Origin of the sequence: Comamonas jiangduensis, assembly GCF_030162955.1 — a bacterium.
GTDB classification, from domain to species: domain Bacteria; phylum Pseudomonadota; class Gammaproteobacteria; order Burkholderiales; family Burkholderiaceae_C; genus Comamonas; species Comamonas jiangduensis.
Genome location: NZ_JARXOV010000019.1, coordinates 1 through 57671, shown reverse-complemented (window position 1 = coordinate 57671; position 57671 = coordinate 1). Strand labels below are relative to the sequence as shown.

Below are 57671 nucleotides of genomic sequence, written 5' to 3'. Positions count from 1 at the left end.
TTCTCACCCAGCCGGTGCGACAAGTCCACGCGCAGCGCCACCTCAATGCGCTCCAGCGCCAGCAAACGCAGCTTCTTGTCAAACACGTACCAATCCACCGCATCGTGAAACCGCGTGCCAGGCTTGAACGCATCCAGCACCGGGCGCTCCACCTGCACTTTTTGGGGTTTGTGGCCTGTTTCTGCATCCAGCGGGCAAAACGGCTCGCCGCGTACCCGAAAGTCGTACCAATAACCGCTCAGTCGGTGTAGCCAATGCGCTCCAGATAGTCCGTGGCCTTGGCCACATCGCCAATGTGCATGCCACGGGTTTGCAGTTGCGCCAGTTGATCGGCAACGCTGCGCAGGGTTTGGAATACGCCCTGTGCAGTGTGCAGCGGGTCAGGCCACTTGTTGCACCAGTGCCTCCGCCAGACGCGCCTGCACTACCTCGCGCTCGGCCAGGCGCTGGCGCAGGTCGGCGCACAGGCGGCGCAATTGCGTCACGCGGGTGACGATGCGGGATTGTTCGGCGAGGGGTGGAAGCGCAAGTACGTACCGATCAAGCGCCTGTCCAACAAAGTGCTTGATCGTGGCCCCTGTGAAGTGTTGGTTTAGATTCCCTGCTCTTGAATCTGACTCCAAAGCAATTGCGATTAATTCAACCGCAATGCCACCTCGTGGACGAACCCGATGCAGCGCTTTCTGAAAATACATCTCGCGATCTGGGTCACGCCATATTGCGCAGCGCCCTGGATACCCTCCTTCACAAATAAGCAAATCGCCTGGCATCAATCGAAACTCAGCAAGCTCGCTGGCTTCCAAGCTGATCTCTTTGATGTCATCAAGATCGATGTGATGCCACTGAACATTGGTGTTGCGTAGGTAGGGATACCGTTTTCCTGAGTTCTTTGCTTTGTCCAACATCTTGCCAAGTCGGCTGTCAGCGATGCTCGCAAGTCGCACCCACTCCCACCCCACCGGTAATTCAAACGGCTTTTCCTCGTCCGTCACCGGTGGCAGCGGTTTGTCCTTTTTGATCTGGCCTGCGGCAATCAGCCGGTCTTTTTCCGCCCGAATCTTTTGCAGCAGCACGCTGGCGGGTTCATCGGCCGGGTCTTGCGGCACCAGCAGGCCGCGCACGGCCTGTTGCAACACGGTTTGCTCCAGCGCGTCGATGGCCTGGGGGCGGTCCAGCAGCAGGTCAAAGTGCTGGGCCACGCGCTGCCAGTTATTGGCCAGTTCTTCGGGCGTGGTGCTGGCGGTGAGCGTGCCCAGCAGGGTGCTGAGCAGTTGGGCGTGCTGCGTGGCCTCCAGCTGGCCCTTGGCCTCCAGCGCATCGCACAGGCGCATGAGTTCTTCGACGCGGGTGACGATGCGGGATTGTTCGGCGAGTGGGGGGAGCGCGATGCCTAAGCCCAGCAGCGATGACCCCTTGAGGTTGTTGATGCCAATACCCGCAGAGGCTGCTGAAACAGCTTCTCGGTACATAGGACTAGCGAGGAAGACAGTGAAATAGTCTGCACTCGCAATGGGACGGATAGCCCCACAGAAAGCACCAAATGAGCAAATGAGTTCGGGACGAAATGGCGCAGCCTTTCCGACAAGATTTTTACTGCCACTGGCCAAACACACCACGTAGTCACCAGACCTCAGAATCTGGTCCTCTGAAACTAGCGAGGCTGGGACGTATACCAAGTCCTCAAAATTGACCGTACCCTGAATATTGCTCGCCCTTAAGAGGGGCAATAGACCCTCTGCGGGTGAATCCTTAGCGTCTGCTTTTTGATATGTAACGCCGCGCACCACAGTGAAAAGGTCACGGCCTTTTACCCACTCCCACCCCACCGGTAACTCAAATGGCTTTTCCTCTTCCGCAATTGCTGCCAGTGGCTTGTCCTTTTTGATCTTGCCTTCCCCAATCAACCGGTCTTTCTCCGCCCGAATTTTTTGCAGCAACACGCTGGCCGGTTCATCGGCCGGGTCTTGCGGCACCAGCTTGCCTTGCACGGCCAGTGTCAAGATCAGTTCACGCAGGCGGGCCACGCCGCCGGGGGCGGTGGCCAGTAAATTCAAATTAGATAGCAGCATGCGCTTACCCCTTAAGCGCTAGCGGTCGTTTTGACCATCATTTCTGCGCCCAGCGACTGGGCCAGAATGTGCTTGAGCTCATCGCGCAGCGCCTGGGCTTCGGTTTGCAGGCGGGCGTAGTTGGCCAGCAGCGCGTCCGGGTCGTGGCTGATCTGTTCGCCCACATGGGGGTTTTTCTGGTCCAGGTTCCAGTTGGCGGCGCGCAAGGTGTCCAGGCTGACTTTCCATGCCTGCTCGTTTTCTACGCGGCTGGCGTAGCCGTCGGCGGCGCTGCCCCACCAGGCTTTTTCCGCCTCAAATTCTTCAATGCGGATGGGCTTGGTTTTGTTGTAGTTCTTTACGCCTGCGGGGTAGCGGTGCTCGTAGTACCAGACGTGCTGCGTGGGCTGGCCTTTGGTGAAGAACAGCAGGTTGGTTTTGATGCCGGTGTAGGGGTTGAACACGCCATTGGGCAGGCGCACGATGGTGTGCAGGTTGCATTCGGTGAGCAGCTTTTCTTTGATGCGGCTTTTGCTGCCTTCGCCAAACAAAAAGCCATCGGGCAGCACCACGGCGGCGCGGCCCCCGTCTTTAAGCAGCTTCATGATGAGGATCATGAACAGGTCGGCCGTCTCGCGGCTGCGCAGGTCGGCGGGAAAGCCGTCTTCAATGCCGGGTTCCTCGGTGCCGCCAAAGGGCGGGTTGGTGAGGATGATGTCCACCTGATCGGCCCGGCCGTAGTCGCGCAGCGGGCGGCTTAAGGTGTTGTCGTTTTGGATTTGGCTGGGCACCTCAATGCCGTGCAGCATCAGGTTGGTCACGCACAGGCTGTGCGGCAGGGGCTTTTTCTCGACCCCGCGCACGGCGGTTTGCAGCAGGGCCTGCTGCTGGGGCGTTTGGGCTTGCTGGCGCAGGTGCTCAATGGCACAGACCAGAAAGCCGCCGGTGCCGGTGGCGGGGTCCATCACCGTCTCGCCCAACTGAGGGTTGAGCATGTCGGTCATGAACTGGGTGACGGCGCGGGGGGTGTAGAACTCGCCCGCGTTGCCGGCGGCCTGCAGGTCTTTGAGCAGTTTTTCGTACAGGTCGTTGAACTGGTGGCGCTCGGCCTGGCGGTTGAAGTTGATGACAGCCAGCTTGTTGATCACCTGGCGCAGCAGGTGGCCGCTTTTCATGTAGTTGTAGGTGTCGTCAAACACGCTGCGCAGCACATAGGCGCGGGGGTTTTGCGCAATGCTGCCGGGCAGGTTGCCTAGGGTGGGGATGAGCTGGTTGTCGACAAAGTCCAGTAGCGCATCGCCCGTCATGCCTTCGGCATCAGCCGCCCAATTGCGCCAGCGCAGGGGCTCGGGGATGGGGCTGTGGTAATCGTCTTTGGTGAATTCCAGCTCTTCTTCCAGGGCGTCAAACACTTTCAAAAACAGCAGCCAGGTGAGCTGGGACAGGCGCTGGGCATCGCCATCCACGCCACTGTCCTGGCGCATGATGTCTTGGATGGATTTGATGATGGAGGACAGGTTGGACATGCGGGAATACTCTGAAATTCTGAATAAAAAAGGACTCTAGCGCTTATCTATCAAGCGCTGGTAGCTATGGTTTTAGGATTTTTTAGCGGCCTTTTTAGCTGCCTTGATGGCCTTGGCCGGTTTGACTGTTGTCACTGCTTGGACTGCAGAAGCCTTTGCGGCGGCCGAGCGCGAGGGCTTGCGGGCCTGGCGGGGGCTTGGTGCGGGCGTTACCGCAGGAAGCCGTGTTTGATAGAACTGGCCTTGTGCCTTGGCTTGCGCCAGATATTCGCCATAGCTTTCTCGGTAGCCTGGGCCAAGATAGGCCACCGTGCCGAGAAGGCCATCCGTGACAATGCCGCCGGCGTATTCCATCAAGGCGGTTTGCAGCACCAAACCGCTGCACCCTGTCATATCGCGCAGCCGCGTGGTCAGTGATTTGACGGCATAGGCTTGGGCGTTTTCATGCACCGTGACGGGCAAAAAGATGCTGTAGTGCGCGGTGTCGCGCAGGTACACCCAGCGCCCGGCACGCATGCTGACTACAGCACTTTGCACATCGTCTGGCAGCGGATCGTTGGCTTGGTGCAGTGCTGCCAAGGCAGCTTGCAGCACGTGGGGGTGCTCCAGCATCCAGTCCCGCGCCTGCGTCAGCAGGGCCAGGTATGGCACTTCGCCAGATTTAGGCTTGGGAAAACTGGGATGTGCGACCACCACTACCAGCAAACGCTGGTAGTGGTGGATGAAGTGCAGCGCAGCTTCTTCGGCAATCAGGTGAGGCATGTGTTACTAATAAAAAGTGATTCCAGCGCTTATCAGGCAAGCGCTAGCAGCTATGTTTTTTAATCAAGCGCGTGCGGGCTGGTAAATGGCACGGCCCAGTTGGGCCATGGCATCCTGGTACTGGCGCTTGCTGCCGCCAAAGCTTTGCATCAGCTCGACCGGAGAGCCCATCTGGGTCAAGGGCTGGACCTTGAGCACATCGGTATTTTCAATGGCGGTGATGCCTTCGTCGGCGTATTTGTCGATCAAGGCGTCCAGCACTTTACGGGCAGTTTCACCATATTTGGCGTAAATGCCATCGTCGGCCAGCTTCTTTTTGGCACGCTTGGCGCGCTCGCTGCGGGTGAGGATGGGCTGGTCATACGCCACATGCAGCAGCACATCAAAGGGGTCTGCCCCTTGCAAGCTGCTGCCATCGCCTTTTTCCTGCGCCAGCTCTTCGGCCAGCACATCCAGCAGCACGCCGTGGTGCTGCAGCTCGTCGATCAAGGCTTGCTTGCGGCTGGCGCTGCTCCAGGCCTGCAAAAAGGCGTCCAGCGAGTCGTATTGCTTGGCCAGGTTGATGCGGGTGAAGTCTTTGAGACTTTCTGTGACCAGCTTGCCGTGGGCATCCAGGTACTGCACACGCTCGCGGGCGATGGAGACGGTGACGCGGTTGGCAATCGCGTATTTGCGGGGCTGGCCGGGATCGCCGATGGTGCCATGGCCACCGGGGCTGCCACCTGCACCACCTGATTGCCCGCCGTTCACGCCCGCCGGGTCTTTGGTTGCGCCACCTGGCACACCATCCACAGGCGTGCCGTCTGGCAACCATCCTTCTCGATCGATGACGGTTTCACCCTCGGCCAGTGGTTCTGGCGGTGTGGGTGGCACTACATCGTCAGACCCCGTGGGTTGGTAGATTTGCACCGGCTCGCCATCAAAATCTTTGTCGGCAAACAATTCAGTAGCGCGCTTGAAGTCCAGGATGGTGAAGAATTGCTTGCCCCGCTCTTCATTGAGGCGCGTGCCACGGCCAATGATCTGCTTGAACAGCGTCATAGACTTGATGTTCTGGTCCAGCACCACCAGCTTGCAGGTCTGGGCATCGACCCCCGTGCTCATCAGCTTGCTGGTCACAGCAATGACTGGGTCGAGGCTGTCGGGGTCGATGAAGTTGTCCAGCTCGCGCTTGCCCACCTCATTGTCGCCCGTGATCTGCATCACGTATTTGCTGCGGGTGGCGCAGATGTCCTTGTTTGCCTCTGCCAAGGCAGCTGTCATGCGCTGTGCATGGTCAATGTCTTCACAAAAGACAATGGTTTTGGCGTTGCGGTCCGTGCCCTTGAGGTATTGGGTGATCTTGTCGGCCACCACTTTGTCACGCAGGCCCAGCACCAGGTTGCGGTTCATGTCGGCGGCGGTGTAGATGCGGTCTTCTATCGGGTTGCCTGCATCGTCCAGCATGCCCTTGGGCGGGCGCCAGCCAAAGGTGTCACGGTCCAGATCCACGCGCACGACTTTGTAGGGGGCGAGAAAGCCGTCTTCAATGCCTTGCTTGAGCGTGTAGGTGTAGACAGGGTCCCCAAAATAATAGGAGTTGGAAGCGTCCTGCGTTTCCTTGGGTGTGGCGGTCAGGCCCACCTGGGTGGCGCTGCCAAAGTAATCCAGAATGTCGCGCCAAGCCGAGTCTTCGTTGGCACTGCCCCGGTGGCACTCGTCAATGATGATGAGGTCAAAGAAATCCGGACTGAACTGCCGAAACACGTCATCGGCGCCTTTTTTGCCGGTGACAGCCTGGTACAAGCCCAGGTACACCTCGTAGGCTTTGTTGACCTGTTTGCCGCCTGTGTGCTTGGTGCCACGGGTGATGGCCAGCTCTAGCGCATCTACCGAAGTGGAGCCATCGGCATCAATGCGCTCAATGCCCTTGGCGTTGGGGCTGAGCTTGGCCATGGCACCCTTGAAGGGCTTGAAGTCGCCTACCATGGTCTGGTCCACCAAGATATTGCGGTCGGCCAGAAAGAGGATGCGTTTTTTGGCACCGCTTTTGAGCAAGCGCCAGATGATCTGGAAAGCGGTATAAGTTTTGCCCGTGCCCGTGGCCATGACCAGCAGCACGCGGTTTTGGCCAGCGGCAATGGCTTCGAGCGTGCGGTTGATGGCATGCAGCTGGTAGTAGCGGGGCACGCGGTTGCTGTCGCCCTGGTGGTAGGCAAAGCCGTTGACACGGGTTTGCTCAGGCGTCCAGCCTTTCCACTGCTGATAGAGGGACCACAGCTGGGCGGGGGAAGGAAACTCGTCCATTGCCAGCTCAGTGAGCAACTGGCTGTTAAATAGCAAGCTGGCATCCCGGAACACAAAGCCATCGCCATTGCTGGCAAAGGCAAAGGGCACGCCCATGCGCTCTGCGTATTCCGTGGCTTGCTGCATGCCAGCGCCTACGGTGTGGCGGTTGTCTTTGGCTTCAATCACCGCCAGAGGCTGGCCAAACTGATAGCACAGCAGGAAGTCCGCACGCAAAGCCGTCTGCATATTGCGCTGCGCCTTTTGGCCGCGCACCACGATGCGACCGGGGGCGATGGTGTATTCGCGGTAGATCTGATCGACTTCGCTCCAGCCCGCCTGCACCACGGCTGGGCTGATGAATTTTGCACAAATGTCGGCTTCACTGAGCTGCTTCTTGTCCATGCCATCCCCGAGTCTCTGATCGGACCATTATGGCTGAAGCTGAAATCTTTCCTTACATCGCCAGGCAGGGCCGAGTACGTTAGTGAATCGCCCCTGCCTGGTTGGGCCACCCCGAGGCCGTTGAGCGGACTATTCCAGGCTACGCTGGACCAGTTGTCAGTCGCAGGTGAGCTCCAACGCCTTAAGCCTGCCACCTCACATGCAGCCGCCGGTGCATCTACTGCCCTTACTCAATCCGCTGAAATACCTGCGGTTTTGATCAATTGGGTCCAGCGCTCTGTCTCTTGCTTGAGGTGGGTGCGCAGCACCTGTGGGGTCGTGCCCATCGGCTCGGCACCGATCGCATCCAAACGCTTTTTTACCTCCGGATCGCGCATGGACTCATTGAGAGCCAGGCTCAGCTTGTCCACAATCGCCGCAGGCGTGCCTGCTGGCATGAACGTGGCAAACCATGGCGACACCTCATAGCCGGGCACTCCAGCCTCAGCCATGGTAGGTACATCAGGCAGCGATGCCGAGCGCTTCTTGGTTGTCACCGCCAGGGCACGTAGCTTGCCCGCTTGGATATGGGGGCGTGCCGATGTAATGCTGTCAAACATAAAGTCCACCTGGCCACCCAGCAGGTCCGTGACGGCAGGGCCGCTGCCACGGTAAGGGACATGCAACATCTGCACACCGGTCAGTGCCGTGAAGTTGGCACCGGCCAAATGAATGGAAGTACCGTTGCCCGCCGAAGCGTACGTGAGCTTATTCGGCGCTTTTTTGGCCTGCTCAATCACGTCTTTGACGCTCTGGATGTCCTTTTGGTTGGCGTTGGTTACCAACACATTGGGCACCACTGCCAGCAAGCTGACAGGTTCAAAGTCCTTGATTGGGTCATAGCTCAGTTTGTTGTACAGCGCGCCATTGGTTGCCATGCCGATGGAGGTGATCATCAACGTGTAGCCATCCGCAGGCTGTTTGGCCACGAAATCCGAACCGATGTTCCCGCCTGCACCAGCCTTGTTTTCAATCACAAAAGGCTGCCCCAGTTTACGACCAGTCACCTCTCCCAGGGTGCGGGCTATGGCGTCCATCGCGCCACCAGGTGGAAAAGGTACCACCCATTTGATCTGCTTTGTTGGCCATTGACCAGGATCGGTTTGGGCGAGCACGGGGGCAGCAAATGCTGCGAGCAAGGCTGTGGACACGGTGTATTTGAGCAATTGATGCTTCATGCTTGTCTCCTGGATAGGTGTTTGTTGTTGTGTGTGCGTGCAAGCCAGGGCTCAGCGGATCGACGAAGGGTGTTTGGCCAACGGGGTGACCGTGATCTTCATGTAGGGGAACAAGGGCAGCTGGCTCAGGGCCTCGTGCAGGGCATCGTTGCTCTCTACGTCGAACACGCTGTAGTTCGCGTATTCACCTACTACACGCCACAAATGTGGCCATTGGCCCTCTTGCTGCAGCCGCTGTGAATAGGCCTTTTCCTCAGCTTTGATGCGTGCAGCCTCTTCGGCAGGCATGGTGGAAGGGATCTCAACAATCATGTGAACCAGATACAGCATGTGATGTCCTTTGGGGAAAAATTTCGTGGAGGGTTTCGTGGGTGCTCAGATATGGGTCACTTCGTGGTGTCATCGCACAGCACTGAGTGCGGCCGATACCTGCAAGTGGCCTCAAACGTGGGCGATGAAGTTATGCACCGTTTGTGCAAAGCCACCTAGTGCTTCCAGATTCGACAGGTGAGAGGTTGGCAGCACCGCCAGTTGCGCGTGTGCGATGTCGACCTGCATGGCCTGGGCATCGGCCACCGTAGTGACCGGATCGAACGCCCCTGCCAACAGCAGTGTGGGCGTACTGATAAGGCCCAGGTCGGCGCGCAAGTCCGAAGTCGCCAAGGCCTCGCAGCAGGCTGCATAGCCTTCAGGGTTGATCTGTGCCAACCCCTCCTGCACGCGTTGCACCACGTCCGGCTGGTCATGAATGAAGCCTTCGGTGAACCAGCGACCGGGGGCAGAGTCGGCCAGGTTGCGCATGCTGGTGGCGCCGCCTGCGCGCACCATGGAGGCCCGCTCCAGCCAGGCCGGCTGCGTACCAATCCGTGCCGCGCTGTTGCACACCACCAGCGCACTCAGCCGTGTAGCAGCATGTATGCCCAGCCACAGCCCGGTGTGACCACCCATGGAAATGCCGCAAAACGCGGCCTGTTCCACGCTCAGTGCATCCAACAGGGCCAGCACATCCTGCCCCAGATCATCAAAGCGGTAGGGCCCTGGTGTGACCGGACTGCCGCCGTGCCCGCGCGTGTCGTAACGAATCACACGCCAGTGCTTGGCAAACTCCGCCACCTGCGGTGTCCACATCTCCAGCGTGGTGCCCAAAGAGTTGCTCAAAATGAGCGCTGGTGCGGTGACGTCACCGTCCACCGCTACCCGAAAATTGCCACGCGATGTCAGCAGTTGAAAAGGGTCATGGCCCATGGATGTTTCCTTTCGTGCGGCGGGCGTTCCATCACATCACGCTGCCAAGCCACGTGATGCACGATGGAACGCTGTGCCGGGTCAAACCATCAGGCAGCTAGGCGTGGACGATCCACAAGCTGGTTATCCACGCCATTCACCAGTGCGCTGAGCTGGATGTCGAACACAATCTCGGCAAACGGTGCGCTCAGACCTTCTGCCTGGATGCTGGCTGCATCGGTACGCTCCACCACGGCAGGCACCAGGCCTTCACGGGTGGCGTAGGCGAAGTCATCGAACACCAGCGGATCACCGTCGATGTTGATCTGTGTGGTCAGCTTGCGGTGACCTGGCGCCGACACAAAGAAATGGATGTGTGCAGGTCGGTTGCCATGGCGACCCAATTGGTTGAGCAATGCTTGCGTGGGTCCATCGGGTGGGCAGCCATAGCCCATGGGCACGATGCTCTGGAATTTGTAACGTCCTTGGGCATCCGCAATGATGGTGCGGCGCATGTTGAAAGGCTGTTGCTCGCCAGTCGGGTCGAAGTGGGAATAAAAGCCCTTGGTGTTGGCATGCCAAACTTCAACCTGCGCGCCCGGCAGGGGCTGGCCATTGGCGCCACGCACGGTGCCATGCATGATCAGCGTGTGACCATCCTTGTCGCTGCCGTCATCCAACCGTGCAAAGCCTTGCTCCACGGGGGCACCAGCCACATACAGCGGGCCCTCGATCGTGCGGGGTGTACCGTTCTGGATGCCCAGCGCAGCATCTTCAGCGTCCATGCGCATGTCGAAGTAGCGGTCAAAACCCAGACCCGGGGACAGCAGCCCAGCTTCGCCACGCGCACCCAGCTGGTTCAGATAGGCCACGCCAGCCCAGTATTCGTCGGACGTGATGTTCAGGTCTTCAATCGCCTTGTATAGGTCGGACAGGATGCGGTGAATGATCTGCTTGGTGCGCGGGTTTCCACCTGGCTGATTCAGGCCACTGGCCAGACGCAGAAAGTCCTGTACTTCGGTGGTGTCGAAGAGTTGAATAGACATACGGGTCTCCTTGGTCATCGTAGGAACGGATAGAACAGACGCGGCTTCAGTGCGCCGCCACTGCGGCACTGCGCTTTTTGTCACGGCGGAAGAACTGCACGCGGTCTTCATCCAGCGCAATCCCCAAACCCGGAGCCGTTGGCACAGCCAGCTGGAAGTCCTGGTATTGCAGCGGCTGTGCCAAGATTTCTTCGGTTAACAGCAAAGGACCAAACAACTCGGTGCCCCACTGCAGATCTCGGAAGGTGGCAAACACATGGGCCGAAGCCACCGTGCCCACCGCCCCCTCAAGCATGGTGCCGCCGTACAGCGCAATGCCTGCAGCATCGGCAATCGCGGCCACCTGTTGTGCAGCGCGCAGCCCACCCGACTGCTCAATCTTCACAGCGAACACATCGGCACCCGCTACGCGGGCCAGGGCGAAGGCTGAAGCCGGGCCGGTCAGCGACTCATCGGCCATGATGGCAATCGGGTAACGCCCCTTCAGACGTGCCAGTGCTTCGGCGGTGGCCACGGGTTGCTCAGCCAGCTCACAGCCGGCATCGGCCAATGCCGCCAGGCCATGCTGGGCCTGCAGTTCACTCCATGCCATATTCACATCGACCCGCACGGCTGCGCGATCACCCAGGGCCTTCTTGATGGCTGCCACATGGGCCACGTCGTCGGCCACAGCACGGCGGCCAATTTTGAGTTTGAAGATGTTGTGGCGACGCTGCGCCAGCATGCGCTCGGCCTCGTCAATATCCTTGGCGGTATCGCCTGAAGCCAGCGTCCAGGCGACTGGCAGGCTGTCACGCACGCGCCCACCGAGCAACTGGGACACAGGCAGCCCAGTGCGCTGCCCCAGCGCATCAAACAATGCGGTTTCCACCGCGCACTTGGCAAACCGGTTGTCGCGAATGGCGTTGTCGAGCTTTGCCATGATGGCGGGCACATGGCTGGCATCTGCCCCCACCAGCAAAGGTGCAAAATAAGTGTCGATGGCCAGTTTCATACCCTCAGGCGACTCAGCCCCATAGGCCAACCCCCCAATGGTCGTGCCCTCGCCCACGCCCACGGTGCCGTCCGAGCAATACAGCCGCACCAGCATCAGCGTCTGGCCATTCATCGTGGCCATGGACAACTGGTGGGGACGAATGGTGGGCAAATCCACCAAAAAGGTTTCTACCCGCTCAATGGCCACAGGGGCCACAGACAATTGAAGGCGTTGTGTGTGTTCCATAGCACCGATTGAACAACGCAACCCCCTGAAACATCCAACACCAAATTCGTCTTGTTAAATACCTTTTAGGTATAGTCTGCTCTTAAGTCACTAAAGATCAACCAATTCGATACTGGAAATTTCATCGAATAGTGGTTTACCCTATGGATATCCGGCAGCTCAAATACTTCATCGCCGTTGCCAGTACCCGCAACTTCACGCGTGCCTCCGAGCAACTGCACATTGCACAGCCACCACTGAGTCGCCAGATCCAGTTGCTGGAGCAGGAGTTGGGGGTGCAGCTGCTGCTGCGCAACAGCCGCCCCCTGCGATTGACCGAAGCCGGGCGCGTGTTTTATGAGCAAGCACTGCAAATCACGAACCGGCTGGACCAGCTCAAAAGCACCACCCAGCAAATCGGGCTGAACCAGCGACAAACCCTGTCCATCGGCTTTGTGGCGTCCACCCTATACGGCGGCCTTCCCGCTCTGGTGCGCAAGCTGCGCCAGCATTACCCGGACTTGGACATCCAGCTGGTGGAGCTGACCTCCATGCAGCAAATTGCGGCACTCAAATCTGGTCGTATCGACATCGGCTTTGGCCGTATACGCAGCAACGACGCCTCGGTCACACGCATCGTCCTGCGCGAGGAGCGGCTGGTTCTAGCCCTGCCACCGAGTTCCACGTTGGCAGCTGAAAACTGCCACCTCAGCCTGAAGGCTGTTCACGGCCAAAAACTCATCGTCTATCCCAAGGAGCCACGCCCCAGCTTCGCCGACCACATCCTCAGCCTGCTGCGCGACCAATCGATCCGCCCTTCGGAGATCCACGAAGTGCGCGAGATTCAAACAGCTCTGGGTTTGGTGGCTGCAGAGTCAGGGCTGTGCCTCATCCCAGCATCGGCACGGCTGCGCAACGACCTGCATTACCGTCTGATCGAAGATCAGCGCGCGACGTCCCCCATCATCTTGACCCATCGCATCAACGATAACGCTTGGTTCATCGATGCGATCAAGCGCCTAGCCACCTATGTGTACGCAGAACACCCGACCTGGCTGGGCACGGAGCACAACGCACCCTTCAGGGCAAACTCTGCCTAATACCTAGTTGTGCAAAAAACCGGAGCCACTTCAGAACGCAAATTTGCGTTCTGCATCTACTGGTTGTGTTTTCGCTTCCCTGGTTAAACCTTTATTCTTTTTGCATCAATGGGCTGGGTTTGATTTTGTGGGTCTTGCGGCTGCACCTTGGAATCTCTTTGGGGTGTGCTATGAACGTTGAGGGATGAATCGGCTGATTGGAGTTTTCTGCGAATCGTGGTTGCCTCGACGCCGTAGCGGTTAGCCAAAATTCCTGCGATATCTCGCTTGGAGTGATGGCTGCCCAGCAGTTTTTCAGCTTCATGTTTGAGCACTTCTGGTGCTGGAGCTTTGGATTGTTTACGCCGTGTTTGCGCTGATTTTTCCCCTCCCTTGCGTGCGCCGTCTTTAATGCGAGCTTCTTTGTGGCGCAAGGTTTGCACGTAGGGGCTTAAGAGACGCGCGGCTTTTTGGATGCCTTCTCTGTGCGATAGGTGCTGAATCAAGACCACGACGTGCTCGTAAGGGCTGATCTGGATGGCGTAGCTCAGCAACTCCGTTTCAGTGCACTGGGCCAGTGCTGCACTTTCTTCGGCGCAATTTTCAAGAGTCAGCAGGGCAGGCCAGGGCAGTTGGTTGCAAAGGAGCGGCTCACTAGTCGCTTGATGAGGCTTGAAGCCGCGCGGGGCTAAATACACAGGGGAACCCCACAAAGGATCTTCCCTGAGCTTTTTTCGCAGTTGCTCGGTCTTGGTTTTGATGGCCAGCAGTATGCGGGCTTGCTGGTCTGTCAAGTCCAGATCGACATGTGGAGCGCATTCAATCGGTAAGCAGTGCTGGCCTGTGCCCGTGTTGGGCTGATCAAAAATTTCCACGATTCAAGTCTCCATTTGCTCTAAGAGGTGAAAGTCAGCGCCACGAAGCTAAAAAAATGTCTTACATCCGCCCTTACATCGTCGGAAAAAACAAAACCTCGCTACGTAAAACATAGCGAGGTTTCCTTATTTCATTGGTGCCGGAGACATGAATCGAACACGCGACCTTCTCATTACGAATGAGCTGCTCTACCGACTGAGCTACACCGGCGGCCTGAAAATTATAGTGACTTTTGGTCGGCTTCGAGGTGATAACGGGTCACGCGTTCCACTTCATTCTTGGAGCCCAGTACCACTGCCACACGCTGGTGCAACTCCGTGGGCTGGATTTCCATGATGCGCTGGCGGCAGTTGGTAGAAGCTCCGCCTGCTTGCTCAATCAACCAGCTCATGGGGTTGGCTTCGTACATCAGGCGCAGCTTGCCGGCCTTGTGTGGCTCGCGCTTGTCCCAGGGGTACATAAAGACACCGCCACGGCACAGAATGCGGTGCACATCGGCCACCATGGCCGCGACCCAGCGCATATTGAAGTTCTTGCCACGTGGGCCGTCTTCGCCAGCTAGGCACTCGTCGATGTAGCGCTTCATGGGTTCGTCCCAGTGGCGCATGTTGGACATGTTGATGGCGAACTCTTTGGTGTCTTCAGGAATCTTGACGTTTTCTTCAATCAAGATGAAGGAGCCTTGCTCCCGATCCAGGGTGAACATGGAGACGCCGTCACCCACGGTCAGCACCAGTGTAGTCTGGGGGCCATAGATGCAATAGCCTGCAGCAACTTGTTCGGTGCCGGGCTGCATGAAGTCGCTGTCGTGCACGCCAGGGTGGTTGTCGTGCTTTTTGAGCACGCTGAAGATGGTGCCGATCGACATGTTGATGTCGATGTTGGAGGAGCCGTCCAAGGGGTCAAACATCAACAAGTATTCGCCCTGGGGGTAACGGTTGGGCACCACGTAAATGCCTTCCATTTCCTCAGAGGCCATGGCAGCCAGGTGGCCGCCCCATTCGTTGGCTTCAATCAGGGTTTCGTTGGCGATGATGTCCAGCTTTTTCTGCACTTCGCCTTGCACGTTTTCGCTGCCAGCGGAGCCCATGACCTCTCCCAGCTGTCCTTTGTTTACCGCGAAGCTGATGCGTTTGCAGGCGCGAGCTACCACTTCCAGCAGCAAGCGCAGTTGGGGGGGGATGCGGCCATCCACACGTTGTTGTTCAACCAAATAGCGAGTCAGACTGACGCGGCGTGTCATAAGTTTTCTCCTGAAACAAGGTTGCGATCAAGCAACCTGTTTTTAAAAATATAGCTGCTAGCGCTTGATAGATAAGCGCAAACAGTGGTTTTGATGCTTAATCGTTGCCCAATGCTCGGGAGACGATTTCGCGCACATCGTTGCTCAAGTCGGGCTTGGCGGCGACGCGTGCAATCGCTTCGCGGGCGGCAGTGCGATAGGGCTGCGCCAGTTTGCCCCAGCGATCCATGCCGCGTGCGAGGCGGGAGGCGACTTGCGGATTGATGGCGTCAAGCTCCAGCACGCGCTCACTCCAGAAAACATAGCCTGCAGCGTCCGCACGGTGGAAAGCCCCGGGGTTGGCGCTGCAGTAGCTAAAAATCAGGCTGCGCGCACGGTTGGGGTTCTTCAGGCTGAAATCGGGGTGCTTCATCAATTGTTTGACGGCAGGCAACACGTTGCCACCCCGGTCACAAGTGCCTGCCTGCAGGGCAAACCACTTGTCGATAACCAGTGGCTCGTTCTTGAACAGGGTGTGGAAGCGCTCCAGGGCAGGCTTGGCCAGCTCAGCGCCGCTGTGCACCAGCGCAGACAGGGCGTTGAAGCGATCCGTCATATTGCCTGCGTCTTTGAAGCGTTGATAGGCTTTGCCGGGCCAGATGGTATCGCCCGAGACTTGGGCTGCCAAGCACAGCATGAGCAGCGCAGAGCCTGCCAGCGCGCGTTTGCCAGAGGACACGGGGTCTGGGCGGTAAGCGCCGGTGTCGCCATAGGTTTCCAACGCCCAAGCCCAATCAGCTTGCAAGCTTTGCGCCAGCTGCAGGCGCATGCATTCACGTACCGCGTGAATGCGCTGTGGGTCAACCACGTCCAGCTGTTCGGCCATGTAGGCTTCCGATGGCAGGGCCAGCACCAGGTCTTTGTAGGCCGCATCCAGCGTGGAGTGGCGCAGCACATCACGCAGTGCATGGACAAACGCCTCGGGCAGCACATCGGCAGCGACAGGGGCATCTGACTGGATGGCCTGCAGGGCATAGCGTACTGCCAGACGCTGGCCGGCTTCCCAGCGGTTGAAGCTGTCGCTGTCGTGGGCCAGCTGCGTCAGCAATTCGGCATCGCTGAAGTCGTACTGCAGCACCACGGGTGCACTGAAACCACGCAGCAGCGAAGGCACGGGGGACTGGGCAACGTTGGAGAACACCCAAGTCTGCTCGGCTTGCGTCAGCACCAAGGTTTTGCTCAAGGTGCTTGCGCTGTCGCCTTGCAGTTGCAAAGGCAATGCGCTGCCATCTTGACCCAGCAGACCCATTTCGACGGGAATGACAAAAGGCTGCTTCTCGGCTTGACCAGGGGTGGCTGCACAGCTTTGCGACAGTGTCAGCGTGTAGGTTTGCGCCGCAGCATCGTACTGTGCTACTGCTTTGACAGTGGGGGTGCCGGCCTGGCTGTACCAGCGCTTGAATTGCTCCAAGTGCTGGGCTAGAGGGCTGGCAGGGTTGGCATCCGCCATCGCCTGTACAAAGTCGTCACAGGTAACGGCCTGGCCATCGTGGCGGGCAAAATACAGTTCCATGCCTTTGGCAAAGCCTTCGCGGCCCACCAGGTTGTGCTGCATGCGCACCACTTCAGCACCTTTTTCGTAAATGGTGACGGTGTAGAAGTTGTTGATCTCGATGTAGCTGTCCGGGCGCACGGGATGGGCCATGGGGCCCGCATCTTCGGGGAACTGCACGGTGCGTAGCACCCGTACATCTTCAATGCGTTTGACCGCGCGGGCCGAGGGCGTGCCTGCCATGTCCATGCTGAATTCCTGATCGCGGAAGACGGTCAGGCCTTCTTTCAGGCTCAGCTGGAACCAGTCGCGGCAGGTGATGCGGTTGCCGGTCCAGTTGTGGAAGTATTCGTGGCCCACCACGCTTTCCACGTTGGCAAAGTCCACATCGGTGGCCGTGGACTGGCTGGCCAGCACGTACTTGGTGTTGAAGATGTTCAGGCCCTTGTTTTCCATCGCGCCCATGTTGAAGTCGCTGGTGGCGACGATCATGAAGCGATCCAAATCCAGGCTCAGGCCAAAGCGTGCCTCGTCCCATGCCACGGAGTGCATCAGGGCGTTCATGGCGTGCTCGGTTTTTTCCAGATCACCGGGGCGCACAAAAACCTGCAGCAAGTGGTCCTTGCCCGCACGGCTCTTGATCTTTTGCTCGCGCGCCACCAGCTTGCCCGCCACCAGCGCGAACAGGTAGCTGGGTTTTTTGTGCGGGTCAACCCACTTGGCAAAGTGGCGCCCGTCTTCCAGATCGCCGGAATCGACCAAGTTGCCGTTGGACAGCAGCACCGGGAAGGCATCTTTGTTGGCACGCAAGGTCACGGTGTACATGGCCATGACATCGGGGCGATCCAGGAAATATGTGATGCGGCGGAAGCCCTCGGATTCGCACTGGGTGAAGAACGTGCCTTCGCTCACATACAAGCCCATGAGCTTGGTGTTCTTGTCTGGCGTGCAGGTGGTGAAAATTTCCAGCTCGACGGGCTCATTGCCCTCGGGCAGGTTTTCCAGCACCAGTTGGCTGCCGTCCATTTTGAACGAAGTGCCAGCGCCGTTGACCATGACGCGCGCCAAGTTCAGCTCATCGCCATCCAGACGCAACGCCTGTGCAGGCACGTCAGCGTTGCGGCGGATGCGCATCTTGTTGAGTACGCGGGTTTTGGCTGGGTCGAGGTCGAATGTCAGGTCGACGGTATCGATCCACCAAGCCGGTGCTTGGTAGTCAGCCCTTTGAATGGCTGTGGCTTGTCCTTCACGCAGCATGTGATCTTCCTTTAAACGCCTTGCTTGAGCGAGGCTTCGATGAACACGTCCAAATCGCCGTCCAGCACTTTTTGGGTCGCTGAGACTTCTACGTTGGTGCGCAAATCCTTGATGCGGCTGTTATCCAGCACATAGGAGCGAATCTGGTGACCCCAGCCCACATCGGTCTTGGTGTCTTCCAGTTTTTGCTGTTCTTCCTGGCGCTTGCGCATCTCGTAGTCGTACAAGCGCGAGCGCAGGCGTTGCCAAGCTACATCCCGGTTGCTGTGCTGCGAGCGGCCATCCTGGCACTGCACCACGATGCCTGTGGGGATGTGCGTCAGGCGCACGGCTGAGTCAGTTTTGTTGATGTGCTGACCACCCGCGCCAGAAGCGCGGTAGGTGTCGGTGCGCACATCGGCGGGATTGATGTTGATCTCGATGGAGTCATCAATCTCGGGGTAGACGAACAGCGAAGAGAAGCTGGTGTGACGGCCACCCGAAGAGTCAAAAGGCGACTTGCGCACCAAGCGGTGCACGCCGGTTTCGGTGCGCAGCAGGCCGTAGGCGTATTCACCTTCCACCTTGATGGTGGCGCTCTTGATGCCAGCCACATCACCCGGCGTTTCTTCTTCCACCGTGGCCTTGAAGCCCTTGCGTTCTGCGTACCTCAGGTATTGACGCAGTAGCATGCTGGCCCAGTCGCAGGCTTCGGTGCCACCTGCGCCGGCTTGAATGTCAATAAAGCAGTTCAGGGAGTCCGCCTCTTGATTGAACATGCGGCGGAATTCCAGCTCTTCAATCAGCGGTTGCAGCTTGGCAGCTTCTGCCTCTATGGTTTCCAGCCCGGCCTCGTCGCCTTCTTCCTTGCTCATCTCAAACAACTCAGCGTTGTCAGCCAGTTCGGCTGTGAGCTTTTGCAGTGTCAAAACGACGGAGTCGAGCGATTTTTTTTCTTTGCCCAGTTCTTGGGCTTTTTTGGGGTCGTTCCAGACCGAAGGGTCTTCTAGCGAGGCGTTGACGGTGCGCAGTCGTTCAAACTTTGCATCGTAGTCAAAGATACCTCCGGAGTTCTTGTGTCCGAGTGGACAGATCGGCGAGTGTGGCTTCGATTTGGTTGACGCGTTCTGCTTCCATGACTGATTCCTATTGTGTTGTTCGTGCGAGCAGCTGGGATATCAATGCCCATCAAGACACGCCAAAGCTGCAAAAAGCGTGATTTTCGCATGTACGCAGAGGTAGTGCCCTTAATAAGGCAGATGAGTTTGGGGTGAAGTTGGGCGCTGCGAATAAAAAATAGCGTGTTGCAGGGTTTTTGGTGCGCTTGCCACATAAAAAGCAACGCCACACATCTTCATGATGTGTGGCGTGCTGGTAATGGTTGCGCGCTCAGCGCTATTTTTTGGTGGGTGGTAAATCGCGTTCATCCATGATGAACGGGTTCAACTCAGCTTCCAGGCTTTGGAGGTTGACCTCTGCAGATGCTGTGTCTGTTTTCTCCGTGGAAGGCGGTGTGGATGCCGTGGCTTCCCAGTTCAGGGTCAGCCCCTCCATCAGTATTTCATCTGGTGCAAAGTGTGCGGTGCTCTGGAACGGGGAGTCATTGTGGGGATTGGGTGGTGCCAACGGTGCTTGCGCAGGCGCCGCGCTGAGCATGTCCAAGTTGGCCGCACTCAATGGCAAAGGTGTATGGTCAGCTGCCGCCGTAGCAGCAGTGCGCGCAGGATAGCTGGTTGGCGCAGGGACATTGTCAAAAACGACCTCTGGCAATGGAACTTCAGTGGGGGCGGTGCGCACCCGTCCCGGCAACTGGCCACGGCTTGACGCTGGTGTGGTTTGCGCCACGTTATAGAGCATGAGCAAGTCATCAAATGCAGACAAGTCAAAGCGCATATCGCTTTCTCTGTGGTCAGCAGCAGGCTTGCGAACAATCAAATCGCGCAGCAAGGTTTGCACTTCATCGGTAGGCCAGAGTGCTTCAATTTTGCTGAGAACCTCGGGGTGGCCGCTCCACAGGTCATACCCCTTGCGCGAGAAACCAAGGAAATCTGGCACTTTAACGTTGAAATGCGCTTGGAACTGTTCGCGCACTTGCTCAAATGTTTCAGTGCGACTGAGCCGGTACAACAGCTGTAACAGTTCGATATAGGCTAGGGGTGAAGAAGCTTGGTGCTCTGCAATATGCGTTTGCAAGATCTCGATGGCTTGGTCGTTCTCCCCAATCGAGGCATAAAACTCTGCCTGCTCTTGCACATCGAAAAGCGCTTGGGCAGTTAATACCTCGGCAATTGAGGGTGATGCCTCTGGCGAGGGCTTATGCCCAGCGAGTTGTTCGAATTCTGCGTACAGCTCTTCCGGCATCACCGTGGGTGATGACGCTTCAGCGCTGCTCCAGCTTTGTGACGCAGGTTTGCTTGCTGCCGAAGCGATTGCGGCTTCGAAAGGAGTAGGTTGCTCGGCAGCCGAGGGTGTGACCGCTGCCGCAGCAGCTTGGGGAGTAACTGCTGTGCTGCTTCGTGTGTCAATGCTGGTTGCTTGTGCGGAATCATCCACTGCAAGCACGGTATCAGCCCACGACCGCTGTGCGTTCATGCGCTCTTGTTTGATGCGTTGCAGCAGCCAAGCAATGGTCGCAAGGGCCAAAGCCAGCATGCCCAGCATGATGTGAACCCACAAAGGTAAATCTTGGTTCTGTGCCTGCACCAGCTGTGTTTGCAAGCTGATGATCTCGCTGCGATTGTTGGTCAGCTGGGACTGCAGTGTTTGCAGCTGCTTTTCCATGGCTTCCAATCGCGCAGCGTTGGCATCCAGCACCAGTTGGGTTTGGGCATCGATGCTGCTACTTGGCAGGTTCTCCGTTGTTGCGGATGTGGCAGGGACAGCGCTGCTGGGGGCGTCGAGCCCCTCAATCGGTTCAACCCGCAAACGTGGCTTGTCTTCGCTGGTGTTGACAGCGGCGGCGACGGGGAGGGGCGCAGCCGCGGACGTGTCGGCAGGTGCTGCAGCGCGCTCAGCGGAGGGCGCTGACTTTGGGGCTGTGGCAGCTGAAGCTGCGGCAACCACTTTGGGCTTGTTTGCCGCAGGTTTGACGACGCGCTTGGGAGCGCGTGGTTTTTTCTCAGGCGCTGCAAGGGCCACGGCTGCCGCGGTGGCGGCTGGCACAGGGCTGACTTGAATCTTGCTCAGATCTATCGGCGTGGTAGATGCGGCGAGCGTGTGCGGAGGATCTGCGAAAAAAGTGTAGCTGCGTGCTATGGCCCCAGCGCACCCTGCATGCAGTTTGACGGTGATCAGCGGCTCGTATACAGGGGTGCTGGTACGCAGGCGTACGGCATTGCCCTGTGGGGTGAGCGAGATCTGAGCGCGTGAAATGGCGGCATCGCCCATCCATACGTCCGCAGCGATGCAACTGCTGTCTGCTGTCTGGCCAGCATCTGGCATAACCTGAAATACCAGGTCAATCGGAGAGCCCAGTTGCACATTGCCTTGGGTATTACCCAGAGACAAGGCACTAACTTGCGATGCAGCAGCAACGCCACTGGCCAGAATGAGAAGGTCGCGAAGTTTCACAATAAATTCTTTATTGCCCAAGTATTTTGACAAGCGCTCGGTGCAGCACGAAGAGGTTGTGGCAGAAAGCTATGGACGGCACTTTAGTGTTAGTCAGAATGTGTCGGATTGTCGTACCTGTGTCATTGCTTTGGGGCAAGCACTTCAGAAAAAACGACGTTGTTGCCTATGAGGGACTGAATGTCAACGATTTATAACTTTGCACATTACCCTCTTAATTGGAAGAGGGGTTAGCCAGTGATTGCAATTGCGCTGCCAGCAGTTGGATGGAAAGCGGGGCACAGCCTTCCGCATCATTGCTGATGGTGACAAAAGCCGGTTGCCCTGCGCCCGTGATGCCGTGGATGGTTCGTGCCAGCACGTTGCGCGTGTGGCGGTCTGGGCTGCGTATTTCACTAAAAGGTTGGTGCTTTTCTTGCGCAGCGGTGTAGCCGAAAGGTCCAAAAGTGGTGTTGAGGTTCCAGCGGCACACCAGCGGGGTAGGCCAGAGTTTGCGCAGAAGGGGCAATTGCTGCTCGATAGGGGGCATTTTGCCGTGCAGGCCCAGGCACATGGTGGCCGCATTCGATTGGAGCACTTGGATGAATGCCTCTTGCAGCAACAGCGGATCGCGTACTTCGACCGCCACGATCACATTGGGTGCTGCACCCAGCGCAGCGCGGGTGGTGGCCAAGAGGGCGTTCAGCGGCTGCCACAGGTGATCCGGTCGGCGCAACAGCTCCCAAGGCAGGGGGCTGAGCTGGTAGACCAGCACGCCCAGCTTATTGCCAAGGCCTTCTAAGGCGGGTACCACGAATTGTTCGATTGTCAAGCTGGGGTTCAAAAACGCAGAGTTGCGCTGCTGACCTTGCCCTTCTTCGCTGCGCACCAGGGCATCGGTGATGACATTCGGGCACTTGACCACAAAGCGGAAGTCTTCGGGCACCTGTGCGGCCATTTGGGCGTACTGCTCGGTGCTCAGGGGGCGCCAAAAACTGCGGTCCACGCAGACAGTGCGCATCAGCGGGTGCTGGCTCAAGGCCGTGAGGCCTTTGCGCGAGAGTGTGGACGCATCGTAGACGCCATCCCACACCAACCCATCCCAGCCGGGGTAGGACCAGGTGGAGACCCCCATGCGCAGGGTGTGGGGCAAGTCCTGTGCCAGCGCCAGCAGAGGCGCTGTGGCCGCCACCGCCTGAACCCCCGCAGACTTCTTCGAAGGTCTAGCGGAAGGTGGTACAGGAGCTGGTGCGGCGCCGTCGCCAAACAAATCGTCTTGCATGAGCGGTAGAGCTTAGAGTGTTTTTGCCCGCTGAGGTATATGTGGCGTGCGCTAACAGCTATCAATTGTGTGGATATGCAATTGCTGGCAGCCGAAATGCAGCAGATGCAAATGTCTATGGCACACTTGCCCGCTTTCAGTGAACCAGCGCCGTGGGGTGCGTAACGCATGCAAAAAATCATTGGGCAAATTGCCGCAGAAATCAAAGTCAGTGCGCAGCAAGTCAATGCTGCCGTGGAGTTGCTGGATGGTGGCGCGACCGTGCCGTTCATCGCCCGCTACCGCAAGGAAGTGACCGGGGGCCTGGACGATGTGCAGCTGCGTGAGCTGGAGGCCCGCCTGTCTTACCTGCGTGAGCTGGAAGACCGCCGCGTGGCCGTGCTCAAGGCGATTGACGAACAGGGCAAGCTGACCGATGCGCTGCGACTGGCGATTGCCAATGCGCCGACCAAGCAGGAACTGGAAGACATCTACCTGCCGTTCAAGCAAAAGCGCCGCACCAAGGGCCAGATCGCCAAGGAGTTTGGCATCGAACCGCTGGCCGACAAGCTGTTTGCCGACCCCACGCTGGACCCGCACGAGGAAGCCAAGGCCTTCTGTCAGCCGGCCACGACACTGGACGATGGCAAGCCCGGCCCTGATTTCAGCACCACCTTCGCCGTGCTGGATGGCGTGCGCGACATCCTGTCCGAGCGCTGGGCCGAAGACCCAGCCCTGGTGCAAAAGCTGCGTGAGTGGCTGTGGGACGAGGGCTTGCTGCGCTCCAAGAAGGTGGAGGGCAAGAACGAGGACGACCCCGAGGTCGCCAAGTTCCGCGACTACTTCGACTACGACGAGCCGATTGGCTGCGTGCCTTCACACCGCGCGTTGGCGGTGTTCCGCGGCCGCGCGCTGGAAATCCTCGAAGCCAAGCTGGTCCAGCCCGTGGAGCCCGAACCCGGCCAGCCCAGCCTGGCCGAAGGCCGCATTGCCCTGCACCTGGGCTGGAGCCACGCCAAGCGTGCCAGCGATGACCTGATCCGCAAGTGCGTGGCCTGGACCTGGCGCGTCAAGCTCAGCCTGTCGACCGAGCGCGACCTGTTCGGCCGCCTGCGCGAAGACGCCGAGAAGGTGGCCATCAAGGTGTTTGGCGACAACCTGCGCGACCTGTTGCTGGCCGCCCCGGCCGGTGCCAAGACCGTGATGGGTCTGGACCCCGGCATCCGCACCGGGGTGAAGGTGGCCGTGGTGGACAGCAACGGCAAGCTGGTGGACACCGCCACCGTCTACCCGCACGAGCCACGCAAAGACTGGGAAGGTTCGCTGCACACCCTGGCCAAGCTGGTGGAAAAGCATGGCGTGAACCTGATTGCCATTGGCAACGGCACGGCCAGTCGCGAAACCGACAAGCTGGCGGCCGACCTGATCAAGCTGGCCGCCAAGGCGGACAAGAAGATCGAGAAGGTGGTGGTCAGCGAGGCGGGCGCGTCCGTGTATTCGGCCAGCGAATTCGCCTCGCAGGAGCTGCCCGATGTGGACGTCAGCCTGCGCGGCGCGGTGAGCATTGCGCGCCGCCTGCAGGACCCGCTGGCCGAGCTGGTGAAGATCGACCCCAAGAGCATCGGTGTGGGCCAGTACCAGCACGACGTGAACCAGAGCGAGATGGCGCGCCAGCTGGACGCCGTGGTCGAAGACTGCGTGAACTCGGTGGGCGTGGACCTGAACACGGCCTCGGCCCCGCTGCTGACCCGCGTGTCGGGCCTGAGCGCCTCGGTCGCCAAGTCCGTGGTGCGCTGGCGCGATGCCAACGGCTCGTTCAAAAACCGCAAGCAGCTGATGGACGTGGCCGGCCTGGGCGCCAAGACTTTTGAGCAGGCCGCCGGCTTCTTGCGCATCCGCGGTGGCGACAACCCGCTGGACATGACGGGCGTGCACCCGGAAACCTATCCGGTGGTGGAGCAGATCATTGCCGCCACCGGCAAGCCCGTGGACCAACTGATGGGCCGCAGCGACGTGCTCAAGGGCCTGAAGGCCGAGCAGTTTGTGACCGAGAAGTTCGGGGCCATCACCGTCAAGGACATCCTGGGCGAGCTGGATAAGCCCGGCCGCGACCCGCGCCCGGACTTTGTGGTGGCGCGTTTCAACGACGGCGTGGAAGACATCAAGGACCTCAAGGAGGGCATGATCCTCGAAGGCACAGTCAGCAACGTGGCCCAGTTCGGCGCGTTTGTGGACCTGGGCGTGCACCAGGACGGACTGGTGCACGTCAGCCAGATGAGCCACAAGTTCGTCGAGGACGCACGCGAGGTGGTCAAGACCGGCCAGATCGTCAAGGTCAAGGTGCTGGAAGTGGACGTGGCGCGCAAGCGCATCAGCCTGACCATGAAGCTGGACACTGCCCCCGCCCGCCGGGATGGCCCGCGCGACAACCGCTTTGAAGGCGCAGGCCGCAGCAACAGCCATGGCACTGCCAGCCGGGGTGGCCGCGACAGCCATGCCCAGCCTGCGCAGCAAAATGCCATGACCTCGGCTTTTGCCAAGCTGCAAGGCTTGAAAAAATAAGCGAAGGCTTGGCAAAAAAGGGCTGCACGTGCAGCCCTTTTTTGGGGGACTTGCTGCCATGCAAAGCTGCGGGTGCAGCAAAGCAGGAAATTGGGCGACAAAGCCCGTGCATTTCGCTCCAAGGAATTCGTGCTGGATGCGACATTGGTCAAATTTGGGAGCGTGCTTTCCAGGGGGCAAGGGCTATGCTCAGACAACCTTGTGCCGTTTGTCCCCCCTTGCTGCTTGACGTTTGATCTATGCATGTTGCCAAAGAACTTTCTCTGCCGTGTCAGCCGCGCGTGTTGGCGCTGCTGATGCGGGAGTTGCTTGGCGATGTGCCCAATATGCGGCGCGTGAATCAGCTGTTTGGGGGTGACCCTGTGCTGGCCGCCCAGTTGATGCAGTGTGCGAACAGCAGCGCTTTTCAAATGGCGGGGCAGGTGCGGGGGATTGCGCCGGCGATTGTGCTGCTCGGTGCGCGCCAGCTCAGAGGTCTGCTGAAGAAGGCAGAGCTGGGGTTGACGGTGCGTTCAACCGCCGGAATCGATATGACCCAATTTGCACGCATCAGCCATGCGACGGCCAAATTGGCCCGTAATTTGGCGGGATTGACGGGCCTGGATGGCAGTGCAGCCTATATGGCCGCGTTGTTGCACGCGCTGGGGCAAATCATCTTGCACCAGACGCAGCCCGAGCGAGTGGCCGTGTTAAATCAGGATGCCGGCATCTGGGATCCCCGCCGCCCACGTCTGGAGGCCAAGCACTGGGGCTATAGCGCCAACAGCACCACTGCGGCATTGCTGCGCAGCTGGAATTTGCCCAGCGATGTGGTGGCGTCGATCCAGTCGCTGGAAGCGCCGATGGCCACCGAGAGCTTTGACCCCATGGCGGGCTTGCTGCACCTGGCGGTGTGGTGCAGCCGCGCCAAGCATGTGGGCTGGAGCGAGCGCACCATGGCCGACACGTTCCCGGTGGACGTGGCGCTGGCCTTGGGCGTGGATGTGGACGTGGTCTTGCAGCAAGAGGCCATTGACTGGCACCAGTCTATGTATTGATAGCAGCCAGCGCTTGCTGCATCAGCGCTAGAGCACAAAAAGACTACATTGGCAGGCGCCGCTTGGCGTAAAAGGATGACAGGCAGGGCGGCTGCGCCGGTGCGATTCTTGGGCACCTTGATTTTGTGCACCGCCATGTCTGATCGCTCCCCTTTGTCGCCTGTCCTTCCTGGTGCCACTGCCGATGCTGTCACCCCGCCTGAAAGCCCTGCAGCGCCAGCGCAGCCGGTGCTGGAAAGTCGCGCGTCGCTGCGCCAGCCCCGTGAGAGTGTGGCCAGCTTGCAGGCAGTGGCTGCGGTATTGCCAGGCCTGCGCTGGCTCATCGGTTTGTTGATTGCCAGCATCATCATTGCAGCGCTGTATTTTGGCCGGGACATTCTGATTCCTCTGGCTTTGGCGGTGCTGGTGGGTTTTTTGCTAGACCCGGCGGTCACCCGTTTGAAGCGTTGGGGGCTGTCGCGCATGCTGGCAACCTTGTTGGTGGTGGTTTTGACTTTGGGGGCGCTGACGGGAATCGGCTTTTACCTAGGCAAGCAGGTGCAGAGCTTGAGTGCAGATTTGCCCACCTACCAAAACACCATCAAGCAAAAGCTGCGCAATTTGCGTGCGCTCAGCAGCGGCCCGAGTGTGTGGGATGGAGCTATCAAAACCTATAGCACGGTGGAGTCTGAAATTGCCAAGGCCGCAACTGCGGCAGAAAAGCGCCCGCCGCGCGTGCAGCAAGTGGAAGTGGTGCGCGATGAGCCCAAGCCGCTGGAGAAAGTCGTGCAGTGGCTAGACAAGGTCAGTGAGCCCGTGGCCATGATTGGCATCGTGCTGCTGTTTGTGATTTTGATCTTGCTCGATCGCGATGGCCTGCGTGATCGCCTGCTGCGCCTGATGGGCGGGGGCAACCTGCACGTGGCTACCGACGCGCTGGATGAGGCCTCGGTTCGGATTGGTAAATACCTGCGTATGCAATTTATTGTGAATGTGACCTACGGCATTCCGATGGCGGCGGGGCTGTGGCTCATTGGTGTGCCTGGGGCGCTCTTGTGGGGTGTTTTGGCCACGATCATGCGCTTTGTGCCGTATGTGGGGCCGATGATTGCGGCCGTTTTTCCGCTGACATTGGCATTTGCGGTGGCGCCGGGCTGGGAGATGCTGCTGTGGACACTGGGCTTGATCTTGGTGCTGGAGTTGATCAGCAACAACGTCATAGAGCCCTGGCTGTATGGCTCCAGCACGGGCCTGTCGACCTTGGCCATCATCATGGCAGCCACTTTCTGGACGGCTTTGTGGGGGCCGATTGGCCTGATTTTGTCCACTCCGCTGACGGTGTGCTGCCTCGTGCTGGGGCGCTATTTGCCGGGGTTGCAGTTTATGGAGGTGCTGCTGGGCAGTGAGCCCGTCCTCCATCCGCCGCAGCGTTTGTACCAGCGCTTGCTGGCTGACGATGTGAACGGTGCGATTGAGCTGGCCCATGCCGATATTGCCCAGCGTTTGCCTGCCAAGCCCAGTGCCCAAGACAAGGCAGGCGCTGTGGCCGATTTTTATGCCGAGGTGGGTGTGCCCAGCCTGCAACTGGCCTATAAGCACCATACCGAAAATGCCACGGCAGAGCACCGCCTGCGGCTGTTCAATGGTTGGGCAGCGGTGTTGGAAGAACTGGCCGAAGAATTCCCTGCGGCGCAGCCACCTCTGGCCGTGAACCCTGCGCCCCATGTGCTGTGCGTGGGGGCCCGCTGGGAAATTGATGCGCTGGCTGCGGACATGATGGCGCACAGCTTGCAGCTGCAGGGTGTGCCGGCCCGTAGTGCCAGCCATGCGTTAACGCCAGCACTGGCGGCGGAGGAAATGGCGGACTGGGGGCAGGCGCAGTGGCTGGTGCTCTCAACCTTTCATGCGCAGCCGCGGGCCTTGGTGCGGCAAATTCTGCGTCGCGTGCGCCGCCGTTATCCGCAGCTCAAGGTGGTGCTGACGTTGTGGAATGGCGGCCCCGCCGTGCTGCAAGAGCAGGCGCTGGCACGGCTGGGGGCTGATGCCGTGGCCACCAGTGTGCTCGAGCTGTTGCTGCGCATGGCGCAGTTGATGGCACCCGATCCGGCTCCTTTGGGTTATGTGGCAGCCGCTTTGCCCAAGGATGACGAGGCCCGTGTGCAGTTTTTGGAGCACAGCGGCGCGCTGCTGCCTGTGCATGCCCCGATGTACAAAGAGGCCGTGCTCAAAGCAGCCAACGTTTTCAATGTGAAGTACGCCCAGGTCTCTTTGGTCGGGCATGACTGGGTGTACACCCCCGGCAGCTTGCTGTCGAATACCACTCCCCCTGGCGCGCAGCCGGGACTGCCCCGGGATCTCTCGATTTGCTCGTACGTGGTGCGTGATAGCGCGGACTTGGTGGTTGAAGACGTGGCACGTGACCCCCGTTTTTCTGACAACCCCGCGTTGGTAGGTGCTGGCGTCAAGTTCTATGCCGGTGTGCCGCTGAAAACCACCAAGGGCTACATCTTGGGCACGCTGTGCATCATGCACGACGCACCGCGCACGTTGGCGGACGATGAGATGCAAGTGCTGCACGCGATGGCCGAGTATCTGGTGGAGCGCCTGCGTGCCGCGCATCTGGCCGATTCGGCCAAAGACGCAGCCAGCTAAAGCCAGGGGCAGGGCAGCAGGGCGCATGAGACCGCATTGCGGATTTCTGCTTCGCTGCGCGGTTGCGTGATGGAGAGCAGTCCTTGCCCCTTCTGGTAATTTCCATCAAATAAATATAGCGAGTGGCGCTTGATGGGTAAGCGTGAAGCGCCAATTTGGCCATGGTTTTACATGGCGGCTTGCAACATGGCTTCGTAGTCTTGCGCGCTGGCCAGGCGTGGGTTGGTGCCGTGGCAGTGGTCTTTCAGGGCACCGTCAATCACTTGGTCAAACCACGCCCGCTCTACCCCCATGGCCGCCAGCCCCTTGGGCAGGCCCAGGCGGGCGTTCATGTCGGCCAGAGCAGCGGGAATGTCACTGGCGCTTGCCAGACCCATGGCGTGGGCCATTTTTTCCAGGCGTTGCTCGCGCTGCACGGACTCCGCCTGCGCATTGAACGTGACAACTGCAGGCAAAAACATGGCGTTGAGCGTGCCGTGGTGCAGGCGTGGCTGCACACCGCCCAGGCTGTGGCTGAGGCTGTGCACACAGCCCAAGCCTTTTTGAAACGCCATGGCGCCTTGCATGCTGGCACTCATCAACTGGCGGCGGGCCTCGGCATCCAGTCCGTTGCGCGTGGCGCGCTCAATGTGGGCCCAGCCACGGGTCAGACCATCCAGCGCAATACCGTCTGCCGGTGGGTTGAACGCGGCAGACATAAAGGTTTCCATGCAATGGGCAATTGCATCCATGCCCGTGGCGGCCGTGAGCATGGGGGGCAGGCCGTAGGTGAGTTCGGGGTCGCAAATGGCGGCTTTGGGCACCAGGTGCCAGCTGTGAAAGCCCAGCTTGCGGTGGTCGTCGACGATGATGATGGCGCCGCGTGCTACCTCGCTGCCGGTGCCGCTGGTGGTGGGCACGGCAATGATGGGCGCTACCGCCTCGGTGATGCGGGGAGAGCCGCCTTCGATGGTGGCATAGGTGGTCAGTGGCCCGGGGTGGGTGGCGGCAATCGCTACGCCCTTGGCGCAGTCAATCGCGCTGCCCCCGCCCACGGCAATCAGCCCGTCGCAGCCCTGCTGCTGGTAGAGCTGGGCGGCCGCGCGCACGGCGGCCTCGGTGGGGTTGCTGGGTGTGGCATCAAAGATGGTCACGGGCATATTGCCCAGGGCATCCAGTGCTTTTTGCAGCACGCCTGCTGCTTTGACGCCAGCATCGGTCACCACCAGGGGGTGGGTGATGCCCACGCGCTGGCACTCTTGCGCCAGCAGGCGCACGGCGCCAAAGTCGAACTGAATTTGCGTGACATAGTTGATAAAAGCCATCTTTTCACTCCAAGCACCGTGTTTGCAATGGCGGGCAGTGTGGAGCAGCTGCGAGGCCATGAACACCCCGTCAACCCTGAGTTGCAGGCGCAGCGCGTCACCCAAGGGACAAGCCATTGGGCTGCAACCGCGCGGTGATTGCTGCATGATGTGCAGCTTTGTGATTGCCCCTAAACCAGCGCAGACGCTGGTGCCCTGTTGTGAACGAAGAACACGAACTCCACCATCCCTTAACCCCCGCCATGCGTGACGTATTGCGCCGCATGGCGCGCGCCAATCGGCCCCATTTGCACACCTTGACACCGCAGCAAGCGCGCGCAGCGTACGAAGCCGGGGCCGGGGTGCTGGAAATTACGCCCGCCCCCTTGTCCCGCATAGAAGATATGCGGATTCCTGCACGCGACGGGCATGCACTGCTTGCCCGCCTGTATGCACCGCGTGCGCAGGCCGAGGGCGCGCTGCCGGTGCTGCTGTACCTGCACGGCGGCGGCTTCACGATTGGCAGCGTGGCCACGCACGATGTGCTGTGCCGGGAGTTGGCCCATCAGGCAGGCTGTGCGGTCGTGTCGCTGGACTACCGCCTGGCGCCAGAGCACCAGTTTCCCACCGCCAGCAACGATGCGTGGGATGCCTTGCAGTGGTTGGCGCAGCACGGCGCCAGCCTGGGGCTGGACAGCACCCGCATGGCCGTGGGCGGCGACAGCGCTGGCGGTACCTTGGCCGCAGCGTGCGCCTTGCTGGCGCGCGATACGGGCCTGCCGCTGCAGCTGCAGGTGCTGATTTACCCCGGCACCTGTGCCCACCAAGATACCGACTCGCACTTTGCCTATGCGCACGGCCTAGTGCTGGAGCGCGCAGGCATCCAATGGTTTTTTGACAACTATGTGCGTACCGCCGCCGACCGCGAAGACTGGCGTTTTGCCCCGCTGCTGGCCCATGACGTGGAAGGCGTTGCCCCGGCGCTGGTGTGTTTGGCGGAGCTGGACCCGCTGGTGGATGAAGGCGTGCAATACGCCGACATGCTGCGCATGGCGGGAGTGCCGGTCGAGCTGGAAATCTACAAAGGCGTGACGCACGAATTCATCAAAATGGGCCGGGTGATTGCCGAGGCACGCCAGGCCCATGCCGCGATTGCAGCCGCTTTGCGTGCCGCCCTGGGCACATCGCCCGTTGTTGACAAGTAGATAAATAAGTAAGAAAGCCTTCTTTATGCGCCCCCAAGATTTTCGTTGCCACCAGCGCCTGAGCGTGCGCTGGGCAGAAGTGGATGCCCAAAAAATCGTCTTCAACGCCCATTACCTGATGTACGCCGATGTGGCGGTGACCGAGTACTGGAAGCAAATGGCCATGCCTTACGCGCAAAGCTGGGGCGCGCTGGGTGGCGAATTGTTTGTGAAAAAGGCCACCACCACCTACCACGCATCGGCCCAGATGGGCGATGTGCTGGATGTGGGTATCCGCTGCGTCAAGCAAGGCAATACCTCGCTGCAATTTGAGGCGGGCATCTTCCGCGGGCAGCAACTGCTCAATACGGTGGAGCTGGTGTATGTGTTTGCCAATGCCGATCAGCAACCCCAGCCCGTGCCCCAGCAACTGCGTGACATGCTCAGCGCATTTGAAGCCGGTGAAGACATGGTGCAACTGCGCTCGGGCAACTGGAACGATCTGGGGCGCCTGGCAGAGCGCCTGCGCATGGAAGTATTTGTCAAAGAGCAGGGCGTGCCGCGCGAGATCGAAATTGATGAGTTTGACCCCATCTGCCGCCACGTGGTGGCCGTCAACCGCCTGGGCCACCCGGTTGCTACCGGCCGCCTGGTCAGCGATGCGCCCGGTGTGGCGCGCATTGGCCGCATGGCCGTGGCGCGCGAGATGCGTGGCGGCCAGCTGGGGCGCCAGGTGCTCGATGCTTTGGTGCAAGCCGCCCGCGACCGAGGTGATCGTGAGGCCGTGCTGCATGCCCAAGTGCACGCACAAAACTTTTATGCCCGCGCTGGCTTTGTGCCCGAAGGCGAGGTATATGACGAAGCGGGCATTGACCACATCACCATGCGCTTGAAGCTGTAAAAATAAGAGCTGTCAGCGCTCAATAAAAAAGGGTTTCAGGTAGAAATGGCCTGAAACCCTTTGTTTTATGAGCGTAAGCAGCTATCAAATTCTAAAAGCTTGAACGCTGTGCGCCATCTGCACCGTCTGGTCTTGCAAGCTTGATGCTGCGGCGCTGGACTGCTCGGCCAAGGCCGAGTTTTGTGACATGGAGCTTTCCAGCTGGTGAATGGCATGGCTAATGTCTGCCATGGCCGTGCTTTGCTCGTGGGTGGCGCTGGTGATCTCGCTCATGTGCTTGGTGACATTGCGCGACGCTTGGAGCAACTCCTGCATGGCGTCCAGGGCTTGTTTGCTTTGCACCGCACCCACGCCAATCGATTGTTCCGAGGTCTGAATCAGCGCCCGGATTTCCTTGGCCGATGCGGCAGAGCGCAGGGCCAGGCGGCGTACTTCTTCGGCCACCACCGCAAAGCCACGGCCTTGTTCGCCCGCGCGCGCAGCCTCGACGGCGGCATTAAGGGCCAAGATATTGGTCTGGAAGGCCAAACCATCCACCACCGCCACAATTTCAGAAATTTTGCCGGACTGGGCGCTGATGGATTCCATGCTTTGGGCCAAGTTGCTCATCACCGTCTGGCCTTTGTGCGCGGCATCCGCGGCCTGGCGCGTCATGGCGTCAGCCTCAGCGGCCAGTGCGCGTGACTGCTCGACCGTGGCCATCACACGCGTGGCGGCGTTGGCGGTTTCTTCCAAGGCGCTGCAGGCCATTTCGGTGCGCGAAGACAAATCATTGCTGCCCAGCTCAATTTCTTGGCTGGCCGTGTGTACCTGGGCCACGCTGCGGGTGACGGTGCGCACCGTGTCGTTCAACTGCAAGATAATCGCTTTCAAATCTTTGGCCAAAGGTGTCTGGACAGATTCTTGGGCAATATGTAAATTGAATTTATCACCGTGGTGAATGGCTTGAACCAGTCCCTGTAATTCAATGCCCTGCAAAAAAGATTGTGCAATATTTTTGAGAATAAAAATTTCAACCGCAGTTTGCACCACCACAAAAGCAGCATGCAAAATGATTTTGAGAAAATCAGCCTCTGTGGTGCAGTAAATACCGTAGCCCCAAGCTTGCAGGCGGTCAAACAGAAAGTGGTGAACCGCAAAGAACGTTGCACACGCCACCACCACACGCCAGTCGCGGTAGACCATGACCAGCGCCAGCGTCACAAATACACCAAAGTGAAATTCAATGGTGCCCAGTGACACCTGAATTTGCAAAACAATGGTGGCGCAGAGCAATAGCGGCAGTGCATAGCGCGCAAACGCTGTGCCACGTGCGGTCCAGAAAATACCGGCTGCAGCGGTAATCAGCAAGGGGCTGATAATCAGTGCCGCATTCAAATCCGTATAGTGCCAGGCGATAGGGAAAGCTAGCAAAGCAGAGATGCTGACCAAAATCAGCATCAACAAGTCTGCTTGTTGGCTGACTTCTTGGGTGGCATTCTTTACGCTTGGGCGGGGGCGTGGCACACCTTGCACAAAGCCGGTAGTTGATGGGATGACCGATGAATCCATATAAAATCCCAATATTGGATTGGGTTGCTGTTTTTAATTGATTTATAAGATGCTAAATATTTACTCAAACAAATATTGAAATAATTATTCAAATTCATTTAAAAATATTGCTTTTGATCGCTAAATTTTAGCAGCGCGAAAAAACTTAACGTTTCATCGCCTGGCAAAGCATACTTTTTGACTCTAAATAATTGTCAATCACGGTTAAACGGGGAGGGCTTGGAGGTCACGTCTTGGCTGTGTCGCCACGAGCCCACGTTGCTGTGTCAGACCGGCTGGCACCCTAGGGCTGCGGTCATGCCTTTTTGCAGGGGGCAGCGAATGCTGGTGCTGTTTGCGCAGGGGGCCTCCATGGCAGTGCGCAGTGCAATGTCACCTTCCTGGATGGCTGCGCTGGCTGCGATCCAGGCGCGTGCTTAATGCCGGGTGCGGCCCCAATTCATGATGGCCGTGCCCGTGATGGCCATGGCGCCACCCAGCAGCATGGGGGGGTCTATGGTCTCGCCCAGCCAGTAGGCCGAGATCAGCACGCCAAACAAAGGCACCAGTGTGATGTAGCCGGATGCAGCCCCCGCGCCCAGGGCCTTCACGCCATCAAAGTACCACGCGTAAGCCAGCGCAGTGGCACCAAAAGCGAGAAAAAGCAGCGCGATCCAGGCGGTGGTGCCGCTGTGCACAGCGCTGGCCATGGCACTCGGGCCTTCTACCACCAGGCTGGCTGCCAGCAACATGCACGCACCGATGGTGCTGGTGACGGTGGTGGTCGACAGGGCATCAACGCCCGTGAGCATCCAGCGGCCAATCAGGGTGTAGAGCACCCAGCACACCACGCAGCCCAGAATCAGCAACTCTCCCACCCCCATGGCGCCTTGCAGCAGGGTTGCGGGTTGCCCGTGTGAGAGCACAACCACGGCGCCCGCAATCGCCAGTGCCATGCCGGTGGCGATGATGGTATTTAGGCGTTCCTTGAAAATCCAGGCTGCCATCAGCAGTGTCATGACCGGGTTGAGAGTGATGACCAGCGCGGCTTTGCCCGCAGGCAGGTGTTGCAAACCCGATAAAAAAAACGCCGCATAGCCCAAAACCCCGGTGGCGCCTGCCGCGGCCATGCCCAGCCAGCGCTGAGCACTCCAGTTTTTGAGTTGTTGCAAGCCACCAGCCCAATACAGCCAGGGGATGAGCACCAGGGCCGCGAGCAAAAAACGCAAGCTCGCACCCGCCAAAGGTGGCATGGACTGCGCAATGATGCGCCCCGCAGGCCACGAAGCGCCCCACAACACGGCCATACCAATAAGCCGCAAGTGCGGGCCAAAACGCGGATTCAATTGCATGGGCGCCACTATGCACCAGCGCGCGGCGTGGACAGGGCAAAACGTCTGAACGCGCTCGTACGCTATGAGAGGGAAATAGGCTGCTGGCGTAATGTGCGTATGCGCTGGTAGCTATGTTTTTTAAAGTGCTTGTTGGGCGAAATCTTTGCTCGTGTGCCAGCGTGCAGCAAGCCTGCGCATTTGCAGGTTGGTTACCCACAAGATGGGGCTGTGGATGTTGCTGGAGATAGAGCCCGAGCCAGCGCGCTGCTTGGTGTGCGGTCTTTGAGTGTTGGGTTGGACGATGGCTGGGTGGAAGCATCGCACCCGGCACTGTACGCACGCATAGTGCGTGCGGTCTGGGCTGCGGCTGAACTTGCTACTACTAGCGTTGCGCGGTTGGATGCGGTGCTGTTTCCGCTCAAAAAATACCCATTTCCAGACCGGCCGCCAGGCTCGCGCCCAGGTCGCGGCAGGCTTGCAAGTCGGCCTCTGCAATCTGCTTGGGGGCGGCAATCGCCTCCGGCGTTTGCGCATGGGTGCAGACAATCAGGGGCTCGGCCACGGCTTGGAGGCGCCAGCCCGTGGCAATGCGGGCGATTTGCCGCGCCGCGTTGCTGCCATCACTGCCTGCACAAATGAGCGTGGCATAAGGCCTGCCTTGGATGCGATCCAGCGCGCCGTAGTAGGTGCGGTCAAAAAAATCTTTGAGTAACCCGCTGATGGCCGCCAAGTTCTCTGGCGTGGCAAACACATAGGCATCGGCTTGCAGCACATCTTTGGTGTGTGCATCGCTGGCATGCAGCAGGCGCACCTGCAGCGCCTCGGCTGCTTGCTGTGCGCCTTGCTGCAGCGCATGCACCATTTGCAGCGTACCGCCGGTGTGCGAGTGGTAGACGATGAGCAGGGTGGAGGGGGCAGTCATGGCCAGCAGCATGGCGCAAAGTGGTGCTCAGGGCAACCAAGGCGCGCTGCACCGTTGATAGGTGTTGGTATGCGCTGGTGCAGCATGCGCCGCGTGCGCATTGTGCACCCCCCGCTGCATGTGGCGCGATGTGGTTTGTGGCGTGGCACTGCATTGGCACCGCAGAGGAGGATCTTTCTGGGGGCAGCAGCTTGCAGAGCGTGGCTGTAAGCTGATAAAAAAAGAGCTACTAGCGCTGATCTTTGCTGACTTTCCCTATGTTATCTATCGGAAATCGTTGCAAATACAGCGGTAGCAGCTCTTTTTTGGGGAGTATGTTGTTTACAGCTCTTCGACGCGACGGGCGGGGTAGCTGTCCCAGCTTTGGCAGCCGGGGCAATGCCAGAAATGCTGGCGTGCTTCAAAGCCGCAAGCGGCGCAGCGGTAGCGGCTGAGCGGCTTGCTGGCGTGTTCCAGGGCTTTTTGTACGGCAGGGTGGTGCTCTTCGTGCTCCAGTTTCTCGCCAGCCAGCCATTTGGTGGCAGCCACCAACGACGGCTCTTTGGCCAAGTGCTGCACATACCAGTCACGGCTTTGGCCCTCGCCCTCTGCCGGTGCCGTGTTCAGTGCGACCAGGGCATCAAGTAAGTCCAGCGAAGGCATTTGCGCATAGCGCGCGCGCAGCAGTTGCGCGGCAGCGTCTTGCTGGCCCGTGGCGGCAGCCACTTCCAGCATCAGCGGTGCTGCCAGTGGCAGACCCTGGGGCGTGGTTTGTGCCAAGGTTTGCAGCGTCTGCCAAGCAGCTTGCGACTGGTTCAGCCGGTGCTGAATACGCGCCAGCTCAATGCGGGGGCGTGGTGTTTGCGGGGCAATGCGCACCGCTTCCTGCAGCAGTTGGTGGGCGGTGTCCAGCTGGGCGTGGCTGGCTTGTTCAGTCGCTTGCTCGCACAGGTAGTGGGCCAAGCGCCCGCTGAAATCGCCTTGGTTGGCTGTCTGCATGCGGCGGGCAATCTCGGCCGCCTGCTCCCAATCGCGTGAGCGCTCGTAAATCGCCAGCAGGGCCAGGCGTGCTTCGGCTTCGTAGGCAGAACCTTCAAGGCGACGCAAGGCCTCTTCGGCACGATCAAGCAGACCCGCTTTCAGAAAGTCTTGCGCCAGGCCGTGCTGGGCGCGGTCACGGTCTTCACGGCTTAAATCTGCACGCGAGAGCAGGTGCTCGTGCACGCGCACGGCGCGGTGGTATTCACCACGGCGGCGAAACAAGTTGCCCAAGGCGAAGTGCAGGTCCGCAGTCTCAGGGTCGTTTTGCACGGCCTCGATGAAGGCGTCAATTGCTTTGTCTTGCTGCTCGTTGAGCAAAAAGTTCAGACCCTTGAAATAGGCTTTGGGTGCTTGGCGGTTGTCTTGGCGCACTTGGCGCAGGTCCATGCGCGAGGCCAGCCAGCCCAGCACAAAAGCCAGGGGCAGCCCCAGAAGAATCCAGCTGAGATCAAAGTCCATGGATGGTCGGAGGAAGTGGGTCAGGGGAGGCGGTAGCCGCTGCGGCTTCTTCAGGGGCTGCAGGCTGGCTCAGTTTGGCTGCGGTGCTGCGGTGTTTCCACCAGCGCGGCACCATGACCAGCACACCTGCAATCAGACCGCCTACAAATGCTGCCAGCACCACCAGCACCAGCGGTGCTTGCCAGAACGTGCCAAAGAAAAAGTGCACGGTGACGGTTTGCTGGTTATTGAGCGCGAAGGCAAACAGGGTGAAAAAAATGGCTGCCTTGAGCAGCCACAGCAGATATTTCATGCGAGCCCTTCCTTATTGCCTTGAATTTTAGGCGCACCGGCGGGCCAGCGGGCAATCACGGCATGTTTGCTGGTGATTGCCTTAGTCTGCAGCCGGGGCTACAGGCTGTGCAGGAGGGGTTTGAAAGTCCACGGCTTCGCGCAAGGCCTTGCCGGGCTTGAAGTGTGGCACACGCTTTTCGGGAATATGCACTGATTCGCCGCTGCGTGGATTGCGCCCAATACGGGCAGGGCGACGAGAGACAGAGAAGCTGCCAAAACCACGAATTTCAATGCGCTGGCCTTGCACCAAGGCGTCGCTGACGGCGTCTTGAATGGTTTTGACGGCGTGTTCGGCGTCACGCTGGGTGAGTTGGGCAAAACGGGCTGCCAACTCTTCAACTAAATCAGATCGGGTCATGAAGCAATCATCCCAAGAACGGTACTTGGAAAAAACGACGGGCGCTTTGACAGCGCCCGCCGGGGGTCTTGGAAACTGCTCAATCGTGAGCAGTTGTCAAAGACTTATTACTTGTCGGCGTCCAGCTTGGCGCGCAGCAGAGCACCCAGGCTGGTTGTACCGGCATTTTCCTTGGACGACTGGGCCGACAGGGAAGCCATGGCTTCTTGCTGTTCAACCATGTCCTTTTGCTTGATGGACAGCTGGATGTTGCGGGTCTTGCGATCCACGTTGATCACCACAGCAGTCACTTCGTCGCCTTCCTTCAGGACGGAACGAGCATCTTCCACGCGATCGCGGGACAGTTCGGACACGCGCAGGTAACCCACGATGTCGTCGCCCAGATCGATTTCAGCGCCCTTGGCGTCCACAGTCTTGACCTTGCCGGTCACGATCTGGCCCTTGTCATTCACGGTAGTGAATGTGGTGAAGGGGTCGCTGTCCAGTTGCTTGATGCCCAGGGAGATGCGCTCGCGCTCAACGTCCACGCCCAACACGATGGCTTCAACTTCTTGGCCCTTCTTGTAGTTACGCACGGCGGCTTCGCCGGTTTCGTTCCAAGACAGGTCAGACAGGTGCACCAGGCCGTCGATACCGGCAGCCAGACCCACGAACACGCCGAAGTCGGTGATGGACTTGATGGGGCCCTTCACGCGGTCGCCGCGCTTAGTGTTCTGTGCAAAGTCTTGCCATGGGTTGGCCTTGCATTGCTTCATGCCCAAGGAGATGCGACGCTTGTCTTCGTCGATTTCCAGAACCATGACTTCCACTTCGTCGCCCAAAGACACGAGCTTGGAAGGAGCGATGTTCTTGTTGGTCCAGTCCATTTCGGAAACGTGCACCAGGCCTTCGATGCCGGGTTCCAGTTCCACGAATGCGCCGTAGTCAGCGATGTTGGTGACCTTACCGAACAGGCGAGTAGCGGAGGGGTAGCGACGTGCAACGCCCATCCATGGGTCGTCGCCCATTTGCTTCAGACCCAAGGACACGCGGTTCTTTTCGGTGTCGAACTTCAGGATCTTGGCCATGATTTCTTGGCCAGCTGTCACCACTTCGGATGGGTGACGCACGCGACGCCATGCCATGTCGGTGATGTGCAGCAGACCATCGATGCCGCCCAGGTCCACGAACGCACCGTATTCGGTGATGTTCTTGACCACGCCCTGCACGATAGCGCCTTCCTTCAGGGTTTCCATCAGCTTGGCGCGCTCTTCGCCCATGGAGGCTTCCACCACAGCGCGGCGGCTCAGCACCACGTTGTTGCGCTTGCGATCCAGCTTGATGACCTTGAATTCCAGAGTCTTGTTTTCGTAAGGAGTCAGATCCTTAACAGGACGTGTGTCGATCAGCGAGCCGGGCAAGAATGCACGGATGCCGTTGACCAGCACAGTCAGGCCGCCCTTGACCTTACCGGAGGTGGTGCCGGTCACGAATTCGCCAGATTCCAGCGCCTTTTCCAGCGACAGCCAGGAAGCCAGACGCTTGGCGGTGTCACGCGACAGGATGGTGTCGCCGTAGCCGTTTTCAATCGAGCCAATGGCAACGGACACGAAGTCGCCCACTTGCACTTCGATTTCGCCCTGGTCGTTCTTGAATTCGTCGATTGGCACATAGGCTTCGGACTTCAAGCCAGCGTTCACCACCACGAAGTTGTGCTCAACGCGCACGACTTCAGCGGTAATAACTTCGCCGGGACGCATTTCAGTGCGTTGCAACGATTCTTCAAATAGGGCGGCAAAAGATTCAGACATGTAGTTCCTTGTCCGCGTACAGGTTTCCGGTAGCACGATTGCTGCGCGTTTTTATGGCTGTAAGCGGAGGTTGCAGGTAAAAAGCCTGCGGGGTTAAAGGTTAGACAACCGCAGCACCAGTGCGTCAACGGCGCGAATGTGGTGTGCGGGCCAGTGCCAGTTCTCTCTCCAGTGCTTACGCGCTGGCGGTAAAAGGCTGGCGTTGCTCCCACCAAGTCAACACCTGTTGCACGGCCTCATCGATCGTGCCGCTGGAGTTGTCGAGGTAAAGAGCATCTTCGGCGGGCTTCAGGGGCGCTGCAGCGCGATGCATATCGCGCGCGTCGCGGGCCTGAAGATCCGCTAAAAGGTCTGCCATATTAGCAGAAAGCCCTTTGGAAATCAATTGCTTGTAACGCCTTTCTGCGCGGCATTCGGCGGTGGCCGTCAAGTAGACCTTCAAAGGCGCATCTGGGAAGATGACGGTGCCCATGTCACGGCCATCGCCCACCAGGCCGGGCAACCGGCGGAAATCGCGCTGTACCTGCAGCAACGCTTGGCGCACTGCCGGGAAAACGGCCACGCGCGAGGCATTCATGCCGGCTTCTTCGGTACGAATTGCCAGGGAGATGTCATCGCCATCGAGCAACACGCGGTGGTCTGGCGTGAAGGTAATGGCCTTGCTGCACACAAGGTCTGCAATGGCTGAGGCGTTAGCCTCTGTGATGGCGATGCCTGCGCGCGAAGCTGCCAGTCCGGTAATCCGGTAAAGCGCGCCGGAGTCCAGCAGCGCAAAGCCTAATTTTTCTGCTACGAGGGCGGCGATGGTGCCTTTGCCCGAGGCAGTGGGGCCATCGATGCAGATGACGGGTGCGGGTTGGGAGGCTTGGGACACGCTGAACAATGCTTCGAAATAGTCCGGGAAGGTTTTGGCTACGCACTTCGGATCCTCAATGCGCACCGGCAGCCCTGCGGGGTTGAAGGCTGCCAGCGAAAAGCACATGGCCACGCGATGGTCGTCATAGGTGTGGATGCTGGCGGCTTTCCAATCCACAGGTGATGCCGGTGGCGTAATGCGAATGAAGTCCTGGCCTTCTTCCACGCTGGCGCCCAGTTTGCGCAACTCGCAGGCCATGGCGGCGATACGGTCGGTTTCTTTGACGCGCCAGCTGGCAATGTTGCGCAGCGTGGTGGTGCCGTCGGCGTACAAGGCCATGGCGGCCAGCGTCATGGCGGCGTCGGGGATGTGGTTGCAATCAAGGTCAATCGCCTTGAGGGGCCAGGCGCCGCGCGAGATGTGCAGCCAATTGGGGCCGCTCTCCACCACGGCACCCATGGCCTGGGCGGCTTCCACAAAGCGGATATCGCCCTGGATGGAGTCTTTGCCCACACCCAGCACCTGGATGCCATTTTTTGAATCATTTTGGCTGCTATCGCAGGCTGCTATTGCGCCAAGTGCTATGAAGTAGCTAGCGGACGAGGCGTCAGCCTCGACGTGGATATCACCGGGGGACTGGTAGCGGCTGCCTGCGGGGATCACAAAGCGCTGCCAGTTGTCGTTGCGCACCGCAATACCAAAGCGCGCCAGCAACTCCAGCGTGATGTGGATGTAGGGCTTGGAGATCAGCTCGCCCACCACTTCAATGGTGATCTGGCGGTCTGTGGCCAGCAGCGGCAGCGCCATCAGCAGCGAGGTCAGGAACTGGCTGGAGACATCGCCACGCACCTGAATGGGGGCATCACTGAGCTGGCTGAAGTCGGGCTGGCCGATGTGCAGCGGCGGAAAGCCCTCATTTTTCAGGTAATCAATCTTGCAGCCCAGCTGGCGCAGCGCATCGACCAGGTCGCCAATCGGGCGCTCGTACATGCGGGGAATACCCGTCATCTCAAAACTGCCCCCCAGCACCGCCAAGGCCGCCGTCAGGGGGCGCATAGCAGTACCGGCGTTGCCTAAAAACAGCTGGCTCCGTGCGTTGTTGGGTAAAAACCCGTCGATGCCGGTAATGCGCAACGGCTGGCCCGCAACCACCGCAGAAGGCTCCACCACGCAGCCCATGTGCTGCAAGGCTTGGAGCATGACGCGGGTGTCGTCGGAGTCGAGCAGGTCATGCACGGTGGTGGTGCCTTGGCTCAAAGCCGCCAGCAACAGCACGCGGTTAGAGATGCTCTTGGAGCCGGGCAGCTGTACGCTGCCGCAGGCCGAGGCCAGGTGTGGAAGGTCAAGGAAAGCGGTGGTGTACATGCGCAAACAGGCAAAAAAGAGGGTCAGGCGGCGGGGTCGGGCGCGCCATGGGCAGCAGCTTGCGGCGCATTGAAGCGGCATTGCGCGCGGGCTGCGCTGGCCAAGGTAATCATGTCTTCCAAGGCCTGGGCATTGTCCGATTGCAGCACGTCTTCAAAAGCTTGCACGGCGTGCTTGAACTGTGCGGCTTGGGCCAGCACCTCGGTTTTGTTGGCCAGCAAAATGTCGCGCCACATCTTGGGGTCGCCCGCTGCAATGCGGGTGAAGTCACGAAAGCCCGGGCCTGCAATGCTCAGAAAGGCGTCTGCTTGCGGCTGGCGCATCACGCTTTGCATCATGGCAAACGCCAGCATATGGGGTAGGTGGCTGACGGCGGCAAAGGCTGCGTCGTGCGTCTCGGGGGACATCACGCGCACATCGCATTCCAGCGCCGTCCACAGCGCCTGCGCCTTGTGCAAATGGCTGGTGAGGGTGCGCTCGGTGGGGGTCAATATGACTTTGGCACCCCGGTACAAGTCGGCATCGGCATGGGCCACGCCCGCCACTTCTTTGCCGGTATTGGGGTGGGCGGGCACAAAACTGGCGATCTGGTTGCCCAGCGCATTGCGTGCTGCTTGCACGACATCGCCTTTGGTGGAGCCGACATCCATGATCAGCATCTCGGGCGTGACCAAGTGCTTGATGGATTTGAGTGTGGCTTCGGTAGCGCCCACGGGCACGGCCAACAGCACCAGGTCGGCACCGGCAGCGGCCAGCAAGGCCGAGGGCGCTTCCACATCAATCACCCCCATTTGCAGGGCGCGGGCGGTGGTAGTGGGGGACTTGCTGTAGCCCACGACACGTTGTACCAGGCCTGCTTTTTTCAAAGCCAGTGCAAACGAGCCGCCCATCAGGCCGCAGCCAATCAGTCCTAACTGTTCAAACATGGCGCCGCGTCCTTAAGCCGGGGTCGGGTAGGTGCCCAGCACTTTGTAGAACGCCGACAGCGCTTGCAACTCGCTCAGTGCCGCCGCCACGTTGGGCTGGGCGGGGTGGCCTTCCAGGTCAATGTAGAAGTAATACTCCCACTGACCTGTGCGCGCGGGGCGCGATTCAAAACGTGTCATGGACACGCCGTGCGTCTTCAGAGGCACCAGCAAATCGTGCACGGCACCGGGGCGGTTGGGCACGGAGATGACCAAGCTGGTGCAGTCCTTGCCGGTGGGCGCGGGCGTGGCCAGCGTGTGCGGCAGGCAGATGATGGCAAAGCGCGTGCGGTTGTAAGCATCGTCCTGAATGGCATGGCTGACGATGTGCAGGCCAAACTGCTGCGCGGCGCGTTCGCTGCTGATGCCGGCCCAGGTGGGGTTTTGTGCGGCCAGGCGTGCGCCTTCGGCGTTGCTTTCAACCGGGCGACGCTCGGCGTGTGGCAGGTGCTGGGACAGCCAGGCGTGGCATTGCGCCAGGGCCTGGGGGTGGGCGGCTACCACCTCAATACCTTCCAGCGTATTGGTGCTGCGCAGCAGGTGGTGGCGAATCAGCAGGCTGACCTCGCCCACGATGTGGCAGGGCGTGTTGCGGAACATGTCCAGCGTGCGGTTGACCACGCCTTCGGTAGAGTTTTCCACGCCCACCACGCCGTACTGGGCACTGCCGGCGGCCGTGGCATGAAAGACTTCCTCGAAGGTGTTGCAGTACAGAAAGTCGGCCGCACCACCAAAGTACTGCACGGCGGCTTCTTCGGTGAAGGTGCCTTCAGGGCCGAGCACGGCCACGCGCTGGGGCGATTCCAGTGCCAGGCAGGCGGACATGATCTCGCGCCAGATGGCGGCCACGTGCGCGCCTTTGAGCGGGCCGGGGTTATAGGTTTTGATCTTCTCGATCACCTGTGCCACACGGTCCGGGCGAAAAAAGGTGGAGCCTTCTTTTTTCTTCAGCTCACCCACCTGCTCGGCCACAAGGGCGCGCTGGTTGACCAGCTCCAACAACTGTTTGTCCAGACTGTCAATCTGGTTGCGCAGCTGCAGCAGCTCTGGCGTGGCTTGGGGTTCTGTGCTCATGGCTTCCTCGAAAAAAGCAGAGCAGCTAGCGCTTGTTTTTAAAGGGTTTCAGATAGTTTTATGTCTGAAGTCTTTGTGAAGAAGGCGCTGGCAGCTCTTAATTTTGAATGTCTGGTTTGCTGGGTGGGCTTCAGGCGCTGGTGCGCTCAAAGTCTTGCATGTATGCCACCAAAGCTTGCACACCTGCCATCGGCATGGCGTTGTACAGGCTGGCGCGCATTCCGCCGACCGACTTGTGGCCCTTGAGTTGCAGCAGGCCGCGCTCCTTGGCGCCTGCCAGGAAAGCCTCGTTGCGGCTTTCTTCGCGCAGGAAAAACGGAATGTTCATGCGCGAGCGGTAAGCGGCATCCACCTTGTTGACATACAGCTGGGAATTGTCCAAGTAGCGGTAGAAGAATTCGGCCTTGGCTTGGTTGCGAGCTTCCATCGCGGCAACGCCGGTCAGATCACCTTCGCGCTGGCGCTTGAGCCACTGGAAGGTCAAACCCGCCATGTAAATGCCCCAGGTGGGTGGGGTGTTGAACATGGACTGGTTGTCGGCCACGGTCTTGTAGTTGAAGGCCGAGGGGCAGATGTCCAGTGCGCGGCCCAGCAAATCGTCGCGCACGATGACGATAGTCAGGCCCGCCGGGCCAATATTCTTTTGCGCGCCGCCAAAGGCCAGGCCCACGCGGCTCCAGTCCAGCGCACGCGAGGCCACGTTGGACGAAAAATCAATCACCAGCGGCGCATCGCAGCCCAGTGCCTTTAAATCGGGCAACTCCTGGAATTCCACGCCGTGGATGGTTTCGTTGCTGCACAGGTGCACGTACTGCGCATCAGCGCCAATCTGCCAGGTGGAGGCATCAGGCACGCTGGTGAAACCACTGGCTTCGCCGCTAGCGGCCAAACGGCTGCTGGCGTACTTGGCGGCTTCCTTGTAGGACTTTTGGCTCCAGCTGCCGGTGACCACAAAGTCCACCGCGCCTCCTTGGGAGAGGTTCAGCGGAACGATGGCGTTTTCAGCCAAGCCGCCGCCCTGCATAAACAGAATGTGAAAGTTGCTGGGCACGGCCAGCAGCTCGCGCAGATCGGCTTCCGCCGCTTCGTAGATGCTGATGAACTCTTTGCCGCGGTGGCTCATCTCCATCACGCCCATGCCCGAGCCGCCCCAGTTGAGCATTTCGGCAGCAGCTTGCTGCAGGACTTCTTCAGGAATGGCGGCGGGGCCTGCGGAGAAATTGAAAGGGCGGCTCATCGTTCTTACAGTCAAATCACGCGCCAGTGCAGAGCATGTCCGCGCTGGCAGCTATCAAAAAAGCTATCTTAGGTGAAAAAACACCCCACGGCCTGCGCAGTGGGGTGTCGTGCTTTATTGCTCGGTGGTGGTATCTGGTGCCGCGCCGTTGTCGGCTTCACCGTCTCCGTCACCTTCTGCATCTGCGCCCGCGGCATCGTTTTCCGCAATGCGCTGCAGGCCAATCAGCTTGGCGCCTTCGTCCAGCGCCATCAGCGTGACACCCTGGGTGGCGCGGCCCATCTCGCGGATCTCAGCCACCCGGGTGCGCACCAGCACGCCCTTGTCGGTGATCAGCATGATTTCGTCTTCGGCAGCCACCAAGGTGGCGGCCACGACCTTGCCGTTGCGCTCGGACTGCTGGATGGCAATCATGCCCTTGGTGCCACGGCCGTGGCGGGTGTATTCGCTGATGTGGGTGCGCTTGCCGTAACCGTTTTCGGTTGCGGTCAGCACACTTTGTGCGCCAGCCACAGCGCCTTCAGCGCCTGCGGTGCCGGGCTCGGCCTCCGCTTCAGCGACCAGCATGGCGATCACGCTTTGTGTGTCGTCGATGTTCATGCCGCGCACACCGCGCGCATTGCGGCCCATGGGGCGCACATCGTTTTCGTCAAAGCGCACCGCCTTGCCGCCGTCCGAGAACAGCATCACGTCGTGTTTGCCGTCGGTCAGCGCTGCACCAATCAGGAAGTCGCCTTCGTCCAGGCCCACGGCAATGATGCCGGCCTTGCGCGGGTTGCTGAACTCGGTCAGCGCCGTCTTTTTAACGGTGCCCATGCTGGTGGCCATGAAGACGTAATGATCTTCGGGGAAGGTGCGGTTGTCGCCCGTGAGCGGCAGCACCACGTTGATCTTCTCGCCTTCTTGCAGCGGGAACATGTTGACGATGGGGCGGCCACGCGAGTTGCGTGAGCCCGAGGGCACTTCCCAGACCTTGAGCCAGTACATGCGGCCACGGTTGGAGAAGCACAGCAGGTAGTCGTGCGTGTTGGCGATGAACAGCTGGTCGATCCAGTCGTCTTCCTTGGTCTGTGTGGCTTGCTTGCCGCGACCACCACGCTTTTGCGCGCGGTACTCGGACAACGGCTGGCTCTTGATGTAGCCGGTGTGGCTGAGCGTGACCACCATGTCGGTGGGCGTGATCAGGTCTTCGGTCGAGAGGTCTTGCGCGCTGTACTCGATGGTGGAGCGGCGCTCGCCCTTTTTGGACTGGCCAAATTCGGCCTTTACGGCCGACAGCTCGTCACCGATGATCACGGACACACGCTCTGGCTTGGCCAGAATGTCCAGCAAGTCTTCGATGGTGGACATGATGTCGCGGTACTCAGCCACGATTTTGTCTTGCTCCAGCCCGGTCAAGCGCTGCAGACGCATTTGCAAGATTTCTTGCGCTTGTGTATCGGACAGGCGGTACAGGCCGTCTTGTCCCAGACCGAATTCTTTTTCCAGCGACTCGGGGCGGTAGTCGTCGGCGTTGACCACGCCACCGTCTTCGCGGGTGCGGGTGAGCATTTCGCGCACCAGCTTGCTGTCCCACGATTTTTCCATCAATGCGGCCTTGGCCACCGGGGGGGTGGGTGCGTTGCGGATGATGGCGATGAAGTCGTCGATGTTGGCCAGCGCCACGGCCAAGCCTTCCAGCACGTGACCGCGGTCGCGCGCCTTGCGTAACTCAAACACCGTGCGGCGGGTGACCACTTCGCGGCGGTGCTGCAGGAAGACCTGCACCAGATCCTTCAGATTACACAGCTTGGGCTGGCCATCCACCAGCGCCACCATGTTCATGCCGAAGGTGTCTTGCAGTTGGGTCTGCTTGTACAGGTTGTTCAGCACCACCTCCGGCACTTCGCCGCGCTTGAGCTCGATCACCAGACGCATACCGGACTTGTCGGACTCGTCCTGAATGTGGCTGATGCCTTCGATTTTCTTCTCGTGCACCAACTCGGCCATACGCTCTTGCAGCGTCTTTTTGTTGACCTGATAGGGCAGCTCATCAACGATGATGGCCTGGCGCTGGCCACGATCGATGTCCTCAAAGTGCACCTTGGCACGCATCACCACGCGACCACGGCCGGTGCGGTAGCCTTCCTTGACGCCGTTGATGCCGTAGATGATGCCGGCGGTAGGGAAATCAGGTGCTGGCACGATTTCCATCAAATCGTCCACGCTGGCTTCTGGGTGGTGCAGCAGGTGCAAGCATGCATCCACCACTTCATTCAGGTTGTGGGGCGGAATGTTCGTGGCCATGCCCACTGCAATACCGGCCGAGCCGTTCACCAGCAAATTAGGCAGGCGGGCTGGAAGCGTCAGCGGTTCGCTTTCAGAGCCGTCATAGTTGGGGCCGAAATCCACGGTTTCCTTGTCGATATCACCCAGCATTTCGTGGGCAATCTTGGACAAACGAATTTCCGTGTAACGCATGGCCGCTGCGCTGTCGCCGTCGACCGAGCCAAAGTTGCCTTGGCCATCCACCAGCATGTGACGCAGCGAGAAGTCTTGCGCCATACGCACAATCGTGTCGTACACCGCAATGTCACCGTGTGGGTGGTATTTACCGATCACGTCACCAACGATACGCGCCGACTTCTTATAAGGGCGGTTCCAGTCGTTGTTGAGTTCGTGCATGGCATACAGCACACGTCGATGCACCGGCTTCAAGCCATCGCGCGCGTCGGGGAGGGCGCGGCCCACAATCACGCTCATGGCGTAATCAAGGTAGCTGCGGCGCATTTCCTCTTCTAGGCTGATAGGCAAAGTTTCTTTGGCAAACTGGGTCATGTAGTTGTGCAGGGTTATGCGATGACGACGAAGTGGATCATTTTAGATGCAATGCATTGTTGCTACTAGGCAACAACTAATTGGCATTCCGCTTTTGTCCTACCTCAAGGCGTTGCACTAGCGCGCCATTCGAATATTCCGTATGGCACAATGATTTCCAGCGTTCTTGGTGATAGTCACTAATGACGTCCATGAATTTCGCAGCTTGACTGCGGCTTAATCCCCAAGAGGAGAACCATGAAGAAACTGAACAAAGTAGCGATCCTGTTTGCAACTGCGGCTCTGGCTACTGCTGCTGGCGCCCAAGTGAAGGCCGCCGACGGCGGTAAGACCATCGACAACTGGCAAAACGGTACTGGCGAATTGGTCTGGAAGAACGGTACCAATGAGCTGTGCTGGCGCGATGCCAACTGGACACCTGCTACCGCTGCTGAAGGTTGCGACGGTGCTCTGGTGAAGGCTGCTCAACCTGCTCCTGCTGCTGCGGCACCTGCGGCACCTGTAGCTCCAGCAGCTACAGCATCGAAAGTGACTTTCGCTGCTGACGCTTTCTTCGACTTCGACAAATCTGTCCTGAAGCCCGAAGGTAAGGCGAAGCTGGACGATCTGGCTTCCAAGGTGCAAGGCATCAATTTGGAAGTGATTGTTGCTGTGGGTCACACAGACTCCGTGGGTTCCGACGCCTATAACCAGAAGCTGTCCGAGCGTCGTGCTCAAGCTGTGAAGGCTTATCTGGAGTCCAAGGGCATCGACAAGAGCCGTGTGTACACAGAAGGCAAGGGCGAGAAGCAGCCTGTTGCTGACAACAAGACCAAAGAAGGTCGCGCACAAAACCGTCGTGTGGAAATCGAAGTGGTTGGCACACGCAAGTAATCTTTTATAGATTGCCTCAAAAAAGCCCCGGTGACGGGGCTTTTTCATTTCTGCATTTAAGTCGTAGCACAATCATCACCATGACCGATTTGATCAATGTGGATCCAGCGGAGCTGGAAAAATTCTCAAACCTTGCGCATCATTGGTGGGACATGGACAGTGAGTTCAAACCGCTGCACATGATTAACCCATTGCGCTTGGCTTGGATTGATGAGCATGCGTCCTTGCAGGGTAAAGACGTTCTCGATGTGGGATGCGGCGGAGGCATTTTGGCTGATTCTATGGCACGCAAAGGTGCAAATGTGATGGGCGTAGATTTGGCAGCCAAATCATTGCGTGTTGCACAATTGCACGCTTTAGAAACTGGTACGCCCAATATTCAGTATCGCGAAGTTCCTGTGGAAGAGCTTGCTGTAGAGCGCCCCGCTAGTTTTGATGTGGTGACTTGCATGGAAATGCTGGAGCATGTGCCTGACCCTGCTTCAGTAGTGCGTGCATGTGCCACATTGGTCAAACCCGGCGGATGGGTTTTTTTCTCGACGATTAATCGCAATATTAAATCGTATGGTCTAGCGATTGTTGCAGCCGAATATGTGCTTAATATGCTGCCTAAAGGCACGCATGAGTTTGGCAAATTCATCAGGCCAAGCGAGATGGCTGCGTTTTGTCGCCAAGCAGGCCTAGCTGTCACCCATTTCAAGGGTATGCAACATAACCCACTAACAGGACGCTACTGGCTTAACGAAGACTGTAGTGTGAATTACATGCTCGCGACGCGGCGTCCTCTGTTATGAGTTGGCATTCCGGAGTCATAAGTGCCGTGTTGTTTGATCTTGATGGCACCTTGCTTGATAGTGCACCAGATTTAGGATTTGCTGCTAATCAGTTGCGGATTGTCAGGGGCTTGGATGCTCTTCCACTGTCCCGCTATCGCCCTTTTGTCGGCGCCGGAGCACGTGGTATGTTAAGGATTGCTTTGGGTGTAACGCCAGAAGCTTCCGATTTTGAAGCCTTGAAAGAAGAGTTCTTCGTGGCTTATGAGCGTTGCATGGGGCAACACTCTCAATTATTTGAAGGCGTGCCTGCATTGCTGCAAGCTATCCATGATCAAGGTCTGGCTTGGGGCATCGTTACCAACAAATCCGAGCGATTCACATCGTCGATAGTGCAAGAAATTGCTGTACTGGCAAAGGCTGGCGCTGTAGTGTGCGGCGACACCACTGCACATTCCAAACCTCATCCAATGCCGCTGTGGGAGGCCGCAGAACGCATTGGTCATGCGCCGGAATGCTGCATCTACGTTGGGGATGACGAGCGTGATATGCATGCTGCGCATGCTGCAGGGATGCAATCTGTCGCCGCTGCTTATGGTTACTTGGGAGCAGGGGGCTTGGCTTCGGTGGCGTCATGGAAGCCCCATGCTGTCATCAATACTCCCTTTGAACTCACGAACTTGCTTGATTTGAATTAGAATCTGATTTTATGGGGCTGTCCTGGTTTCGACGTGGGTTCGGGATCAGTGTGGTGCATGTCGAGCTTGAGTTACGCTCGTTAATCTCGATTCAAAAAAACTAACTGCAAACGACGAACGTTTCGCACTCGCCGCTTAAATCCGGTGAGCCTTGCAACAGCACGCTGATGGGCTGGGCAAAGGGGTAGCAATACCTCTCGGCTGCAAGGGAATTTTCATCAGCTGGCTTGGTACCGGGCGCCTTGGTATTGAGCGAGATCTAAGGACGCTGGCTTTGCGTGTAGCGTGTGTCTGCGCGGTATGCAAGGTGAGATTTAAATCAGAACACTAAACATGTAGATCTGCCTGACGAAGGCTTGCGGACGCGGGTTCAATTCCCGCCAGCTCCACCACCCACCTGTATAAAGGGGTTCAATGAAGTTCATTGAACCCCTTTTTCTTTTGGTAAATCAATGACTTACTGTCTATGGCCGTCTAACGCGGTCTAATCACTGCCAAGACCCTATCGGGGAACAAGCCGGGGAACAAACGGGGTAAAGTACAAAATTCTGGGAGTTGTTCCCCGATTTGAGTCATTTCTCCTCTGTAGAGCCCACCGATGCTGACTGAAAAAGAATGCAAGAACGCTACTTGCCCCGCTGACAGAAAACGAGCGCGTTTCACAGACGCTTCAGGCCTGTACCTCGAAGTTAGTCCCACAGGTTCGAAGCGTTGGTTCTTAAAAATATATGGCGATGGGAAAGAGAGTCGCTTGGCACTTGGGTCATACCCTTCAGTGAGCTTGTCAGCTGCAAGGTTAGCCAGAGATCGAGTGAAGGTAGGCAAGGCGGAAGGCGTTGATCCAATCGAAGCTCGACGTCAAGCAAAAAAGAAGACTGAGACAGTCGAGCCCACCTCCACCTTCAAAGCCATAGCCAATGAATGGTTTGGTAAGCAGCGAAAAATGTGGAGCGAAACCCATGCAGATCGTTGCTATCGCCAGTTAGAGCGCGATCTGTTTCCTCTTCTGGGGGGAATTGGAATTGAAGGAATAAAAGCTCCCAAGTTGCTGGAGGCTATTCGTTTTATAGAGAAACGAGGAGCCTATGAAACCGCTAGTCGTGCTTTGATGCTCTGCGGCCAGGTGTGGCGCTATGCCGTTGCTTCCGGAATCATTGAACGTGATATCACTGTTGACTTAAAAGGTGCTTTAACACCTTATAGAGGGAAGCACTTTGCTGCAATAGTTGATCCTGAAGAGTTTGGAAAACTTCTTATAGCGATAGACAACTATCACGGTGGCGTTGTCGTTAAATCTGCTTTAAGACTGGCACCTTTAGTCTTCCAAAGACCTGGAGAACTTCGTGGGGCTAGATGGGAAGAAGTTAACTTTGATGAGTCGATGTGGACAATTCCTGCGCAACGTATGAAGCGCGGAGTGCATGGAAAAGAATATGGTGATCCTCACATTGTTCCTTTATCAAAACAAGCATTAGAAATTTTTAAATTTCTTTATGCTTATACAGGAAATGGAGAGTTCTGTTTTCCATCACCAAAAAGCAAAGAAAGACCAATATCTGAAAATAGTGTAAGAACTGCACTTCTTGCACTTGGTTATAGCTCAGATAGGCATACATGGCATGGATTTAGAGCATCAGCAAGAACTATGCTAGATGAGCAGCTTGAGGTTGATATTTTAGTTATAGAGTCACAGCTTGCTCATGCCGTTAAAGATGCTAACGGCAGGGCTTATAACAGAACAAAATATATAAAACAACGATCTGCAATGATGCAATCATGGGCAGATTTTTTGGATACATTGAAGTCTAAGGAGTGAGTTTTGACAATTAAAAATTTATATCAAAAACTCGATAAATGTCTTAATGGCTTCGAAAGTAAATTGTTTTCAGATGAAGTGCTGGAATATAGAAAAAAGTTGTCTTTTAATTTTAATTCTTACCTATCTTCTGTTTTGCGAGAGCGCCTAGGGACGGTTGGTGTTGAAAGCTTCTCTAGAGATATATCTGACTTCGAGAAGGTAGAGGTTTTTATCTTGTTTTTCGAATGTTTTGGAAAATCAATCTTAAAAAACAAAAGAAAAATAAAACTTAGAGTTTTTTGGGATGAGGTTGTTTTTCTTGAGAGAATTCTAGAAGTTCTAAAGAGTGAATTGTTTTTGGTGGATTTAGATAAATTGTGTAATAGGTATTCTTTTATTCAGTTTCACCCATCTTTGAGAATTTTAAACTTATTGGATTCTGGGATTGAAGAAATTGTTGATCTTCTATCAATTAAAGGATTTAAGGAGAGTGAGAGAAACTTTGTAAGAGGCATGGAAGAGGCTAGGAAGACTATTGCACAAAGGTTTATTGAAGGGTTGGCGATCAATAAAAAACTTTTTGTTGTTCCTGTGGATGTCGTATCTAAAGTAGGAGGCATTGAGATTGGTTATTTAAAGGCTTGTGCTGGCTTATTTTTTGAAAAGATAAGGTATGACTCGTATATTGATTTAAATGTTCAATTTTCTTTATTTAAAATTTTCCCAAGAAGTTTATTTGTCGAAGATAAATTGCTCCCATTGGGGAGGATGATCCTAGTGTTCAATTTTAAATCTAATGATCTAAAAAATTTCAAGATGAACTTGATTCATTGTTGTGTTTCCAGTGAGTCAAATGAAGTTTTGTTTGAGCCTCGTTTTTTTACTTCCATAAAGCCTGCTAGTGATATCTGGCCGTATGCTTTTTCTATAGATTCTTCTGGTTTTGATTTTGTAAATCGTTGGTCAAAAATGTTGCTTTTGGATAGAGGGTTTTGTTCAGCAAAAGATAAGAAGTTTTTTTCTATTTTTTAATATTTTGCGAAGTAAGTAACTTCCATTTTCAAGAAAAGTTAAGTAGTTCTCATTGGTGAAATATCAATGAGAAGGTGCAAAATAGCGGAAATATATTTCCGATCTAGATTTCGCTATCTATGAATGAAAGCCAGAGGGGAAGACTGGGTCACGGAGTATTCTTGGGTAACTCCACTTAATGCAAATGCTTTTCTTTTTAGGTTAGTTGTGAAGGCGGCATTTTTTTACTTCTAGACAGATGTTTTGTCACAAAGAACTCATATCGATTTTTTTGAGATGACTCGCCATCATGAATGGCTAGAAGTTTTGAAGAAAAATGTCAAACAAGCCTTATGTAATTTTGAGAATTAAAGATCTTTGCGAAAAGCTGAAGTTGTCAAAGCCTACTATCTACAACTTAATGAATAAAAATTCTAAGTACTTTGACGAAGCATTTCCTAAGCCCATCAAGTTGACTGCCAATTCCGTTGCCTGGATTGAAGAGCATGTTGATGCCTGGATAGAGCGAAAGATGCAGTCTAATGAAGAAGTTATAGGGGTTTAACTCTTTGAGTTAAATTCAAAGGAATTTTGACTTACTTGACTTTATTTCTCTTAAACAATAGCTGATTTTCCTGTTTGAGTTGAAATTTAAAAATGGGATATGTATATAATGGAATTTGTCTATTAACAAATAAATTCAAATATAGTTGATCGTATTCGAAAGATTGATGCAGGTTGCTTATACATCAAGCTTAGATAGAAGATCTATCCAATCATCTTAGCCTGATCCTAAGATGATCAGGCTTTAGGTCTTTTATGAATTTTGAAATTGAAAATAGCTCAGTTGAGCTTGATGCTTTGTTTTGTCAGTTGCCAGTAGTAGCTTGGATAAAGATGGCTGATGTCACTGCAAGAAGAATTTGCTTATCATTGAGGTTTTGTAAAGATCCCAGGTTAAGCAGGAAGTTAAAAGTAATTCTTTTCTCTCTTAATGAAGAGTGCCCTTATGAAGAAGATGCTTTGTTTGAGAGTATGGTTCGAAGAGTCTATACATCATTATCTGTTTATAAAGCACTCACTGAGAGCAGAGTAAATAGTTGTTCAAATGATGAGTTGATAAGAAAGTTCTTTGAAGCTTTGTTGGGAATCATAAAAGGCGAAGAATTTCAAAATACATTTAAAAATGAAGAAAAAGTTAGTCAACGCAGTTCAGCTTTATTGTCAGAGTATTTTTTTAACTTAAAACTCATTCATAGCAAAATTTTAATAATTAGACTTGATCTTTACTACAATCAAGATTCAATTGAGTCTATAGCTTGCCAGCAAAATGTAGTTAAAGACTGGCAAGAGCTTCTTGCCTATGTGAGAAAAACATTTAAATCTCATTTGCTAGGTCATGCGATGAAGATAGAGTTTGGGATAGATAGAGGTGTGCATGTTCATTCAATTTTCTGCATGGATGGCTCTAGATTAAAGAGTGATGTGAAAATTGCTGCTTTAATTGGTAAGCATTGGGTCAGTAATGTTGTTCCACAGATCGGTAGATACTTTAATTGCAATACAAATAGCCATCTCTACAAGTACAAGTACAAGTCTAGATGCGTAGGTTTGTTTGACAAGATAGATGAAGACTTTAAAAATGGAGTTGAATTCATGTCCTCATACGTGACTAAACCTGACCCACTTCCTTCTTTAGTCATTGATGGATTAAAGAGGAAATTTCGTAAAGGTGGTTTAAGTAAAAAACAAAAAAAACGATTAAAAGAACGGGGTGAAAAAATAAAAAATTTAAATGAACAATTTCATCTAACTGATGCTGTAAACGAGATCACTTCATAAACCACTGATGCAATGACGGTTATAGAGAATAGCTTTCCTTGGTGGGAAGGCTGTTGACCGATTGATTTCGCCAGTATCGCTCCTATCAGGGGCGATCGTAGCTGGCCTACTTCACTAGAAGTGCCAACAGTTGCTAATCAAGTCACAGTGGTATGTCTGACAACACTGTCGACAAGGCTGGCAAACATATTCAGTTGACCTGCCCCCTCTGAGCCGTACCAATCGAATGGAAGTTAGGTCCGTCAACCAAGAGAATGACGGATATGAAGAAGAGTCGATTTACCGAGCAACAGATCGTTGGCTTTCCTAAGCAGGTCGAGTCGGGCCTGGCGGTCAAAGATGTTTGCCGACAAGGCAGCTTCAGTGAAGCCACCTTCTACAAATAGCGATCCAAGTACGGGGGTATGCAGGCAGATGATGTCCGCCGCCTTAAAGATCTTGAGGTCGAGAACGCACGCCTGAAGAAGCTTTTGGCAGAGGCACATCTGGATTTGGAAGCGCTAAAGGTTGGTTCCGGGGTAAAGCGCTAGCCCCGCAAGACAAACGCAAGCTCATCGCCAAGATGCTGGAGCACACCCAGATTTCTGAACGTAGGGCTTGTCGTCTTGTGGGGCTGTCTCGTGATAGCTGGCGTAATCCCCCTTAACCAGATGAGCTCACGGTGCGTTTGTCTGAGCGAATTTATGCGGTGGCCGTAGAGCGACGCCGTTTTGGGTACCGCCGTGTACATGACATGCTGCGCAAGGAATTTCCAGGCACTAACCACAAGAAGGTGTTCAGGCTTTATCGGGAACAAGGGTTAGCTGTTCGCAAGCGCAGTAAAGGTAAGAAGTATCAAGGACAGCGCACGCCTTTGGTAGCTGCCACACGCGTGAATCAAACTTGGAGTTTGGACTTTGTGAGCGACTCATTGGCCAATGGTAGACGCATCAGATGCTTGACCATTGCAGATGACTTCACCCATGAATGCATCGACATTGTGGTGGATTACTCTATGCCCGGTGCATATGTCACTCGCATCTTGGATCAAGCCGCTCGATTCAGGGGTTACCCAGACGCTATCAGAACTGACAACGGGCCGGAATTCACATGTAGAGCTTTTATGGCATGGATGCAGGCACGAGGAATTGAGCACATCCTCATTCAACCTGGCAAGCCAACGCAGAACGCCTACATTGAGAGCTTCAATGGCAAGTTCAGGGACGAATGCCTCAACGAGAACTGGTTTGAATCCCTGCCCCAGGCAAGAGAAATTATTGCCAGTTGGCGGCAGGACTACAACGAGGTGCGGCCACACGGATCTATTGGACGGATACCTCCGGCTGCATTCGCAGCCAAGCATCGCGGCAATGTTCCATCACCTACCGAAGCAGGATCGGTTAACCTGCAAACCTTTGGACCTCTCTCCAATTGAGTGGTATGGCCAGAGGGGGCAGGTCAATGCACTCATCTCGACGTTTGCGCTATCCATTTTGATAGCTCTCAACGGTGATGCTGCCAAGTTGCTCTTGAGTTGGTGCTTTGCCGGACTTTTCTTCCAACTTCTTTAGCAGCTTGATCTTGCTCTGACTATCTTCAGGATCAACAAGCCACTGGTCAATAGAGGCTCCAGACTCATAGGTCTCAAAACCTCCTTCTGCCTTGAAAAAGCTAGGTGGCCCAGCGCGCCAAACGCCTGTTTCATCAGAATTTTTGATGCTTTTGATGTAGCCTTTGACTTCGCGCTTTTTGCCAGTGGTCTTCACCTTAGCTGGCTCGACAGCCTTTGCTGGAGAGTTGTCATTGATGGATTTGGCAGCCTTCAATATTTCGCTCTCTTTGTACAGATCTGTAATATTGGGCAGTTCTAGACCTGCACGGATTAGCTCAGCTAAAGAGATATTGTTTTGAGTGACCTCTTTGATTACCTGCAGGATGCAACGTTCCCTATCCGCACGTGCGGCAATCTTCTTTTGACGCAAAGCGTTGAACTCTTCTTCTTCCTGCTCGGTGGTTTTACCGTCAATGTAGAGCGAGGCAAGTTGCTGATACCGCAACTCATCATTCTTGCTGAAAACCGAAGTTGTGACTTGTGAAATTGTCTGTTCCATAGGGCGCTTTCCAGGGGGCGTTTGTGTGCAGGTAGCCTGCAATTCGGCTCCGGCAAGAAGCTCTATGTTACATGTCAGTTATTGCGTCAAATTCAAAGATAGCTCGGGTAAGCTTGCTGCGGTTGACGAGCCATAGTGGCTCTGTGACAAGGCATGCTTAGAGATGGGTTTTTTAGAAGTAGTTGAGCGCTCAGAGCTAGAGTGTGACCTTGTTTTTACACGCACAGGTGAACACCGGTATGGCCTGCTAGGGGGCACGCTACGTCCACCACAGCGAGGGACGCTCGCTTTGGGCAGTAGTTGGTATAAACCATCCCCATGGCAGACCCTGCGTGTAGCAGTGCATACCTATCTTTCGCTGGCAGTCAATATATCTGGTTTGAATCACACCGGCTTCCGTGGAGGCTCAACTCCTGAGAGGATTGAGTCATGAACACTAAAGCTGCTCGTTTTAGCCCA

At 57.0% G+C, this 57671-nt stretch carries 43 protein-coding genes, 1 tRNA gene, 1 other RNA gene and 1 pseudogene (1 of these 46 running past the window's edge); 15 read left to right on the top strand and 31 right to left on the bottom strand.

Annotated features, from left to right (window positions below):
* From QEP12_RS14280 to QEP12_RS14235, 10 genes are all read right to left on the bottom strand, one after another.
* Window positions 1-191, bottom strand: the 5' portion of a protein-coding gene (locus tag QEP12_RS14280) for an Abi family protein (RefSeq protein ID WP_284214682.1). It extends 40 nt beyond the left edge of the window; only the first 191 of its 231 coding nucleotides appear in the window; its start codon is at window positions 189-191; the stop codon falls past the left edge of the window.
* Window positions 192-380: 189 nt separating this feature from the next.
* Window positions 381-2069, bottom strand: coding sequence for a restriction endonuclease subunit S (locus tag QEP12_RS14275; protein WP_284214662.1), 1689 nt, complete (start codon window positions 2067-2069; stop codon window positions 381-383).
* 11 nt (window positions 2070-2080) lie between these two features.
* The gene (locus QEP12_RS14270; RefSeq protein WP_284214661.1) at window positions 2081-3574 is read right to left on the bottom strand and encodes a type I restriction-modification system subunit M; all 1494 of its coding nucleotides are present in this window, start codon (window positions 3572-3574) and stop codon (window positions 2081-2083) included.
* 72 nt (window positions 3575-3646) lie between these two features.
* A complete protein-coding gene (locus QEP12_RS14265) occupies window positions 3647-4336 on the bottom strand; it encodes a hypothetical protein (RefSeq protein ID WP_284214660.1) in 690 nt (229 codons plus the stop codon).
* Window positions 4337-4399: 63 nt separating this feature from the next.
* The gene (gene hsdR, locus QEP12_RS14260; RefSeq protein ID WP_284214659.1) at window positions 4400-7006 is read right to left on the bottom strand and encodes an EcoAI/FtnUII family type I restriction enzme subunit R; all 2607 of its coding nucleotides are present in this window, start codon (window positions 7004-7006) and stop codon (window positions 4400-4402) included.
* Between the two features lie 230 nt (window positions 7007-7236).
* Window positions 7237-8223 carry a tripartite tricarboxylate transporter substrate binding protein gene (locus QEP12_RS14255; protein WP_174864192.1) on the bottom strand — a complete coding sequence of 329 codons (987 nt, stop codon included), beginning with the start codon at window positions 8221-8223 and terminating at the stop codon, window positions 7237-7239.
* Between the two features lie 51 nt (window positions 8224-8274).
* The gene (gene catC, locus QEP12_RS14250; protein ID WP_043386272.1) at window positions 8275-8553 is read right to left on the bottom strand and encodes a muconolactone Delta-isomerase; all 279 of its coding nucleotides are present in this window, start codon (window positions 8551-8553) and stop codon (window positions 8275-8277) included.
* Window positions 8554-8664: 111 nt separating this feature from the next.
* Window positions 8665-9468, bottom strand: coding sequence for a 3-oxoadipate enol-lactonase (pcaD, locus tag QEP12_RS14245; protein WP_219162059.1), 804 nt, complete (start codon window positions 9466-9468; stop codon window positions 8665-8667).
* An 89-nt stretch (window positions 9469-9557) separates the two neighbouring features.
* Entirely contained in the window at window positions 9558-10493 is a 936-nt protein-coding gene (gene catA / locus QEP12_RS14240) for a catechol 1,2-dioxygenase (RefSeq protein ID WP_174864191.1), read from the bottom strand.
* A 46-nt stretch (window positions 10494-10539) separates the two neighbouring features.
* Window positions 10540-11715 (bottom strand): muconate/chloromuconate family cycloisomerase, encoded by a 1176-nt coding sequence (locus tag QEP12_RS14235; RefSeq protein ID WP_284214658.1) that lies wholly within the window; start codon window positions 11713-11715, stop codon window positions 10540-10542.
* A 143-nt stretch (window positions 11716-11858) separates the two neighbouring features.
* Here QEP12_RS14235 and QEP12_RS14230 point away from each other — a divergent pair, with 143 nt between their 5' ends.
* The gene (locus QEP12_RS14230) at window positions 11859-12794 is read left to right on the top strand and encodes a LysR family transcriptional regulator (RefSeq protein ID WP_284214657.1); all 936 of its coding nucleotides are present in this window, start codon (window positions 11859-11861) and stop codon (window positions 12792-12794) included.
* Window positions 12795-12877: 83 nt separating this feature from the next.
* Here the strand turns inward: QEP12_RS14230 and QEP12_RS14225 are convergent, their stop codons facing one another.
* From QEP12_RS14225 to QEP12_RS14195, 7 genes are all read right to left on the bottom strand, one after another.
* Window positions 12878-13648 carry a hypothetical protein gene (locus QEP12_RS14225; protein WP_284214656.1) on the bottom strand — a complete coding sequence of 257 codons (771 nt, stop codon included), beginning with the start codon at window positions 13646-13648 and terminating at the stop codon, window positions 12878-12880.
* Between the two features lie 135 nt (window positions 13649-13783).
* Window positions 13784-13859 (bottom strand) — tRNA-Thr (locus QEP12_RS14220).
* 10 nt (window positions 13860-13869) lie between these two features.
* Window positions 13870-14892: a class 1 fructose-bisphosphatase gene (locus QEP12_RS14215; RefSeq protein ID WP_174862713.1), complete on the bottom strand. Its 1023-nt coding sequence runs from the start codon at window positions 14890-14892 to the stop codon at window positions 13870-13872.
* Between the two features lie 97 nt (window positions 14893-14989).
* Entirely contained in the window at window positions 14990-17680 is a 2691-nt protein-coding gene (gene pepN, locus QEP12_RS14210) for an aminopeptidase N (protein ID WP_284214655.1), read from the bottom strand.
* A gap of 11 nt (window positions 17681-17691) precedes the next feature.
* Window positions 17692-18796 (bottom strand): peptide chain release factor 2 gene (gene prfB / locus QEP12_RS14205; RefSeq protein WP_219162055.1). Its coding sequence is split into 2 segments (ribosomal slippage): window positions 17692-18714 and window positions 18716-18796, totalling 1104 coding nucleotides; the frame shifts between segments, so codons are not numbered across the junction.
* 258 nt (window positions 18797-19054) lie between these two features.
* The gene (locus tag QEP12_RS14200) at window positions 19055-21229 is read right to left on the bottom strand and encodes a THO complex subunit 7 family protein (RefSeq protein ID WP_284214654.1); all 2175 of its coding nucleotides are present in this window, start codon (window positions 21227-21229) and stop codon (window positions 19055-19057) included.
* 214 nt (window positions 21230-21443) lie between these two features.
* Entirely contained in the window at window positions 21444-22490 is a 1047-nt protein-coding gene (locus QEP12_RS14195) for a DUF72 domain-containing protein (protein WP_284214653.1), read from the bottom strand.
* Window positions 22491-22658: 168 nt separating this feature from the next.
* Here QEP12_RS14195 and QEP12_RS14190 point away from each other — a divergent pair, with 168 nt between their 5' ends.
* The 3 genes from QEP12_RS14190 (at window position 22659) to QEP12_RS14180 (ending at window position 28699) form a co-directional block, all read left to right on the top strand.
* Window positions 22659-25031 (top strand): Tex family protein, encoded by a 2373-nt coding sequence (locus QEP12_RS14190; RefSeq protein ID WP_284214652.1) that lies wholly within the window; start codon window positions 22659-22661, stop codon window positions 25029-25031.
* A gap of 239 nt (window positions 25032-25270) precedes the next feature.
* Window positions 25271-26068 carry an HDOD domain-containing protein gene (locus tag QEP12_RS14185; RefSeq protein ID WP_284214651.1) on the top strand — a complete coding sequence of 266 codons (798 nt, stop codon included), beginning with the start codon at window positions 25271-25273 and terminating at the stop codon, window positions 26066-26068.
* 135 nt (window positions 26069-26203) lie between these two features.
* Entirely contained in the window at window positions 26204-28699 is a 2496-nt protein-coding gene (locus QEP12_RS14180; protein ID WP_284214650.1) for an AI-2E family transporter, read from the top strand.
* A 167-nt stretch (window positions 28700-28866) separates the two neighbouring features.
* Here QEP12_RS14180 and QEP12_RS14175 read toward each other — a convergent pair whose 3' ends face one another.
* Window positions 28867-30003 (bottom strand): iron-containing alcohol dehydrogenase, encoded by a 1137-nt coding sequence (locus QEP12_RS14175; protein WP_284214649.1) that lies wholly within the window; start codon window positions 30001-30003, stop codon window positions 28867-28869.
* A 242-nt stretch (window positions 30004-30245) separates the two neighbouring features.
* Between QEP12_RS14175 and QEP12_RS14170 the strand changes: the two genes are divergently transcribed.
* Window positions 30246-31187: an alpha/beta hydrolase gene (locus QEP12_RS14170; protein WP_284214681.1), complete on the top strand. Its 942-nt coding sequence runs from the start codon at window positions 30246-30248 to the stop codon at window positions 31185-31187.
* A gap of 25 nt (window positions 31188-31212) precedes the next feature.
* Window positions 31213-32067, top strand: a complete 855-nt coding sequence (locus QEP12_RS14165) for a GNAT family N-acetyltransferase (protein WP_174863246.1) — start codon at window positions 31213-31215, stop codon at window positions 32065-32067.
* A gap of 84 nt (window positions 32068-32151) precedes the next feature.
* Here QEP12_RS14165 and QEP12_RS14160 read toward each other — a convergent pair whose 3' ends face one another.
* From QEP12_RS14160 to gyrA, 12 genes are all read right to left on the bottom strand, one after another.
* On the bottom strand, window positions 32152-33618 hold the full coding sequence (locus tag QEP12_RS14160) for a methyl-accepting chemotaxis protein (protein ID WP_174863247.1): 1467 nt from the start codon (window positions 33616-33618) through the stop codon (window positions 32152-32154).
* Window positions 33619-34034: 416 nt separating this feature from the next.
* Complete coding sequence (locus QEP12_RS14155; protein ID WP_284214648.1) at window positions 34035-34949, bottom strand: DMT family transporter; 915 nt, start codon at window positions 34947-34949, stop codon at window positions 34035-34037.
* A 400-nt stretch (window positions 34950-35349) separates the two neighbouring features.
* On the bottom strand, window positions 35350-35853 hold the full coding sequence (locus QEP12_RS14150) for a flavodoxin family protein (RefSeq protein WP_174863248.1): 504 nt from the start codon (window positions 35851-35853) through the stop codon (window positions 35350-35352).
* Between the two features lie 321 nt (window positions 35854-36174).
* Window positions 36175-37332 (bottom strand): lipopolysaccharide assembly protein LapB, encoded by a 1158-nt coding sequence (gene lapB / locus QEP12_RS14145; RefSeq protein WP_284214647.1) that lies wholly within the window; start codon window positions 37330-37332, stop codon window positions 36175-36177.
* Window positions 37322-37624, bottom strand: a complete 303-nt coding sequence (locus QEP12_RS14140; protein WP_284214646.1) for a LapA family protein — start codon at window positions 37622-37624, stop codon at window positions 37322-37324. Before QEP12_RS14140 ends, lapB begins: the two co-directional genes overlap by 11 nt.
* Window positions 37625-37705: 81 nt before the next feature.
* Window positions 37706-38023 carry an integration host factor subunit beta gene (locus QEP12_RS14135; protein ID WP_284214645.1) on the bottom strand — a complete coding sequence of 106 codons (318 nt, stop codon included), beginning with the start codon at window positions 38021-38023 and terminating at the stop codon, window positions 37706-37708.
* Between the two features lie 107 nt (window positions 38024-38130).
* A complete protein-coding gene (gene rpsA, locus QEP12_RS14130) occupies window positions 38131-39813 on the bottom strand; it encodes a 30S ribosomal protein S1 (RefSeq protein WP_219162042.1) in 1683 nt (560 codons plus the stop codon).
* Between the two features lie 175 nt (window positions 39814-39988).
* Window positions 39989-42034, bottom strand: coding sequence for a bifunctional 3-phosphoshikimate 1-carboxyvinyltransferase/cytidylate kinase (locus tag QEP12_RS14125; protein WP_284214644.1), 2046 nt, complete (start codon window positions 42032-42034; stop codon window positions 39989-39991).
* 23 nt (window positions 42035-42057) lie between these two features.
* A complete protein-coding gene (locus QEP12_RS14120; protein ID WP_219162040.1) occupies window positions 42058-42960 on the bottom strand; it encodes a prephenate dehydrogenase in 903 nt (300 codons plus the stop codon).
* A 12-nt stretch (window positions 42961-42972) separates the two neighbouring features.
* A complete protein-coding gene (pheA, locus tag QEP12_RS14115; RefSeq protein ID WP_284214643.1) occupies window positions 42973-44073 on the bottom strand; it encodes a prephenate dehydratase in 1101 nt (366 codons plus the stop codon).
* Window positions 44074-44203: 130 nt separating this feature from the next.
* Window positions 44204-45310 carry a 3-phosphoserine/phosphohydroxythreonine transaminase gene (gene serC, locus QEP12_RS14110; RefSeq protein ID WP_174863252.1) on the bottom strand — a complete coding sequence of 369 codons (1107 nt, stop codon included), beginning with the start codon at window positions 45308-45310 and terminating at the stop codon, window positions 44204-44206.
* A 114-nt stretch (window positions 45311-45424) separates the two neighbouring features.
* A complete protein-coding gene (gene gyrA, locus QEP12_RS14105) occupies window positions 45425-48127 on the bottom strand; it encodes a DNA gyrase subunit A (RefSeq protein WP_284214641.1) in 2703 nt (900 codons plus the stop codon).
* Between the two features lie 237 nt (window positions 48128-48364).
* On the opposite strand from gyrA, the gene ompA reads away from it, so the two are divergent.
* The 9 genes and pseudogenes from ompA (at window position 48365) to QEP12_RS14060 (ending at window position 56536) form a co-directional block, all read left to right on the top strand.
* Window positions 48365-49000 (top strand): outer membrane protein OmpA, encoded by a 636-nt coding sequence (gene ompA / locus QEP12_RS14100; protein WP_174863253.1) that lies wholly within the window; start codon window positions 48365-48367, stop codon window positions 48998-49000.
* A gap of 80 nt (window positions 49001-49080) precedes the next feature.
* A complete protein-coding gene (gene ubiG, locus QEP12_RS14095; RefSeq protein ID WP_174863254.1) occupies window positions 49081-49794 on the top strand; it encodes a bifunctional 2-polyprenyl-6-hydroxyphenol methylase/3-demethylubiquinol 3-O-methyltransferase UbiG in 714 nt (237 codons plus the stop codon).
* A complete protein-coding gene (locus QEP12_RS14090; protein ID WP_174863255.1) occupies window positions 49791-50471 on the top strand; it encodes an HAD family hydrolase in 681 nt (226 codons plus the stop codon). Before ubiG ends, QEP12_RS14090 begins: the two co-directional genes overlap by 4 nt.
* A gap of 13 nt (window positions 50472-50484) precedes the next feature.
* Window positions 50485-50863: a transfer-messenger RNA gene (gene ssrA / locus QEP12_RS14085) on the top strand.
* 206 nt (window positions 50864-51069) lie between these two features.
* On the top strand, window positions 51070-52287 hold the full coding sequence (locus QEP12_RS14080) for a tyrosine-type recombinase/integrase (RefSeq protein ID WP_284214639.1): 1218 nt from the start codon (window positions 51070-51072) through the stop codon (window positions 52285-52287).
* A gap of 3 nt (window positions 52288-52290) precedes the next feature.
* A complete protein-coding gene (locus tag QEP12_RS14075; RefSeq protein WP_284214638.1) occupies window positions 52291-53301 on the top strand; it encodes a hypothetical protein in 1011 nt (336 codons plus the stop codon).
* Window positions 53302-53617: 316 nt separating this feature from the next.
* On the top strand, window positions 53618-53845 hold the full coding sequence (locus QEP12_RS14070; protein ID WP_219162012.1) for a helix-turn-helix transcriptional regulator: 228 nt from the start codon (window positions 53618-53620) through the stop codon (window positions 53843-53845).
* 254 nt (window positions 53846-54099) lie between these two features.
* A complete protein-coding gene (locus QEP12_RS14065) occupies window positions 54100-55122 on the top strand; it encodes a YagK/YfjJ domain-containing protein (protein WP_284214636.1) in 1023 nt (340 codons plus the stop codon).
* Window positions 55123-55385: 263 nt separating this feature from the next.
* Window positions 55386-56536: pseudogene (locus QEP12_RS14060) on the top strand (IS3 family transposase).
* Between the two features lie 49 nt (window positions 56537-56585).
* Here the strand turns inward: QEP12_RS14060 and QEP12_RS14055 are convergent.
* Window positions 56586-57212: a hypothetical protein gene (locus tag QEP12_RS14055; RefSeq protein WP_280024898.1), complete on the bottom strand. Its 627-nt coding sequence runs from the start codon at window positions 57210-57212 to the stop codon at window positions 56586-56588.
* Window positions 57213-57671: the final 459 nt, after the last annotated feature.

What these genes read in the sequence shown, in the direction of transcription:
- rpsA (WP_219162042.1), bottom strand. Translation starts at nt 39,813, where the DNA reads ATGTCTGAATCTTTTGCCGCCCTATTTGAAGAATCGTTGCAACGCACT.
- QEP12_RS14170 (WP_284214681.1), top strand. Translation starts at nt 30,246, where the DNA reads ATGCGTGACGTATTGCGCCGCATGGCGCGCGCCAATCGGCCCCATTTG.
- serC (WP_174863252.1), bottom strand. Translation starts at nt 45,310, where the DNA reads ATGAGCCGCCCTTTCAATTTCTCCGCAGGCCCCGCCGCCATTCCTGAA.
- QEP12_RS14235 (WP_284214658.1), bottom strand. Translation starts at nt 11,715, where the DNA reads ATGGAACACACACAACGCCTTCAATTGTCTGTGGCCCCTGTGGCCATT.
- ubiG (WP_174863254.1), top strand. Translation starts at nt 49,081, where the DNA reads ATGACCGATTTGATCAATGTGGATCCAGCGGAGCTGGAAAAATTCTCA.
- QEP12_RS14065 (WP_284214636.1), top strand. Translation starts at nt 54,100, where the DNA reads ATGAATTTTGAAATTGAAAATAGCTCAGTTGAGCTTGATGCTTTGTTT.
- QEP12_RS14120 (WP_219162040.1), bottom strand. Translation starts at nt 42,960, where the DNA reads ATGTTTGAACAGTTAGGACTGATTGGCTGCGGCCTGATGGGCGGCTCG.
- gyrA (WP_284214641.1), bottom strand. Translation starts at nt 48,127, where the DNA reads ATGACCCAGTTTGCCAAAGAAACTTTGCCTATCAGCCTAGAAGAGGAA.
- QEP12_RS14135 (WP_284214645.1), bottom strand. Translation starts at nt 38,023, where the DNA reads ATGACCCGATCTGATTTAGTTGAAGAGTTGGCAGCCCGTTTTGCCCAA.
- QEP12_RS14055 (WP_280024898.1), bottom strand. Translation starts at nt 57,212, where the DNA reads ATGGAACAGACAATTTCACAAGTCACAACTTCGGTTTTCAGCAAGAAT.
- QEP12_RS14070 (WP_219162012.1), top strand. Translation starts at nt 53,618, where the DNA reads ATGTCAAACAAGCCTTATGTAATTTTGAGAATTAAAGATCTTTGCGAA.
- ompA (WP_174863253.1), top strand. Translation starts at nt 48,365, where the DNA reads ATGAAGAAACTGAACAAAGTAGCGATCCTGTTTGCAACTGCGGCTCTG.
- QEP12_RS14155 (WP_284214648.1), bottom strand. Translation starts at nt 34,949, where the DNA reads ATGCAATTGAATCCGCGTTTTGGCCCGCACTTGCGGCTTATTGGTATG.
- QEP12_RS14125 (WP_284214644.1), bottom strand. Translation starts at nt 42,034, where the DNA reads ATGTACACCACCGCTTTCCTTGACCTTCCACACCTGGCCTCGGCCTGC.
- pepN (WP_284214655.1), bottom strand. Translation starts at nt 17,680, where the DNA reads ATGCTGCGTGAAGGACAAGCCACAGCCATTCAAAGGGCTGACTACCAA.
- lapB (WP_284214647.1), bottom strand. Translation starts at nt 37,332, where the DNA reads ATGGACTTTGATCTCAGCTGGATTCTTCTGGGGCTGCCCCTGGCTTTT.
- QEP12_RS14275 (WP_284214662.1), bottom strand. Translation starts at nt 2,069, where the DNA reads ATGCTGCTATCTAATTTGAATTTACTGGCCACCGCCCCCGGCGGCGTG.
- QEP12_RS14180 (WP_284214650.1), top strand. Translation starts at nt 26,204, where the DNA reads ATGTCTGATCGCTCCCCTTTGTCGCCTGTCCTTCCTGGTGCCACTGCC.
- QEP12_RS14090 (WP_174863255.1), top strand. Translation starts at nt 49,791, where the DNA reads ATGAGTTGGCATTCCGGAGTCATAAGTGCCGTGTTGTTTGATCTTGAT.
- QEP12_RS14190 (WP_284214652.1), top strand. Translation starts at nt 22,659, where the DNA reads ATGCAAAAAATCATTGGGCAAATTGCCGCAGAAATCAAAGTCAGTGCG.
- catA (WP_174864191.1), bottom strand. Translation starts at nt 10,493, where the DNA reads ATGTCTATTCAACTCTTCGACACCACCGAAGTACAGGACTTTCTGCGT.
- QEP12_RS14150 (WP_174863248.1), bottom strand. Translation starts at nt 35,853, where the DNA reads ATGACTGCCCCCTCCACCCTGCTCATCGTCTACCACTCGCACACCGGC.
- QEP12_RS14270 (WP_284214661.1), bottom strand. Translation starts at nt 3,574, where the DNA reads ATGTCCAACCTGTCCTCCATCATCAAATCCATCCAAGACATCATGCGC.
- QEP12_RS14185 (WP_284214651.1), top strand. Translation starts at nt 25,271, where the DNA reads ATGCATGTTGCCAAAGAACTTTCTCTGCCGTGTCAGCCGCGCGTGTTG.
- pcaD (WP_219162059.1), bottom strand. Translation starts at nt 9,468, where the DNA reads ATGGGCCATGACCCTTTTCAACTGCTGACATCGCGTGGCAATTTTCGG.
- QEP12_RS14165 (WP_174863246.1), top strand. Translation starts at nt 31,213, where the DNA reads ATGCGCCCCCAAGATTTTCGTTGCCACCAGCGCCTGAGCGTGCGCTGG.
- QEP12_RS14230 (WP_284214657.1), top strand. Translation starts at nt 11,859, where the DNA reads ATGGATATCCGGCAGCTCAAATACTTCATCGCCGTTGCCAGTACCCGC.
- hsdR (WP_284214659.1), bottom strand. Translation starts at nt 7,006, where the DNA reads ATGGACAAGAAGCAGCTCAGTGAAGCCGACATTTGTGCAAAATTCATC.
- QEP12_RS14265 (WP_284214660.1), bottom strand. Translation starts at nt 4,336, where the DNA reads ATGCCTCACCTGATTGCCGAAGAAGCTGCGCTGCACTTCATCCACCAC.
- catC (WP_043386272.1), bottom strand. Translation starts at nt 8,553, where the DNA reads ATGCTGTATCTGGTTCACATGATTGTTGAGATCCCTTCCACCATGCCT.
- QEP12_RS14215 (WP_174862713.1), bottom strand. Translation starts at nt 14,892, where the DNA reads ATGACACGCCGCGTCAGTCTGACTCGCTATTTGGTTGAACAACAACGT.
- QEP12_RS14080 (WP_284214639.1), top strand. Translation starts at nt 51,070, where the DNA reads ATGCTGACTGAAAAAGAATGCAAGAACGCTACTTGCCCCGCTGACAGA.
- QEP12_RS14140 (WP_284214646.1), bottom strand. Translation starts at nt 37,624, where the DNA reads ATGAAATATCTGCTGTGGCTGCTCAAGGCAGCCATTTTTTTCACCCTG.
- QEP12_RS14195 (WP_284214653.1), bottom strand. Translation starts at nt 22,490, where the DNA reads ATGCAAGACGATTTGTTTGGCGACGGCGCCGCACCAGCTCCTGTACCA.
- QEP12_RS14160 (WP_174863247.1), bottom strand. Translation starts at nt 33,618, where the DNA reads ATGGATTCATCGGTCATCCCATCAACTACCGGCTTTGTGCAAGGTGTG.
- pheA (WP_284214643.1), bottom strand. Translation starts at nt 44,073, where the DNA reads ATGAGCACAGAACCCCAAGCCACGCCAGAGCTGCTGCAGCTGCGCAAC.
- QEP12_RS14175 (WP_284214649.1), bottom strand. Translation starts at nt 30,003, where the DNA reads ATGGCTTTTATCAACTATGTCACGCAAATTCAGTTCGACTTTGGCGCC.
- QEP12_RS14255 (WP_174864192.1), bottom strand. Translation starts at nt 8,223, where the DNA reads ATGAAGCATCAATTGCTCAAATACACCGTGTCCACAGCCTTGCTCGCA.